Annotated in this window: 55 protein-coding genes (1 of these 55 cut by a window edge); 21 read left to right on the top strand and 34 right to left on the bottom strand. The window is 42.5% G+C overall.

Features of this window, described 5'->3' with window-relative positions; all coding sequences use genetic code 11:
* Positions 1 to 1,579: the 3' portion of a zinc-dependent metalloprotease gene (locus tag VR862_RS11375; protein ID WP_324721095.1), read on the top strand. Its footprint begins 836 nt before the window's first position; 1,579 of the gene's 2,415 nt are visible here — the last part of the coding sequence; its start codon lies off the left edge, out of view; it ends in the stop codon at positions 1,577 to 1,579.
* Between the two features lie 6 nt (positions 1,580 to 1,585).
* Positions 1,586 to 2,614 (top strand): threonine aldolase family protein, encoded by a 1,029-nt coding sequence (locus VR862_RS11370; RefSeq protein ID WP_324721094.1) that lies wholly within the window; start codon positions 1,586 to 1,588, stop codon positions 2,612 to 2,614.
* Positions 2,615 to 2,725: 111 nt separating this feature from the next.
* Here VR862_RS11370 and VR862_RS11365 read toward each other — a convergent pair whose 3' ends face one another.
* Positions 2,726 to 3,058, bottom strand: coding sequence for a YbaB/EbfC family nucleoid-associated protein (locus VR862_RS11365; RefSeq protein ID WP_324721093.1), 333 nt, complete (start codon positions 3,056 to 3,058; stop codon positions 2,726 to 2,728).
* Between the two features lie 125 nt (positions 3,059 to 3,183).
* On the opposite strand from VR862_RS11365, the gene VR862_RS11360 reads away from it, so the two are divergent.
* The 4 genes from VR862_RS11360 to wrbA all read left to right on the top strand — a co-directional run bounded on the left by VR862_RS11360 (position 3,184) and on the right by wrbA (position 8,574).
* Positions 3,184 to 5,253: a S9 family peptidase gene (locus VR862_RS11360; RefSeq protein ID WP_324721092.1), complete on the top strand. Its 2,070-nt coding sequence runs from the start codon at positions 3,184 to 3,186 to the stop codon at positions 5,251 to 5,253.
* A gap of 85 nt (positions 5,254 to 5,338) precedes the next feature.
* The gene (capA, locus tag VR862_RS11355) at positions 5,339 to 6,379 is read left to right on the top strand and encodes a cysteate synthase (RefSeq protein ID WP_324721091.1); all 1,041 of its coding nucleotides are present in this window, start codon (positions 5,339 to 5,341) and stop codon (positions 6,377 to 6,379) included.
* Positions 6,380 to 6,562: 183 nt separating this feature from the next.
* Positions 6,563 to 7,822 carry a cysteate-C-fatty acyltransferase gene (gene capB / locus VR862_RS11350; RefSeq protein WP_324721090.1) on the top strand — a complete coding sequence of 420 codons (1,260 nt, stop codon included), beginning with the start codon at positions 6,563 to 6,565 and terminating at the stop codon, positions 7,820 to 7,822.
* Between the two features lie 143 nt (positions 7,823 to 7,965).
* On the top strand, positions 7,966 to 8,574 hold the full coding sequence (wrbA, locus tag VR862_RS11345; protein WP_324721089.1) for an NAD(P)H:quinone oxidoreductase: 609 nt from the start codon (positions 7,966 to 7,968) through the stop codon (positions 8,572 to 8,574).
* A gap of 30 nt (positions 8,575 to 8,604) precedes the next feature.
* Here the strand turns inward: wrbA and VR862_RS11340 are convergent, their stop codons facing one another.
* The 5 genes from VR862_RS11340 to VR862_RS11320 all read right to left on the bottom strand — a co-directional run bounded on the left by VR862_RS11340 (position 8,605) and on the right by VR862_RS11320 (position 11,490).
* Complete coding sequence (locus VR862_RS11340; RefSeq protein ID WP_324721088.1) at positions 8,605 to 8,988, bottom strand: DUF3037 domain-containing protein; 384 nt, start codon at positions 8,986 to 8,988, stop codon at positions 8,605 to 8,607.
* The gene (locus tag VR862_RS11335) at positions 8,966 to 9,760 is read right to left on the bottom strand and encodes a HipA family kinase (RefSeq protein ID WP_324721136.1); all 795 of its coding nucleotides are present in this window, start codon (positions 9,758 to 9,760) and stop codon (positions 8,966 to 8,968) included. Before VR862_RS11335 ends, VR862_RS11340 begins: the two co-directional genes overlap by 23 nt.
* A gap of 83 nt (positions 9,761 to 9,843) precedes the next feature.
* Positions 9,844 to 10,461 (bottom strand): SOS response-associated peptidase, encoded by a 618-nt coding sequence (locus VR862_RS11330; protein WP_324721087.1) that lies wholly within the window; start codon positions 10,459 to 10,461, stop codon positions 9,844 to 9,846.
* 133 nt (positions 10,462 to 10,594) lie between these two features.
* Entirely contained in the window at positions 10,595 to 11,038 is a 444-nt protein-coding gene (locus VR862_RS11325) for a hypothetical protein (RefSeq protein WP_324721086.1), read from the bottom strand.
* 20 nt (positions 11,039 to 11,058) lie between these two features.
* Positions 11,059 to 11,490: a hypothetical protein gene (locus VR862_RS11320; protein ID WP_324721085.1), complete on the bottom strand. Its 432-nt coding sequence runs from the start codon at positions 11,488 to 11,490 to the stop codon at positions 11,059 to 11,061.
* A 213-nt stretch (positions 11,491 to 11,703) separates the two neighbouring features.
* Between VR862_RS11320 and VR862_RS11315 the strand changes: the two genes are divergently transcribed.
* Complete coding sequence (locus tag VR862_RS11315; protein WP_324721084.1) at positions 11,704 to 11,928, top strand: hypothetical protein; 225 nt, start codon at positions 11,704 to 11,706, stop codon at positions 11,926 to 11,928.
* A gap of 75 nt (positions 11,929 to 12,003) precedes the next feature.
* Here VR862_RS11315 and VR862_RS11310 read toward each other — a convergent pair whose 3' ends face one another.
* From VR862_RS11310 to VR862_RS11280, 7 genes are all read right to left on the bottom strand, one after another.
* Entirely contained in the window at positions 12,004 to 13,377 is a 1,374-nt protein-coding gene (locus VR862_RS11310) for an MBL fold metallo-hydrolase RNA specificity domain-containing protein (protein WP_324721083.1), read from the bottom strand.
* Between the two features lies 1 nt (position 13,378).
* Complete coding sequence (locus tag VR862_RS11305) at positions 13,379 to 14,215, bottom strand: ATPase (RefSeq protein WP_324721082.1); 837 nt, start codon at positions 14,213 to 14,215, stop codon at positions 13,379 to 13,381.
* The gene (locus VR862_RS11300; RefSeq protein ID WP_416384497.1) at positions 14,212 to 15,018 is read right to left on the bottom strand and encodes an adenine nucleotide alpha hydrolase family protein; all 807 of its coding nucleotides are present in this window, start codon (positions 15,016 to 15,018) and stop codon (positions 14,212 to 14,214) included. Before VR862_RS11300 ends, VR862_RS11305 begins: the two co-directional genes overlap by 4 nt.
* A gap of 64 nt (positions 15,019 to 15,082) precedes the next feature.
* Complete coding sequence (locus tag VR862_RS11295) at positions 15,083 to 15,928, bottom strand: universal stress protein (RefSeq protein ID WP_324721080.1); 846 nt, start codon at positions 15,926 to 15,928, stop codon at positions 15,083 to 15,085.
* Between the two features lie 11 nt (positions 15,929 to 15,939).
* Positions 15,940 to 16,788: a universal stress protein gene (locus tag VR862_RS11290; protein WP_324721079.1), complete on the bottom strand. Its 849-nt coding sequence runs from the start codon at positions 16,786 to 16,788 to the stop codon at positions 15,940 to 15,942.
* 187 nt (positions 16,789 to 16,975) lie between these two features.
* Positions 16,976 to 17,440, bottom strand: a complete 465-nt coding sequence (locus tag VR862_RS11285) for an Hsp20/alpha crystallin family protein (RefSeq protein ID WP_324721078.1) — start codon at positions 17,438 to 17,440, stop codon at positions 16,976 to 16,978.
* Between the two features lie 104 nt (positions 17,441 to 17,544).
* On the bottom strand, positions 17,545 to 18,588 hold the full coding sequence (locus tag VR862_RS11280; RefSeq protein WP_324721077.1) for a response regulator: 1,044 nt from the start codon (positions 18,586 to 18,588) through the stop codon (positions 17,545 to 17,547).
* 222 nt (positions 18,589 to 18,810) lie between these two features.
* On the opposite strand from VR862_RS11280, the gene VR862_RS11275 reads away from it, so the two are divergent.
* Positions 18,811 to 19,077, top strand: coding sequence for a zinc ribbon domain-containing protein (locus VR862_RS11275; protein WP_324721076.1), 267 nt, complete (start codon positions 18,811 to 18,813; stop codon positions 19,075 to 19,077).
* Positions 19,078 to 19,194: 117 nt separating this feature from the next.
* Positions 19,195 to 19,761 (top strand): azurin, encoded by a 567-nt coding sequence (gene azu, locus VR862_RS11270; protein WP_324721075.1) that lies wholly within the window; start codon positions 19,195 to 19,197, stop codon positions 19,759 to 19,761.
* Between the two features lie 58 nt (positions 19,762 to 19,819).
* On the opposite strand, the gene VR862_RS11265 is transcribed toward azu, so the two are convergent.
* The 3 genes from VR862_RS11265 to VR862_RS11255 are packed head-to-tail and all read right to left on the bottom strand — an operon-like array spanning position 19,820 to position 22,353.
* Positions 19,820 to 20,809, bottom strand: coding sequence for an MlaD family protein (locus tag VR862_RS11265; protein WP_324721074.1), 990 nt, complete (start codon positions 20,807 to 20,809; stop codon positions 19,820 to 19,822).
* 7 nt (positions 20,810 to 20,816) lie between these two features.
* Entirely contained in the window at positions 20,817 to 21,581 is a 765-nt protein-coding gene (locus VR862_RS11260; RefSeq protein ID WP_324721073.1) for an ABC transporter ATP-binding protein, read from the bottom strand.
* Positions 21,574 to 22,353, bottom strand: coding sequence for an MlaE family ABC transporter permease (locus VR862_RS11255; protein ID WP_324721072.1), 780 nt, complete (start codon positions 22,351 to 22,353; stop codon positions 21,574 to 21,576). Before VR862_RS11255 ends, VR862_RS11260 begins: the two co-directional genes overlap by 8 nt.
* A 193-nt stretch (positions 22,354 to 22,546) precedes the next feature.
* Here VR862_RS11255 and VR862_RS11250 point away from each other — a divergent pair, with 193 nt between their 5' ends.
* Both VR862_RS11250 and ypfJ read left to right on the top strand, forming a co-directional pair.
* On the top strand, positions 22,547 to 23,482 hold the full coding sequence (locus VR862_RS11250; RefSeq protein WP_324721071.1) for a 1-phosphofructokinase family hexose kinase: 936 nt from the start codon (positions 22,547 to 22,549) through the stop codon (positions 23,480 to 23,482).
* 201 nt (positions 23,483 to 23,683) lie between these two features.
* A complete protein-coding gene (ypfJ, locus tag VR862_RS11245) occupies positions 23,684 to 24,523 on the top strand; it encodes a KPN_02809 family neutral zinc metallopeptidase (protein ID WP_324721070.1) in 840 nt (279 codons plus the stop codon).
* Here the strand turns inward: ypfJ and VR862_RS11240 are convergent, their stop codons facing one another.
* From VR862_RS11240 to VR862_RS11205, 8 genes are all read right to left on the bottom strand, one after another.
* Positions 24,524 to 24,844, bottom strand: coding sequence for a hypothetical protein (locus VR862_RS11240; RefSeq protein ID WP_324721069.1), 321 nt, complete (start codon positions 24,842 to 24,844; stop codon positions 24,524 to 24,526).
* Positions 24,841 to 25,698 (bottom strand): hypothetical protein, encoded by an 858-nt coding sequence (locus VR862_RS11235; protein WP_324721068.1) that lies wholly within the window; start codon positions 25,696 to 25,698, stop codon positions 24,841 to 24,843. Before VR862_RS11235 ends, VR862_RS11240 begins: the two co-directional genes overlap by 4 nt.
* Before the next feature lie 66 nt (positions 25,699 to 25,764).
* The gene (locus tag VR862_RS11230) at positions 25,765 to 26,337 is read right to left on the bottom strand and encodes a pseudouridine synthase (protein WP_324721067.1); all 573 of its coding nucleotides are present in this window, start codon (positions 26,335 to 26,337) and stop codon (positions 25,765 to 25,767) included.
* A 238-nt stretch (positions 26,338 to 26,575) separates the two neighbouring features.
* Entirely contained in the window at positions 26,576 to 27,244 is a 669-nt protein-coding gene (locus VR862_RS11225; protein ID WP_324721066.1) for a helix-turn-helix transcriptional regulator, read from the bottom strand.
* Between the two features lie 97 nt (positions 27,245 to 27,341).
* A complete protein-coding gene (locus VR862_RS11220; protein WP_324721065.1) occupies positions 27,342 to 27,989 on the bottom strand; it encodes a helix-turn-helix transcriptional regulator in 648 nt (215 codons plus the stop codon).
* A gap of 61 nt (positions 27,990 to 28,050) precedes the next feature.
* Positions 28,051 to 28,734 (bottom strand): type 1 glutamine amidotransferase domain-containing protein, encoded by a 684-nt coding sequence (locus tag VR862_RS11215; protein ID WP_324721064.1) that lies wholly within the window; start codon positions 28,732 to 28,734, stop codon positions 28,051 to 28,053.
* A 91-nt stretch (positions 28,735 to 28,825) separates the two neighbouring features.
* Complete coding sequence (locus VR862_RS11210) at positions 28,826 to 31,846, bottom strand: SbcC/MukB-like Walker B domain-containing protein (RefSeq protein WP_324721063.1); 3,021 nt, start codon at positions 31,844 to 31,846, stop codon at positions 28,826 to 28,828.
* Positions 31,843 to 33,066 carry an exonuclease SbcCD subunit D C-terminal domain-containing protein gene (locus VR862_RS11205; RefSeq protein WP_324721062.1) on the bottom strand — a complete coding sequence of 408 codons (1,224 nt, stop codon included), beginning with the start codon at positions 33,064 to 33,066 and terminating at the stop codon, positions 31,843 to 31,845. The genes VR862_RS11210 and VR862_RS11205 overlap by 4 nt, the downstream gene beginning before the upstream one ends.
* Before the next feature lie 296 nt (positions 33,067 to 33,362).
* On the opposite strand from VR862_RS11205, the gene VR862_RS11200 reads away from it, so the two are divergent.
* Positions 33,363 to 36,245 (top strand): MopE-related protein, encoded by a 2,883-nt coding sequence (locus VR862_RS11200; protein WP_324721061.1) that lies wholly within the window; start codon positions 33,363 to 33,365, stop codon positions 36,243 to 36,245.
* A gap of 72 nt (positions 36,246 to 36,317) precedes the next feature.
* On the opposite strand, the gene VR862_RS11195 is transcribed toward VR862_RS11200, so the two are convergent.
* Positions 36,318 to 37,589: a carboxypeptidase-like regulatory domain-containing protein gene (locus tag VR862_RS11195; RefSeq protein WP_324721060.1), complete on the bottom strand. Its 1,272-nt coding sequence runs from the start codon at positions 37,587 to 37,589 to the stop codon at positions 36,318 to 36,320.
* Positions 37,590 to 38,125: 536 nt separating this feature from the next.
* On the opposite strand from VR862_RS11195, the gene VR862_RS11190 reads away from it, so the two are divergent.
* The 4 genes from VR862_RS11190 to VR862_RS11175 are packed head-to-tail and all read left to right on the top strand — an operon-like array spanning position 38,126 to position 45,147.
* Entirely contained in the window at positions 38,126 to 41,776 is a 3,651-nt protein-coding gene (locus VR862_RS11190; protein ID WP_324721059.1) for a chemotaxis protein CheB, read from the top strand.
* Between the two features lie 4 nt (positions 41,777 to 41,780).
* Positions 41,781 to 44,009: an ATP-binding protein gene (locus VR862_RS11185; RefSeq protein ID WP_324721058.1), complete on the top strand. Its 2,229-nt coding sequence runs from the start codon at positions 41,781 to 41,783 to the stop codon at positions 44,007 to 44,009.
* A gap of 3 nt (positions 44,010 to 44,012) precedes the next feature.
* Entirely contained in the window at positions 44,013 to 44,582 is a 570-nt protein-coding gene (locus VR862_RS11180) for a response regulator (RefSeq protein ID WP_324721057.1), read from the top strand.
* The gene (locus tag VR862_RS11175) at positions 44,560 to 45,147 is read left to right on the top strand and encodes a biliverdin-producing heme oxygenase (protein ID WP_324721056.1); all 588 of its coding nucleotides are present in this window, start codon (positions 44,560 to 44,562) and stop codon (positions 45,145 to 45,147) included. Before VR862_RS11180 ends, VR862_RS11175 begins: the two co-directional genes overlap by 23 nt.
* Here the strand turns inward: VR862_RS11175 and VR862_RS11170 are convergent.
* The 3 genes from VR862_RS11170 to VR862_RS11160 all read right to left on the bottom strand — a co-directional run bounded on the left by VR862_RS11170 (position 45,118) and on the right by VR862_RS11160 (position 47,139).
* Entirely contained in the window at positions 45,118 to 45,768 is a 651-nt protein-coding gene (locus VR862_RS11170) for a class I SAM-dependent DNA methyltransferase (protein WP_324721055.1), read from the bottom strand. The two genes, VR862_RS11175 and VR862_RS11170, sit on opposite strands and share 30 nt — an antisense overlap.
* Positions 45,744 to 46,103, bottom strand: a complete 360-nt coding sequence (locus tag VR862_RS11165) for a SpoIIAA family protein (RefSeq protein ID WP_324721054.1) — start codon at positions 46,101 to 46,103, stop codon at positions 45,744 to 45,746. Before VR862_RS11165 ends, VR862_RS11170 begins: the two co-directional genes overlap by 25 nt.
* Before the next feature lie 106 nt (positions 46,104 to 46,209).
* Entirely contained in the window at positions 46,210 to 47,139 is a 930-nt protein-coding gene (locus VR862_RS11160; protein ID WP_324721053.1) for an NAD-dependent epimerase/dehydratase family protein, read from the bottom strand.
* 211 nt (positions 47,140 to 47,350) lie between these two features.
* On the opposite strand from VR862_RS11160, the gene VR862_RS11155 reads away from it, so the two are divergent.
* Genes VR862_RS11155 through VR862_RS11145 form a run of 3 tightly spaced genes read left to right on the top strand, consistent with a single transcriptional unit; the run spans position 47,351 to position 49,046 of the window.
* Positions 47,351 to 48,160, top strand: coding sequence for an SDR family NAD(P)-dependent oxidoreductase (locus VR862_RS11155; RefSeq protein ID WP_324721052.1), 810 nt, complete (start codon positions 47,351 to 47,353; stop codon positions 48,158 to 48,160).
* A gap of 40 nt (positions 48,161 to 48,200) precedes the next feature.
* Entirely contained in the window at positions 48,201 to 48,701 is a 501-nt protein-coding gene (locus tag VR862_RS11150; RefSeq protein ID WP_324721051.1) for a VOC family protein, read from the top strand.
* 15 nt (positions 48,702 to 48,716) lie between these two features.
* Positions 48,717 to 49,046 (top strand): DUF3140 domain-containing protein, encoded by a 330-nt coding sequence (locus tag VR862_RS11145; protein ID WP_324721050.1) that lies wholly within the window; start codon positions 48,717 to 48,719, stop codon positions 49,044 to 49,046.
* Between the two features lie 57 nt (positions 49,047 to 49,103).
* Here the strand turns inward: VR862_RS11145 and VR862_RS11140 are convergent, their stop codons facing one another.
* From VR862_RS11140 to VR862_RS11120, 5 genes are all read right to left on the bottom strand, one after another.
* Complete coding sequence (locus tag VR862_RS11140) at positions 49,104 to 49,604, bottom strand: rhodanese-like domain-containing protein (RefSeq protein WP_324721049.1); 501 nt, start codon at positions 49,602 to 49,604, stop codon at positions 49,104 to 49,106.
* A gap of 154 nt (positions 49,605 to 49,758) precedes the next feature.
* Complete coding sequence (locus tag VR862_RS11135; protein ID WP_324721048.1) at positions 49,759 to 50,346, bottom strand: hypothetical protein; 588 nt, start codon at positions 50,344 to 50,346, stop codon at positions 49,759 to 49,761.
* Between the two features lie 160 nt (positions 50,347 to 50,506).
* Positions 50,507 to 50,665 (bottom strand): hypothetical protein, encoded by a 159-nt coding sequence (locus VR862_RS11130; protein ID WP_324721047.1) that lies wholly within the window; start codon positions 50,663 to 50,665, stop codon positions 50,507 to 50,509.
* 84 nt (positions 50,666 to 50,749) lie between these two features.
* Entirely contained in the window at positions 50,750 to 51,715 is a 966-nt protein-coding gene (locus VR862_RS11125; RefSeq protein ID WP_324721046.1) for a DUF438 domain-containing protein, read from the bottom strand.
* Between the two features lie 130 nt (positions 51,716 to 51,845).
* Positions 51,846 to 52,322, bottom strand: a complete 477-nt coding sequence (locus VR862_RS11120; RefSeq protein WP_324721045.1) for a glutathione peroxidase — start codon at positions 52,320 to 52,322, stop codon at positions 51,846 to 51,848.
* 180 nt (positions 52,323 to 52,502) lie between these two features.
* On the opposite strand from VR862_RS11120, the gene VR862_RS11115 reads away from it, so the two are divergent.
* Both VR862_RS11115 and VR862_RS11110 read left to right on the top strand, forming a co-directional pair.
* A complete protein-coding gene (locus VR862_RS11115) occupies positions 52,503 to 53,747 on the top strand; it encodes a peptidase U32 family protein (protein WP_324721044.1) in 1,245 nt (414 codons plus the stop codon).
* Complete coding sequence (locus tag VR862_RS11110) at positions 53,747 to 53,977, top strand: ferredoxin (protein ID WP_324721043.1); 231 nt, start codon at positions 53,747 to 53,749, stop codon at positions 53,975 to 53,977. Before VR862_RS11115 ends, VR862_RS11110 begins: the two co-directional genes overlap by 1 nt.
* 66 nt (positions 53,978 to 54,043) lie before the next feature.
* Here the strand turns inward: VR862_RS11110 and VR862_RS11105 are convergent, their stop codons facing one another.
* The gene (locus tag VR862_RS11105) at positions 54,044 to 56,728 is read right to left on the bottom strand and encodes a phosphoenolpyruvate carboxylase (protein ID WP_324721042.1); all 2,685 of its coding nucleotides are present in this window, start codon (positions 56,726 to 56,728) and stop codon (positions 54,044 to 54,046) included.
* Positions 56,729 to 56,969: the final 241 nt, after the last annotated feature.

The following is a 56,969-nucleotide window of genomic DNA, read 5'->3' as shown; positions in this document are numbered from 1 at the left end:
GGTCGAACCAATCGTATATTATTTAGATCCCGGTACTCCCGAACCTGTAAGGTCTGCTTTGCTTGAAGGAGCCCGCTGGTGGAATGAAGCCTATGAAGAATTGGGCTATAAAGATGCTTTTCAGGTGAAGATGTTACCCGAGGGAGCAGATCCCCTGGATGTGCGCTATAATGTCATACAGTGGGTCCACAGATCAACCCGCGGCTGGAGCTATGGAGCCAGTGTAGTGGATCCAAGGACAGGGGAAATTATTAAAGGTCATGTAAGCCTGGGAAGTTTACGAATTCGGCAGGATTTTATGATCGCCCAGGGTTTAATGAACAGACCTTTTGCCGAAGACGATGAGAACCATGAGGAAATGCTGGATCTTGCAGTGGCGAGGATTAGGCAGTTGTCTGCACACGAGGTAGGTCATACCATTGGCTTTGCCCATAACTTCGCAGCCAGTGCAAATGACCGGGCTTCGGTGATGGATTATCCTCATCCTAAATTCAAAATTGACAATGGAAAAATAGATTTTTCTGAAGCTTACGATGTGGGTATTGGCCTATGGGATAAATTTTCGGTAAAAGCCCTTTATGGAGAAGTGCCGGAAGGGGTGTCAGAAAGGGCATTTTTGAACAGCATTATTGCTGAAGCTGCTTCGCAAGGACTGCAGTTTATTTCCGATAGAGATGCAAGAGCTCAAGGTGGTGCTCATGCCACTGCTCATCTTTGGGACAATGGAAGAAGCGCCGTTGAGGAGCTGGAACACATCCTGAAGGTGAGAAAAATAGGAATAGAGAATTTTTCTGAAGATAATATCAGGAAGAATGAGCCTTACTCTGTTTTGGAAGATGTTTTTGTGCCTGTATATTTTCTTCACAGATATCAAACGGAAGCTGCCGTTAAACTGATAGGCGGTTTGGATTATAACTACGCTGTCAAGGGCGGAACTGAAGAAATTCAGGAAGTGATCAGTAAAAAAGAGCAGGTAGCTGCTTTAAAAGCTATTTTAGAGACACTATCTGCTGAAACACTTGCCATTCCAAAAGAGAAACTTGAGCTATTTCCACCCAGATCATATGGTTATGACCGAAGCCGTGAATCCTTCAGAAGCAATACAGGGGTGACTTTTGATGCTCTCGGCGCTCCTGCGACTGCGAGCGAAATGACACTTTCCCTTTTGCTACATCCACAGCGTGCCGCCAGATTGGTGCAACAGAGGGCTCTGGATGGGGATCAGTTGGGATTGCGGGAAGTGCTTAACACCTTGCTGGATCAAACAGTTAAAAAATCGGTTTCAAAAAATCCATATCTGGAGCAGGTTCAAAATGTTATCAATCACAATGTTGTACAATCCCTGCTGGAGCTTGCTGCCAGTGATAATTCTACTCCCGCGGTAAAAGCTGAAGTCTTTGCAGTGCTTCAGGAGTTGGAAAAATTTCTTGGCTCTAGAAAAGATCCCGCTATTCAACTAATTTTGCAGGAAATCAAGAGGTTCAGGGAAGATCCTTCAGAATTTAAGCCAGAGAACCGGGTGCCTCAGATCCCAGACGGTTCTCCTATTGGCAGCTACTATGAATACTTAAAACATTAAACAAGAATGAAAGAAATAGATCTTAGAAGTGATACGGTGACTAAACCTACAGAAGGAATGATGCAGGCCATCATCAATGCTGAAGTAGGTGATGACGTGTATAAGGAAGATCCTACAGTGAATAAACTGGAGAGAAAACTGGCCGATATGTTTGGAATGGATGAAGCTTTGTTCTTTCCAACCGGAAGTATGGCTAACCAGGCAGCGATCAAGCTGCATACACAACCGGCCGATCAACTTATTTGTGACAAATGGGCGCATGTTTACAACTACGAAGGCGGCGGGGTTTCCTTTAACAGCGGAGTTTCCTGCAAACTGGTGGATGGTCACCGCGGAATGATAACAGCAGACCAGGTGGTAGAAAATATCAACCCGCCCGATTTTTATCACAGTCCGTTAACCACCCTTGTTTGTCTTGAAAATACGACCAACAAAGGAGGAGGAGCTTGTTATGATTTTGAAGAGATCAGGAAGATCAGAAAGGTGTGTGATGAGCACAATCTTGGCTTGCACCTGGACGGTGCCCGCCTTTTCAATGCCCTCGTAGCTACCGGGGAAGATCCTAAGGAATACGGGAAAATTTTTGACACAATCTCTGTTTGTCTTTCAAAAGGACTGGGAACTCCGCTGGGAACTGTTCTTATTGGGAACAAAGAGATTATGAAAAATGCAATGAGGGTGAGAAAGGTCCTTGGAGGTGGAATGCGCCAGATAGGCTTTATGGCTGCCGCCGGAATATATGCACTTGATCACCATGTAGAGCGACTTGCCGAGGACAATAAAAGAGCTTCAGAAATTGGAGAGGTACTTAAGGAGCAAAGCTACATTGGGGAAGTGGAACCGGTTGAAACCAATATTGTTATCTTCTATTTGAAAAATCCTTCAGATGAAGGAGCCTTTATGGAAGCTCTGAAAAAGGAAAATATCAGGATAAGCAATATGGGGCAGGGGAAGTTGAGAGCGGTAACTCACCTTGATTATTCCGAAGAAATGCACCAAAGATTTCTGGAGGTGCTAAGAGGGATGAAACTGTAAAAAAGATTACCTGCCAAAAATGACATTTTTGGCAGGTAATCTTTTTTTTTGTTGATAGTCGATAGTTCAGAGTTCAATGTTCTCTATCTCTTAACTCCGAACTTTTGACCATTAACTATTCCCAAGCATATCATTCATTCCGGGAATATCTGGCATACCTTCTTTAGCCACTGCGGCAAGTTCGCCTTCATTTACTTCGGTCGCGCGGGCAACAGCTTTGTTGATGGTCAACACTAAATAATCCTCGAGTTGTTCTTTGTCTTCCAAAAGCTCGTCGGCAATCTCTATATTTTTGATCTCGCGATTAGCGGTGATCGTTACTTTTAAAAGTCCGTCGGCAGATTGCTCATCAAGCAGGACGGTCTTGAGTCTTTCTTTGGTCTCTTCAACTTTTTTCTGGGTCTCCTTGATCTTGTTCATCATGCCCATCATATCTCCAAACATAGTATCAGTTTTATGGTTACAGCAAAACTACCTAAAAAGGTCATTATATAGAACTTATAGACACAGTTTTAAGTTTTCTTTATTAGAAAGCGTAACTTTGCAGCCGGTAAAATTAAAATGAGAAAATGAAAGTTGCTGCTAACGAAATAATTGCCCCCCGGATTAAAAAAATACCGGTAAATCTGGAAAAACACGGAGATGTTCGTACAGATGATTACTTCTGGTTGCGCGAACGCGAAAATCCTGAAGTTCTTGACTATCTCACCCGTGAGAACGTGTATAATGATCAAATGACAGCTCATACTAAACAGCTGCAGGAGAAGCTGTTTCAGGAAGTGAAGAAAAGGATCAAAGAAGATGATTCGTCTGTACCATATAAACTTAATGGTTACTGGTATATCACCCGCTTTGAAAAAGGAAAGGATTATCCTATTTACTCCCGCAAGAAAGAAACCCTGGAAGCGCCGGAAGAGATCATGTTTGATGTCAATAAAATGGCAGAAGGACATGACTATTACCGGTTAAGCGGGATTAGTGTGAGTCCCAACAATAAACTTGTTTCTTATGCTGTAGATACGGTGAGTCGAAGGAAATACACCATCTACGTTAAGAACCTGGAGACCGGGGAAATTTTCTCTGAAAAAATTAAAAACACCACCGGTGGTGCTACCTGGGCAAACGACAACAAAACCCTTTTCTATGCGCGTAAAGACGAGGAGACCTTGCGCAGCAATAAGATTTACAAGCACAGGTTAGGTACAAAAGCAAAGGAGGATGAACTTGTTTTTTTTGAAGAGGACGAGACTTTTCACACCTATGTCTACAAGTCGAAATCGAGGCGCTACATCATTATAGGATCAGATAGCACCCTGACTTCGGAATACAGGTTTATTTCAGCCGATGATCCACATGGAGAAGTGCATATAGTACAGCCAAGGATAAGAGGCGTGGAATATAGTATTGCTCATTACAGGGATTGTTTCTATATCATGACCAATAAGGACGGGGCCACTAACTTCAAGTTGATGAAAGCTCCGGTTCATGATCCCGGGATAGAGAATTGGGAAGAGGTGATACCACACCGGGAGGATGTGTTACTGGAAGATATTGACCTGTTTAGAGATTATATTGTGGTAAGTGAAAGGAGTAATGGTCTTAACAAGATCCATATTCGCAGATGGGATGGAACAGATTCTTATTTCCTGCCATTCGACAATGAGACTTATACTGCTTTTACCGGCACTAACCCCGACTTTGATACTGAAATTCTCAGGTATACCTACAACTCTTTACTTACTCCAACGCAGGTGGTGGATTTCAACATGCGTACTAAGGAAAAGGTTGTAAAAAAGGAGCTGGAAGTTCTGGGAGGTACATTTAAGAAAGAAAACTATGTCTCAGATCGTATCTGGGCTACCGCCCAGGATGGCACTAAGATCCCTATGACGCTTGTACATCGCAAGGAGCTTCAAAAAGACGGGAAAAATCCTGTTTTACAGTACGCTTATGGTTCATATGGATCTACAATAGACCCTTACTTTTCAAATGTACGTTTAAGCTTGCTTGACCGCGGATTCATTTTTGTCATAGCACATGTGAGGGGAGGCGAATACCTTGGAAGGAAATGGTATGAAGATGGTAAGTTACTTAAGAAGAAGAATACGTTTACCGATTTCATTGATTGTACTAAACATCTAATTCAGGAGAATTATACTTCGCCAGAACATATGTATGCCAGTGGAGGTTCTGCCGGCGGATTGTTAATGGGCGTGGTCGCCAATATTGCGCCTCAACTGTACAAAGGAATAATAGCTTCAGTGCCTTTTGTTGATGTGGTCACAACCATGCTGGATGAGACTATTCCCTTAACTACGGGAGAATATGATGAATGGGGCAATCCAAATGATCCCGAATATTATTTCTACATGAAATCCTATTCCCCTTATGACAATGTAACGGCTCAGGATTATCCAAATATGCTGGTCACTACCGGGCTACACGATTCCCAGGTGCAGTACTGGGAGCCGGCAAAATGGGTAGCCAAGTTGAGGGAGCTAAAAACCGATTCTAATAAGTTGCTTTTTCACACTAACATGGACGCAGGTCATGGTGGAGCATCAGGACGTTTTGAGGCGCTAAGGGAAGTAGCTGAAGAATATGCTTTTCTCCTGGATTTGGAGGGAATCACCGAATAATTAAAATATTTGACTTAAATTTGCTTCGTTCGTGATCGGTTTGAAATAAGCTTTTCAAGGCGATTATTGTAAATAACTTCAATTTATGAGAGAAGATTTACAGGTTTATGATAATGTATTACAGCTAATAGGTAATACCCCTCTTATCCACTTAAACCGTATCACCCAGGGCCTTGAAGGAGACTATTTTGCTAAAGTAGAAGCATTTAATCCGGGGCACTCTACCAAAGATAGAATAGCCTTACACATTATAGAAGAAGCCGAAAGAAAAGGGATCCTTAAACCCGGCGATACTATTATTGAAACTACTTCCGGAAATACCGGTTTTAGTATTGCAATGGTCAGTGTGATCAAGGGTTACGAATGTATCCTGGCAGTGAGCTCAAAATCTTCTAAGGACAAGATCGATATGCTGCGCTCTATGGGTGCCAAGGTCTATGTTTGTCCTGCCAACGTAACTGCCGATGATCCCCGGTCTTACTATCAGGTAGCGAAGAGGATGCATGATGAGATAAAAGGTTCAGTGTATATCAATCAATACTTCAATGAGCTCAATATTGAAGCTCATTACAGCACTACCGGGCCCGAGATTTGGAAACAGACCGAAGGAAAGATTACCCATCTGGTGGCTTGTAGCGGTACCGGAGGAACTATTTCAGGAACTGCAAGGTTCCTGAAAGAACAAAATCCGGAGATCCGCATTCTTGGAATTGACGCTTATGGTTCTGTTCTTAAGAAATATCATGAGACCAAGGAATTCGATACATCCGAAATCTATCCTTATCGTATTGAAGGTCTGGGAAAGAACCTTATTCCAACTGCCACAGATTTTGAGATCATTGATAAGTTTGTGAAGGTGAGCGATGAAGACAGCGCGCATACTGCCCGTCAACTTGCCCGCACAGAAGGTTTGTTTGTAGGATACACCAGTGGTGCAGCCTTGCAGGGAGTGTTGCAAATGGCCGAAGAAGGAGAATTTGATAAGAACAGCAAAGTTGTTGTGGTCTTCCCCGATCATGGTTCCCGATATATGAGCAAAATCTTTAGTGATGACTGGATGAATGAGCAGGGCTTCTTCGACAGCAAGAACGAAAAGGCGGTAAACCAGATCGAATTTGTAAAGTAAGGCTGGAAACCACTACCTGTTAATATTCTTCGCAATTTTCTTTCAAACAAACCGTTAAGGTCTTAGGAGTGGGAGGAGCTGTTAAAGTTTCACTGAACTTCATGTTTTTCAGTGCACTTAGCTCGACTGCATTCTTCAGTTACTATTTATTTACTACTTTTGCCGAAGTGAAAATATTTAAAAATGGCAGATTTATTCGATAAAATATATAAGGACAAAGGGCCTTTGGGTAAGTGGAGTGAAGTAGCTGAAGGTTACTTCGTATTCCCGAAACTGGAAGGACCTATTTCCAATCGTATGAAATTCCGGGGACAGGACGTGATCACCTGGAGTGTGAATGATTACCTGGGACTTGCAAACCACCCCGAAGTGCGCAAGGTTGATGCCGAAGCTGCTGCAGAATGGGGATCTGCTTATCCCATGGGTGCCCGTATGATGAGTGGGCACACTACCTTACATGAAAAATTACAGGATGAACTGGCTTCCTTTGTTCATAAAGAAGCTGCTTATCTGTTGAATTTTGGGTATCAGGGAATGGTTTCGACCATTGATGCCCTTGTTTCCAAAAAAGATGTTATTGTTTATGATGTAGATGCTCATGCCTGTATTATAGATGGAGTTCGCCTGCATTTAGGCCAGCGCTTTACCTATAAGCACAATGACATGGAGAGCATCGAGAAGAACCTGCAGCGTGCCGAGAAGATCGTTGAGCAAACCGGTGGCGGGATCCTTGTTATTTCTGAAGGGGTTTTTGGAATGAGAGGAGAGCAGGGTAAGCTTAAAGAAATAGTTGCCCTTAAAGAAAAATATGATTTTAGGCTGCTTGTAGATGATGCACACGGGTTCGGAACTCTTGGTAAAACAGGAGCAGGAGCCGGTGAAGAGCAAGGTGTGCAGGATGGAATTGATGTATATTTTGCCACTTTCGCCAAATCCCTTGCGAGCACCGGAGCGTTCATTGCTGCCGACCGGGAGATCATAGATTACCTGAAATACAATCTTCGTTCCCAGATGTTTGCAAAATCTCTTCAAATGCAGCTGGTCATTGGAGCTCTAAAGCGTCTTGAGATGCTTAGAACAATGCCCGAGCTTAAGGAGAAGCTGTGGGAGAATACCAATGCCCTTCAAAATGGCTTAAAAGACCGCGGTTTTGATATAGGAACTACTCAGAGTTGTGTTACCCCGGTTTATCTTCAGGGAAGTATCCCCGAGGCTATGGCACTTGTGAATGACCTTCGTGAGAACTACGGAATTTTCTGTTCCATTGTAGTTTATCCGGTAATTCCTAAAGGATTGATCCTGCTAAGACTTATTCCAACAGCAACTCATACCCTTGAGGATGTAGAGGAAACGTTGTCGGCATTTTCAGCGATTAGAGAGCGCCTTGAAAATGGCACATACCGAAGACTTTCGGCAGGTGTTGCTGAAGCAATGGAAAAGTAAGACTTTCAAAAATTCTAAATGTAAATCCCCTTTTTAAGGGGATTTTTTTTGTCCGCTTTAAAAAGGTTTTTTATAATTTGTTTAGGAGTAGAAAAACTTTTTAATCGCTATTTTATCTATAAACGGATAAAAAAAGAATAGTTATGGAAGATTTGAAAGTTGCTGTGATCTATTACAGTTCGACCGGAACAAATTATCAACTGGCAAACTGGGCAGAAGAAACTGCCAGTGAGTTGGGTGCCGAAGTTAGGCTGCGAAAAGTAAAGGAATTGGCCCCAAGAGAGGCTATTGAAGCCAATGAAGATTGGAAAAAGCACGTGGACGCAACAAAGGATGTGCAGGAAGCCTCCATGGATGATCTTGAATGGGCCGACTGTTATATCTTTAGTGCTCCCACGCGTTATGGTAACCTGCCTTCGCAATTCAAGCAATTCCTGGACATGACTGGAGGGCTCTGGTTTAAGGGGAAACTGGCAAATAAGGTAGTTAGCGGAATGACCAGCGCAAGTAATGTGCATGGGGGTCAGGAATCTACTTTACTTTCTCTGTACAAGACTATGTTCCATTGGGGGGCAATTGTTGCCGCACCGGGTTACACAGATGAAGCTATCTTCAACGCCGGAGGAAATCCATATGGAGTAAGTATTACTGCCGGTAAGGAAGAGCTGGGAGAGAAGGTAAAAAAAGCAGTGGCACACCAGGTGAAGAGAACAATGACCCTGGGTAGCTGGGTCAAAAAGGGCAGCAAATAATCTCTTTTTTGAAAGGTATAATCGAAGTGCCTAAAGTACCAGTTCAGAAAAAAGCCGGGTAAGGGTCGCCTCCAGGTCATCACACATTCCCGGATGCGGTCTGGAGGTCTGGATGACCGAGCTTCTCACCGCAGTGAGCCACCTAAAGCGGGATGGGATGTCCATCTGCGCAATGGGGCCTCCATCTTGTGAGCCCTCACAGATCTTTTCAAAAGAGGTTAAATTTTTTTCAAGTTGTTCCATGTCAAGATCAGGACAAAGCATCAACAATTTTTCCTGATCGAGCCTGTGCTTTACCTTCAGGTATTTTTCCTTTTTACAAAAGAGCACGACTCCCACGTTAAGGAACTCTTCCCGTTCCACCCGTGGGACTACCCGTATAATGGCATATTCATATAAGTGCTTTTCTGGCATTTTGTGCTTCTTTTATAAAAATATTAGAATTGTCCAGGCGTATAAGGAGGAACTGAATATAAGCTTCCCGGATTTCCTGAGGGGAAAGATTACTTTCCTGCCATTGCAGCCAATCATCGGGTAAACCTGTTACGATCTCACGTAATTTTTCCCGGTTAAGTAACTGCTTTATTTCTTTATCGGCATCCTCTAGCCGGGTAGCCTGCGGCAATAGCACATGCTCCTTAATAAAGCTGAAAGGACTTTTCGCGTGTTTCTCAAGGTTGTTCCATGAATGGTGAAAGAAAAAGGAAGCCCCATGGTCAATTAACCACAGTTCTCTGTTCCACATAAGCATGTTGGTATTTCTATAAGTGCGATCTACATTAGTGATAAAAGCATCCAACCACACAATTTTTGAAGCAGAGTTGTCATCAACAGTTGTAACTGCCGGATCAAAATTTATAGCCCCCGATAGAAAATGCATGGCAAGATTTAGCCCTTTACTGCCCTGCAAGAGATCCTGTATCTCTTCGTCTCCTTCGGTACGTCCAAAAGCTTCATGAAGGTTTGCAAAAACAAGCTCGGGTACTCTCATTCCTATTGCTCTCGCGATCTCTCCCCCTAAGAATTCAGCTATTAATGCTTTTACTCCGTGGCCGGCTCCCCGAAATTTCAGTACATACTTAAAATCGTCATCGGCTTCGGCAAGTGCAGGGAGAGAACCGCCTTCTCTCAAAGGAGTTATATAACGACAAACCGTAACGCTGCGAATATCCTCTATGGCTCCCATATAATTGCTGAAATAACAATTCTTAAGCAAATTTAAGATTCTTTGGGAGAGTCACAGGTAATCAACAGAAATTTAAATCTGCATTAAACCTTTTGAGCAGTAAGTTTAACTTCATAGGGGAAAGCAAAACTCTCCGGTCTTGCTCCGTTTAGCCAGTCATTGTGGTCTTTGTGATGAAGAATAACAGGCATGCGTTGCTTGTTGTTATGGATCTCGCTCATGAGTTCATTAGCTTCTGTAGTTATGATACTATAGGAGCCAATTTTCTTACCTGTAGAGGGATCCTGCCAGTGAGAATAAATACCTGCAAAGGCAAAAATCTCCTCTTCGGCAGAAGAGATGAGATATTTTTGTTTGCTTTTACCTTTTTCATCCAACCACTGCCATTCATAATATCCGTTTGCAATTATTAAACACCGGTTATCAACCGAATTTCGAAAAGCCGGTTTTTCTGTTATAGTTTCGATCCTGGCGTTAAGCGTGGATTTTTTGATGTCGCTGTTCTTTGCCCAAAAAGGGATCAATCCCCAGTTGTAGAACAGGATCTCCCCGGGGGCCGCATCTGTGATCACAGGGTTGCCGGAAAAATCAAAGCCGTTGATCTCCTCTTGTGGTGTATAAAGCTCCGGCTCGGTAAAGGAAGCATCAAAGGCTTTTTCGATCTCATAGATTTTGGTATTCAATTTTGTTCTAAAGCACATGGTTCATTGTCTTGATCTGCTTGAATTGCAGGTTTTTCAGAAAAGGGTCTCTAAAATTACATTTTTGAACAGTACTAAAAAAGCCTGTATAAAATATTACAGGCTGGATAAATTAAAATTGATCGGGACCTGATTAGGCCAAAAGCCTTTTTTGCTTTTGTTGTTTTAAAGCTATACTTACAGCCTCAAAGATTTCCCGTTTCAGTCTTTTATATTGTCTTGAATAGTGGATCACGTCATTAAGGATGGATTTATGTTCCTTTCTATAGAATTTACCTTCCTTAGGCTCATCCAGGTCATCTATAAGCTTTCGCAGCCTGTTTATATGTTTCACGACTGTACTTTCCAGAATTTGCAGCTCTTTTTCGGAGAGGGTTAATCTTTCTATAAGATCCTTTACCCTTGAAAACAGCTGCGACTCAATGATAGGCATGGTATGTTCTTTAAGCATATCTTCAAAAAAACGATGTTCGTCCTTAATGAAGTTGAGTTCAGATTTCCACTGCAAGGAGGAGAAATGCATTTCATCGGGTGTTTTCCACTCGATGTACCTGTAGTTATGTGCTTTATTTTCCATGACGGTAAATATTTGTTCTTTCAATTCTCTTTACTGGCCCGCCTTAGATACTTGGCGGTAAAGGAGAAAATTTCCAATTTGAATTTCCTGAATTTTTGAGCAAAATCAAGAATTCTCTGTTCAAGCTTCAGGTGTTGATTGTGATAAAAGACTTCGCAGCTTATATCCTCACATTCAAGAATTCCTTCAATGTCGTACCGGTGATTATGAAGCTCCCTGATAAGTTCCAGGCTTTCCCTTTTAAAATTCTGCAATTCATCATAGAAGATCTGGAGCCGCTCATAAAGGTTAAGAACATTTTTTTGAAAAATGTCTGCTCCCAAGTATTGGTTCAGGAAGTTGATCTCTTCCGAAAAATAGGAGAGTCTTTCTTTCCATCTACTGTACTCCTTCAGTAGTCGTTCGATCTCCTTTTCGTTGGCAGAAAAACTTCTGGAGGTGTTTCGGTCCATAATATCCTGTATTTAAGTTATTAAGGTATGAAAATTTCGGTTTCTCAAGATGACAAATGTCACTTAAAAATTGAATTTCCGGAGCAGGAAGGAAAAAAATTTTAGGAAAATTGCAGGATTTGAAAATTTAACTAAAAATAGTTGGGCCACTTGTAACACGAATCTAAAAATGATATACATTTGGCGCCTCAAACAATTAATAATTCATTTAAAATGAAAAAATCCTTTTTGACTTTTGCTGCTATCGCATTAGTATTCTCTTTTACTTCTTGTAAAGAAACAACTACTGAAACCACTGAAGAGAGTGCAGTAGAGGTGATCGAAACTCCTGAGGCTCCTGTTGAAGTTGAGGCTGTTGAGACTGAAGAAGTTGTTGATACTACCAGCACAGGCGGAAACGTAGTAGAAGACATTACAGATACTACTTCTGTAGAATAATTTATTATTCTTAAGAAACCCGGCATTTATTGATGTCTTAAAAGAGATCCGTGGCGAGAGTCACGGATCTTTTGTTTATACCCTTAGGCTTACTGTTTCCCCCAAATGTGGAATATCTGCCTTCCATCCATAGCGGTCTTTGATCTTCACCCGTAAGACATCTGAGGCTTTTTTCTCACCATGAACAAGGAAAATACGTTGCGGTGCTGTTTCCAGGTCCGCTATCCAATCCAATAATTCATTTTGATCAGCATGTGCAGAGAGACTGTTGATGGTCTTAACCGCAGCCTCTACTTTATAGTATTTTCCATGGATCTTTACATCGGGCACCCCTTCCTGTAGCTGCCTGCCTCGTGTACCTTCGGCCTGGAAACCCACAAGAAGGATTTGAGTTTCAGGTTTTTCAAGATAGGATTTGAGGTAAGCTAATACTCTACCGCCGGTAACCATTCCGCTGCCTGCAATAACCACTTTGGGGCGTGGATCTTCTATGACCTTCCAGGTATCTTTATAGTTGGTGATGATCCTGAAAAAGTCTTTCATCCTTTTGAACTCCTCATGGTCAAGTTTGTGCCAGGACATGAACCTGCTAAAGATCTTGATCACTTCGTGTCCCATGGGGCTGTCAATATATACAGGAGGTAAGGTGAATTTTTGTTTCTTATGCAAATTATAGATCCTGTACATTAGGGTCTGCAATCGTTCTACCGCAAAGCTGGGAATGATGAGGGTACTATCATCTAACAGGCATTTTGTTATTGCCTGCTCCAGGATATTCTCTACGTCTTCAATTGGGTGGATCCTGTCGCCGTAGGTGCTTTCAAGGAATAGAAAATCGGCATGCTCCGGTTTTGCCGGAGATTCCAGAAGATCGTCTTTTTCCCTGCCAATATCACCCGAGAAGACAAAGATCTTCCCGTTTAGCTCCAGCTCGATAAAAGTTGCTCCAATAATATGTCCGTTCCGACGGAACCGGATTTTGACTTTTTCGGAAATCTCTAACCACTCATCTGTTTTTACAGAGTGGAACAACTTGAGAGTTGCTGCAACATCTTCTTCGGTATAAAGAGGAAAAGCGGGATGATGAATACTAAAACTTTCTTCATTTGCTCTTTTTGCATCCTCTTCCTGAATTTTTGCACTGTCTCTTAGTATAACTTCAGCAATTGCGAGGGTAGGAGAGGTGCCTAAAATGTCATTTTTGAATCCCTCTTTTACCAGTCTCGGTAAGTAGCCGGTATGGTCCAAATGTCCATGGGTGAGAAGAACAAGATCTATCTCTTCAGGAGGTATGCTTATGTTCTTCCAGTTCAACTCCCGAAGCTCTTTCAGTCCCTGAAAAAATCCGCAGTCCACAAGAATGTTCAGCCATGGGGTTTCCAGAAGGAACTTTGATCCTGTTACGGTGCCGGCAGCACCTAAAAAACTGATCTTTACGTTATCGCTCACCTTAATGTATTAGAGGAACAATTAATTTTTCGATCTCATTCAGGATAAGGTGCTTACGTTCGTTGCCTATTTCCAGCTTATCCAGGAAAAAATTATCCTGTACGAGTTGCCTGCACAAAACCACATCCCTGCTTAAGAGGAACTGCTTCTCCCGGCCTGAAAGGAGATTTGATACCGTAATGGGATATAACCCCAGGCTGTCAATTCTTTCTTTTAAAGAAGAACCTTCAGGATAATCCCAACCCAAAAGCTTTAATCCGGCGCAACGGCCGTAGGTGATAGCATCTTCTGTAAACCTGGAATTGGTCACCACCCAGCCTTCATGTTGAATTCCCGTATTTACTGTTGTCTTCAGCTGAAAAGTTTTGAGATCTATAAAACGTGAGTTAATATAGAGGGGTATTTTTACATCACATTTCTTAGCCTGATCCCCGTGAAATTTACACTCAATGAACAATTTCCGGTTTTCTTTCATTGCCAGGACATCAACTTCATGTTTTACACAGATCCCTTGCATGAGGTTACCAACCTCCACTTTATACCCGCTATGCTCAAAAACTGCTGCGATAAATTTTTCAAAAGGAAATCCTGTAGGACCTAATTCATAAATGGCCTTCTTCAATTTGTATCTTGAAGCAGTGAGACCGTCCTGCTTTTTTAAAAGATAATAAGCACGTTTATATATCTCTTTTGTTGAGATATCTTCGTACAGTTCTTTGCGCAAAGTGTTGAGAATATCTACGATCACATGCTCTTTTGCGCCGGCTCTTCTTAAAGAAGCGGCTACGCGGCTCTCCTGGAATTCAGCCCGTTCCCCTGAAGCTTTTAAGATCTTCATGTTGAGGTTTGTTGCTTTACCGGTTCGGAAGGTTGATGTAATACCAGTACCGGAATTTTGGAATAGTGTGCTAAATTTTTATAAAGCGGGTTCATTAGCAGGTTTTCGATGAAGGAGTGCTTCTTATTTATAAAGGCGATCATTCCGCTTTCCCTGCTTTCTATGAAGGAATATATACCCAAGGCTACGCTAAGGAATTCCAGGGAATGAAAGGAATGCTTAACAGCTGACAGCTTTTCTTTAAGCAATTTCCTGTTACGATGTTGTTCCCTGTTTAGCCCTCCCTCTTCAGAAATATGAAGGATACGCAAGGTTGCGTCAAATTTTTGAACAAGGGAAATAAGAAAGTCAAGGTCAGCCGGTTTTAATTCTGCTTTAAAGCTATTGGCCAGAACAATCTCGGCTGGTCGGTGGAAAGTAACTGTCGAAGGGACGCTTAGGATTGGGCATTGTTGGATCTCTTCAATAATATTTATCGTATTGCTACCGTAGATCGCCTTATCCCCGGCAGTGTGACCCTGATTGCCAATTATTATAAAGTCGACCCTATTCTTTCGTAATTCCTTTGAGATAGCATCGTTGAGAAGGAGATTATGGCATGCAGTGTGAAAAAAATGAGCCTCCCCGGCATTTGTTTTCAGATCTTTAAGAGCTGCTTTGAATTCACCCTCTATTCTTTTTTTCTCTTTCTCCAGAATAGCCCTGGAAGGTTTGGCTATCAATGTGCTTTTTTCATAGTAGTCATTGACCTTGAAGGCATGCACCAGGATAAAATTAACTCTCTCATTGAAAAACATATCCACTGCATATCGTCCTGCATTCTAAGCATTTGCAGAAAAATCTGTTGGTAAGAGGACGGTTTTCATGTTATTTCTTCTTCCTGGAAGGGATCACAAGGAATGGTACCTTCACATTAAATCCTATTTCATTGACGACAGGTGTAAACAGTAAATTTTCAAAAAAGGAGTGTTTGTTGTTGACCATGGCCAGCATATCTGTTTCATTTTCCTCCTGAAAATCATATATGGCCCTGGTCACACTTTTTTCGGTGACGCTATAAAAGTGATGGCTAATATCTTTAAAGGCCCGTGCTAATGCTTTTTTTCTACTTGTTTGGATGGGATTAAGATTAATACCAAAATACACGTGCAGGATATTAATAGTGGAGGAATGCATTTGTGCCAGCTCCTTCAAAATGCCCAACAGTTGGGGGATTTCTGCCTCATAGTCTGTCGGGAATAAGATCTCTCGTGGAACTTTGAATTCGTAATGAGAAGGAACGGCCAGTAAGGGGCATCGCGTTTTTTTAATAGCGTGAACAGTATGGGTTCCAAAAAGGATCTCTTCTGCACCTGTTGCTCCCTTTGTTCCCATTACTATAAGATCGATCACTTTTTCTATAACCAGTTCCTTTATCTCATCATTTAGCAGATTAAAGGAGGAGATCTTTTCAAAGTGATGTCTTTCATTCTTAAAATTCCGCTTAATGCGCCTTAGGACCCTTTCCAGGCCCTGGAGAGATTTGTTTCTGTAGATCTCGGTGAGAGTTGGTTGTGTGGCGCTGTATACCAGGGATTCATTGTCATATAGTACCGGGGTGTAGGTATTGAGCAGGTAAAAGATGCACTCCTCTCCGCTTAAAAGTTGGACGGCATATTTGGCTGCATTGTAAGCATTTTCGGAGAAATCTGTAGGTAAAAGGACTCTTTTCATGACCTAAAGATTTAAGAACGGTGGAAATTTTGGAGAACGAGGAATGGAACTTTGGGATGTAGTCCAAACTTGTCAATTGTCGAGCTGTAGAGAATGTTCTCGAGATAACTATGACGGGAATTGACCAGAATCAAGAGGTCAATATTAAGATCGTCGATCATCTTTTCAATAGCCTGAGTTTTTTCCAGTGAATCTTCGTGATGATGGGTGATCTTAAGGTCATAAAACTGCTCAGTTATAGCCATCTTGTTGTCAAGTTGTCTTAAGGTCTCTTCTGCAAAGCGGGATACATAAAGCATATGCACATGCGAACAGAACGAGCGGGCTATCCCGCCCACCAGTTTAAGTTCCCTCTTTTGATAGGGCAGCAGATAGTTGGTGGGGAATAAGATATTCTCAGGGTCTGAAAAACTATAGTTCTCAGGAATACTGAGAACCGGGCACTGCACATATTTAATGATCTGCAGGGTGTTACTGCCAAAGGTTAACTTCCTGTCATTTGTGCTACCCCTCGTGGCGGTAATAATGAGATCGGCATTTTCTTTTTCCGCAAGATCGTTCACTTCATCAATGAGGAGTCCAAATGCAGATACAGGGTGAAAGTTATGTTTGGGATTTGAATAGAGCTGCTTTATTTCTGCAGTGATCTTTTCCAGTTCACTGATGCATTTTTCCTTTACCGTTGCTTTATATTCATCCAGGAGGTCATGAGTGATCACTCCCTCAAAACTATAAACTTCATCTGCATATGCGTGCAGAAGGTAGAATTCACTCTTCTCATATTTGAAAAGCTCTGCAGCATATTTAAGAGCATTGAATGCATTGGCTGAAAAGTCGGTAGGGATAATAATTTTTCTCATTTCCGGCGTTTTCCTTAAAGTTAAATGAAGTTTTGATATAAAAGGATGATGATCATCACTTTTTAAAAGAAGAGACTGCCAGGGTTTTCTTCTATGAAAATAAATCCGGTTATGGTTAATTTGCCTTTGTCAAGGCTTATTCGTAGAACATGTGCTAATGATCACTTGGCAGTCTCTTTCCCGGAGGTTAGGAGACCTTTATAGTTTTCGGTTTTTTAGGTTCCATCCCATCCTTTTTCTGAAGTTTTAATTTTAGTACTCCATTTTCATACCTGGCTGAAACTTCTTTTTCTTCATCTACTGATTCGGGAATTCTTATGGTTCTTGAGAAAGAATTGTAACTGAATTCCCGGCTCAAAAAGCCATCTTTTTCCTCTTCTTTGTTGTCTTCTCTCTCGGCTGAAACAGTGAGGAGTCCGTTGTCAAGAGTGATCGTAAAATCATCCTTTTTTAGTCCGGGAGCAGCCAGTTCTACCTCAAAATCCTTTTCTTTTTCCTTCACGTTCATAGCAGGATTAAAATCGAAATCGCTGTTTGAATCAAGGTAATTTTTTAACCCGCGGCGGTCAAAGAGATCTGAAAAGAAGGGATCGCTCATTAGAGCATTGCTCAACATCGGAGTTCTGCGCTTGTGGGATTTAACTAAAGACATGACCTTAGAAATTTAGGTTAGTAATTTTTCTTTCTAAGTTAGAAATATACTCTCACTAAGAGAATGATAAATGTCAGACTAGAAAAAAAATCTCTGAGAAAAACCTAGTGGATCTCTCTTAGTTTTTCCAGCTTTAGGATCTTGATATTTCTTCCAATAATATCTATTAAGCCATCTTTTTTTAAAGAAGAAAGACTTCTAATAAAACTTTCTGTAGATATGCCTGCAACGCTGGCCATATCACTGCGGGAGACTTTGAGGATAGGCTGGGAATCTCTTTTTACTTTATCGGCAAATTCCAGGAGGGTACTTGCGGTTTTCTTTAGAACTGAACCATACGCCATTTCTAATAAATGGCTTTTTAATATGTCGAGATCATGAGAAATTACCTCGGCAAATTCCAGCATCAACTCCTGGTTCTGCTGCAGCAAATGAATAAACTCTTCACGTGAAATCCTGTAGAGGATACTTCTTTCCAGAGCCTGCGCACTTTCGGGATAATGAGAAGGAGTTTTAAAGCTGTAGAAGCCAAGAAAATCCCCTTTTTGAGGGATGGCAGTTATGAGTTCTTTACCGTACTCATCCAGCCGGAAAGTCTTCAACATCCCGTGCTCCAGTAAGAATACACTGGAGGCCATTCGGTTCTCAAGATAAATCTCTTCGTTCTTTTCGACCTGAATCTGTTCCCCGTAGGTGCGAACATACTCTTTGAACTCCTCAAGGTGAAGTTGAGGTTTTTTCTCCAAATGGGTCTGTTCTTCCTGTTCCAGAATTTGAGCACGTTTTGATAACCTCTTTTCAATGGCCAGAACCAGATCCTCTTCACTAAACGGCTTGGTGATGTAATCGTCTGCCCCCAGGTTCATTCCTCTGCGAACATCTCCGGGCTCTGCCTTGGCTGACAAAAAGATAAAGGGGATATTCCGTGTATGGCGGTTTTGTTGTAGTGCCCTGTAAACTTCATACCCGTCAAGCTCGGGCATCATGATATCTGAAATGATGATATCGGGCAGTTCTTTGTAAGCCTTTTTAACTCCGGATTTGCCTTCGTGGGCGAGAAGCATGCGGTAACCTGAAAGTTCAAGTAATTCGCGGGTGTTTTCGGCAAGAACAAGATCGTCTTCAATAAGGAGAACGGAACTTTCCATGACGTTGAAAATTAAACTGATACGCCAGGAGATTTGTTTAAATCACCTCTGATTATCAGGTAATTATGTACCACATAAATATACGGCAGAAAACATTAATTGTGAAATATTTAAGACCCAAAAATCTCTTTTTTTTCTCCGTACTTTTTTATCTTTAAAAGATAGGTCATGGAAAGTTTGCTCAATTGCATTTCGATCTATTGTTAATTAAATTTAGTTGCTATGAAATCACTTATTTGCCAGTGCTGTGGACTTCCTTTTTCCAAGAAGATGAGAGGAACGAAAAGAGATCACAGCAAAACTTCAGATTATTGCCTGGAGTGCTTCAGGGACGGGGAATTTACAGACCATCATCTTACCATCAATGACATGGAAAAGAAATTACTGGATATGGCCAGGCACCATGATGAGATAAGCATTGAAGAAGCCCATCAAACCATTAGATCTCTGCCCGACCTAAAGCGCTGGAGAATGACTCATATCCTTTAGCTCCTTCTGAATTATTAGGCTTTCCTTAACGCAGGATTTGCGTGGGTTTTTATTATGTTCTTTACCTTTGGTATAATTGAGAAATTTCAGTAGAAAGATTAACGAAAAATCTAAATTATGAAAAGAATAAACCAATTTCTTGCCTTTTTATTGACGTTAGTTCTAGTGAGCTGTGGTGATGAAAAGAAAGATCAGGAAACAATTACTATTGGAGAGGAAGGAACTCTTGAACAGATCGACACCAGTGAAGACAGAATGGAATCGACTTCAGATACCATGCAATCCGGTCAAGCGGTTCAGCGCCAGAATGGAGTTGTTCAGGTAAATCTTACCGGAAATGATCTTATGCAGTACAATATCAATGAAATTAGAGTGAAGGCGGGAGAAACCGTTAGGCTCACCCTTACACACGTTGGACAATTGCCTGAAAACGCGATGGGGCACAATTTTGTTCTTCTTAAGCAGGGAACAGATGTAGTCGATTTTGCTCAAAAGGCTGCTACTGCTACGGGTAATGATTATATACCTGAAGGTACAGATGCTGTAATTGCTAAAACCGAGATGATTGGTGGTGGCGAAGAGACCAGCATTGAATTTACTGCACCGGCAGCAGGAACTTATGAATACATTTGTAGTTTCCCCGGACATTATGTTCAAATGCGGGGAAAATTTATCGTTGAATAGAACAGAGAGTTAGACTTGATTTCGTTAGGACTGCCGGATACGTCTCCGGCAGTTTTTTTTACTCTTTGGAAGCCTCTCTTGCTTCCCTTCGGGCTTTCTTTTTAAAATATCCCCTAAAGAGAATATTGTGCTGTAAAGCCTTCATATTTTCATCGAGCTTTTTGCTTGCCGCTTCTGCATTCTCCAGAGTTTTATCAAGATTATTGACAAAGGTCGTGTCCTTCATGATGAAATTGAGAACCCCATCATTGTTCTTTATTGCATTGGAGAATTGATTGAGATTAGCAGTCATTTGTTCAATTTCAAATGCCGATTTTTCTATACTTGCAATTATTTCCTCAACCCTGTGTACAGAGCTGCTGTCTGGAGTCAGTAACTTCCCGGCCAGGCTATTCTCCATGTCAACAGAACCAAGGATATTGCTAAGTTTGGCTACGCTGGAGGAAGCCGACCTGGTGGTGTGGCGAAGCTGGTTCATACTTTCCTTTACATCCTCAGCCATCTGTTGATCCTTGATGAGCAATCCTAAAGTTCCTTCACCGTTATTGATCGCGGCGGTGATCTTGAGTAGATCGGCAGTCAGGAGGGCTGCATTCTCGTTGGTCGTATTCAGGGTTGTAAGCATATCGGCAGTAGTGACCTTGCTTATTGATTCCAAAGTATCTCCCGGTTGTATCATTTCCGATTCACGGGAGTCCCCCGGCACCAGGTTAACGATCATACTTCCCACCAGTCCGTCAGAGGAAATAGTAGCTAAAGAGTTCTTTCTAATGAGATTCATAGTCCTTTCCTGAATGATAAAATCTACAGCAATGCTCGTGTCATTTACTATAGTTATAACTCTAACAGTTCCTACGTTGACCCCGGCATAGCGTACGTTGTTCCCTACCTGTAATCCATCCACACTTTTGAAGACAGAGGTAATCCTTGGATTGGATCCAAAGAGATTCTGTCGGTTCCCAATAAAATAGACCCCTGCTACAAAGATGAGCACCCCTGTAATTATAAAAAGCCCGAGCCTGAAGTTTTGAGCATTTGAATTTTTCATCCCTTTTTTATTTAAAGAAGGCTTTGACATTTGGATCCTTCGAAGTGGAAAGTTCCTCAAATGTGCCCTCGGTATAATTAGTGTGATCGTACAACAGCACTATGCGATCGGCGATGACCCTGGCACAGTCCACATCGTGAGTAATTATGAGGGAGGAGGTGTTGTATTTTTTCTGCACCTCGGTGATGAGGTGAACGATCTCCTTTGCAGTAATAGGATCCAACCCCGTTGTGGGTTCATCATAAATTATAATCCTTGGTTTTAATATTAGTGCCCTGGCCAGGGCTATACGGCGCTGCATTCCTCCCGACAGTTCTGCCGGCAAAAGATCCAGAGTTTGAGGGAGGCCCACACTCTCTAAGGCTTCCAAAACCAGTTCCTCTGTCTTTTGCCCCTTTGTTTTTGCCTTATGTCTTCGAAGAGGAAACTCAAGATTTTCCCTTACGGTCATAGAATCATAAAGTGCGCTCCCTTGAAAAAGAAAACCAATATCTGCCCGTAAAGCATCCATTTCTTCCTGTTGAAGTCTGCTAATATCTTTCCCCAGCACTTCTATACTACCGCTATCCGGCTCCATAAGACCCACGAGGCATTTGATCATTACTGATTTTCCGGAGCCCGATTTTCCCATGATCACCAGGTTCTCGTTTTCATATAGCTTAAGGTCAAAATCTTTCAATACTTCATTATCTCCAAATCTCTTATTGAGCTTGTTGATGGAAATAACGGCTTTCTCTTTTGAATAGTCAATATGCTTAAGTGCCTTATCCATAGATCACATCTGAAACAAATACAGCTATAAAATCCAGCACAAAAAGAAGCAGGGAGGTAAAAACAACAGCTGAATTTGCTGCCCGTCCTACCCCTGCAGTTCCTTTACTGCTATAGTATCCTTTGAAACAGCCAACCAAGCCTATTGCAAAGCCAAAGAAAAATGACTTGACCGTGGCCGGAAGAAGATCTCTAAATTCTAAAGCCTCGAAAACCTGGTTGAAGTAAAGCAGAAAAGAGACATTTCCCTTTACGTTTTCGACCAGAGCTGAGCCTAGCAGAGCTATAAAATCTCCGATTAAGATCAAAATTGGAAGCATTAGAGTTGCGGCAAGTATCCTTGTAACTACCAGAAACTTATAAGGGTTCGTACCCGAAACTTCCATGGCATCAATTTGCTCTGTTACCCGCATGGAGCCAAGTTCCGCCCCTATACTTGAACCAATTCGTCCCGCGCAAATGAGAGCAATAATTACCGGCCCAATTTCCCTTACAATTGAGATGCTTATCATTGAAGGCATCCATGAAACAGCACCAAACTCCATCAATGTGGGCCTGCTTTGTAAGGTAAATACCAATCCCAGGATAAACCCTGTAATAGAGACCAGGATCAGGGATTTATTTCCCATCTGGTAACATTGACGAAGAAATTCCCGGAATTCAAAGGGGCGGGAGAAAAGTTCCCTAAAGAATCTCCCGGCAAAATGAGACAGCTCTCCAACTTCTATGAAGAAGGAGTAGAGGTTGGCGGTTATTGGAAAACTACGGGCCATACCTGGAACATTTCCCTGTAAAGCTAACTTAGAAAGGTGGGGAGAACTATGATATCTCTCAGGTTTAAGGGAGAAACCGGGTAGAAAGAACTGGCTGTGCCTCACCACAATCACCGGCTTCTGTTTTAGAATTACCTGCCTATTCAGTAACTTAGAAGATACATACATGCATTAACCAAACAAGTACCCGATAATGATCATTACTCTCACTGTTAATCCTGCCCTTGATATCTACTCCAAAACCGAAAAATTAGAACCTAATGAGAAGCTAAGATGCGATAAGCCACTTATAGATGCCGGAGGTGGTGGAATAAATGTTTCAAGGGTAATAAAAAGACTGGGAGGTGAGTCTACCGCGGTCTTTGCTAGTGGAGGTCACACCGGTAAATTATTTTCCGATCTTCTTGCAAAGGAAGGGGTAAATCAGGATCCCGTTCATGTTAGCAATGATCTAAGGCAAAATTTTGCTATTACCGAAAACTCTACCGGAAATCTTTACCGGTTCGGCTTCCCGGGTGCGGAATTACAGGACCGGGAGTACGAGGCTTTACTTGAAAAAATAGATAAATGTAAAGAAGGGTCTTTTCTTGTAGCCAGTGGTAGTCTTCCACCCGGTGCCCCTGCCGACTTTTACGCACGGGCAGCGGCTAGAGCCAGTAAGTGCGGACTCAAATTTATACTCGATACTTCCGGAAGATCCTACAAAGGAGTGCTTGAAGAAGGCGCTTTTTTGCTTAAGCCAAATAGGAAAGAATTAAAAGATCTTTCAGGGGAAGCTGCGGAAACTATTGAGCAGCAAAAAAATGTTCTGCTGAAGATCCTTGAAACCCATCAGGTGGAGAACATCGTGTTATCGCTTGGAGCGGAAGGAGCATTATTGGCTACAGGAGGCAAGGTGAAGCAATTCCCGGCACCACAGGTAGAGCATGTGAGCTCAATTGGGGCAGGGGACAGTATGGTTGCAGGTATAGTTTACAGCTTATCCACGGGACAGCCTATTGAAAAAGCCGTTCTGTACGGTTTGGCCTGTGGGAGTGCAACCATAAAATCACCCGGTACAGAACTTCTTAAGGCAAAGGACGTAGAGTCACTTTATGAACAGCTGCTGAAGAGCAGAGAAGAATTTTGACAATTCTTTCAGGTTGTAGTAACATAGGGTGCTGAAACTTCCATGGTTTACAGGAAAGAAGCTGACTTTGATTTTTAATTGCCCAAGAAGTCTTAACCGGTTGATTTTCTAAAAATCATTGTTCAGCTTCAGCAGAGAATTAAGAAAACCTGAACAAATTCCAGAGTATAATTTTCTAATTTGTATTCTAAATTCAGCAAAATGAAATGGAGAGGCAGAAGAAAAAGTTCTAATGTTGAGGATCGCAGGGGTAGTTCCAAAGGTAAGATCGCAGTAGGGGGAGGCTTGATTGCGGTTATTTTTATCGCTATTCAATTATTTACAGGCGGTGATGCAACAGATATTCTCAACCAGTTCCAGGAGCAGGTACCGGCAGGAGAGACCAGGGAACTAACGGCAGAAGAAAGAGAACTGGGGGATTATGCAGGAGTTGTCCTGGCAGACACAGAGGACGTTTGGAACGAACTTTTTCAGCAAAACGGGGCCTCATATCCCGAACCGGGAATGGTACTTTTTAGTGATGTTGTGAATACAGCCTGCGGTGGTGCATCGGCTGCTTCAGGACCTTTTTATTGTCCGGGAGACCAGAAGATCTACATGGATCTCACTTTTTTTGAAGAGCTGCGCAGTCGCTTTGGGGCCAAAGAAGGCAATTTTGCCATTGCCTATGTTATTGCTCACGAGGTGGGACATCATGTACAGACGATCCTGGGAACTTCAGGAAAAGTACGACAACTGCAACAGGGAATGAGCGAGACAGAGGCCAACCAGCTTTCTGTAGCCCTTGAGTTGCAGGCAGATTTCTATGCCGGCATCTGGGCTCATTACAACAGGGAATACCTGGAGCAGGGGGATATTGAGATCGCTTTAAGTGCGGCGAGTGCTGTGGGTGATGATGCGATCCAGAAGCGAACTACCGGCCGCGTGGTGCCGGACGCTTTTACTCATGGCACCTCACAGCAGCGTATGGAATGGTTTCTAAAAGGTTATAAAAGCGGCGATCTTACCAGAGGCAGAACCTTTGAAGCGCTCGCACAATAGTTAACTCAAGGCCGGAAAACTTACCGCCAGGATCAAAAGATTTAGTATCGTCCCGTATTTTGCATCTTCCCAGTTTAGAGTGATCAGGAATTGTGATAATAGAGCTCCGCAAATTGACAGAACAGGCCAGTACCAGGCGTTGGTCAGGAAGAAGATCAAAGCCAGCACAAGAATAATGGAAGATAGCAGCCAAAGCATTCCTTCAAGTCTGCTTATTCTGCGGGAAAGGGTTGGAAGAAAGTCGGTATAAAAAGATTTAACCAATCCCATTAGGTGCAAGATGGCATGAAGTAACAGGAGGATGGCGATGATTACCTTCATGGCTTAAAAGCTGTTAGTGTTCTGCTTCTGGATTTTCCGGGAACAAATGCCGGTTGATTTTTTTCTGAACCTTTGATGAGCATGACCGGGATGGAGCTCCCTGCAATACTACTATAGAGATCGGTGGAGTCAAACCGTGCATTACTAGCATTTTGTACCACCGGAACTATATGAAGATCGATTTGTTTCTGAAGAGAATTCCCCTTTAGAATCCTTTCTCCATGTCGGGAAAAAATTTTCCTGATCTTTGGATGATAAGCTTCAAATTTTTGTGTGAGTTCAAATTCATCCCTTGCTTCCAGAGCAGGATTTATCTTATCTGATAATATTCTGAATATTTCCAGATCCATCGTGTAGTTTCCAAAAATTTTTATGAAAGGATCAAGACTGGCAAGCTTTATCTCAAGATTGGGATCTAGACTCATAAGGACTTTTCGAGGAGAACGAAATTCCAGATCCCGAGGTACCAGAAGAAGCGGAAAAGATCTTTTAGTGGCTAGTTCAACCAGCATTTTCCAATTCCATTTCTTTAAAATAGCTGTCGTAGTAATTGCCAGAGAAATATCCCATGACTGTTCTTGTAATTTATCTATAGAAAGCAGCCGGAAATTAAAATCTTCTTCAGGAAATTTATGGACCAGGTTTTTTTGAAGCTTTTGAATTCTTTGCAGCCCTTCAAAATGAATGCATTCCATCTTCATCATTTCTTCAGAAGACAAGTGCTTGTAGGGATTTATTGGTGACTGGTTAAGGATCCAAAAGTTGCATTTTTGGCCCCTCATTAATTTCAGGGCATACAGGATCGTACTGGTGTACGATGACGAAAAATCTGTTGAAATGACAATATTTTTCATGACCCATAAATTCCCTTGTTAAGTTACGAAAAAAAGGCACCAAAATGAACATAATTAACAGGTTCTTCAGCAACTGAATTGATTCACTTCCTCAACTTCTCCAGGCTCCATATTACTTAAAAATTCATTTCCAATCCTTACGCGTACAAGCCGTAATGTGGGGAATCCAACTGCAGCCGTCATTTTCTTTACCTGCCTAAACTTACCTTCGGTGAGCGTTACAGAGATCCAGCTGGTAGGACCATGACGGGAGCCCCGGATGGGTTTGGAACGTGGAGGAAAAACGGGAGGAATGTCAAGGTGTATAACCTCACAGGAATTGGTCATGTACTTCTTACCATTTATACCTATTTCCACTCCGCTCCGAAGCTGCTTAATAGCTTCTTGAGTTACTTCACCATCTACCTGTACATAGTATTCTTTTTCCACTCCTCTTCCCGTGATCTCTGCACTCACTTTACCGTCGGTTGTAAGTAGTAGAAGTCCTTCAGAATCTTCGTCCAGTCGGCCTATGGCCATTGTATTTTCAGGAAAGTCATAAAGCTCCCCTAGCAGTCGTTTGTTTCTGCGGGTACGCTGGTTAGTGATGAACTGGCTTAGATAACCGTAGGGCTTATAAAGTTTAAAATGTCTGTGCATATAAAAAAGGAAGAGTGAAGAGTCTGTAGCATTTGGTCGACAAAAATAGTGTTTCAGCCTTCATTTTTAACATATAAGCCAGGTGTTTATGGGAAAAATCACCAAAAGTGGGTATTGCAGGGAGAGACAGCATCAACTATTTTTACAACATGAAATTGGATTAGAAAATTATTCAGCAATGAATAAGATCCAATGGAATAAAAAATCGGGGGTGTAGGGGCCCCGATTTTTTTTGTCCCTATATGAGGTCATAGGCATGGGCGTACTCTGTAAATTCGTACGTAGTTGAGATACCTAATTTTTTCTTGATATTCTTTCGGTGAGTATTTACTGTGTCGATGGAAATATTAAGCTCATCAGCGATTTCATTTGAACTTTTCCCCAGGGCTACTAATCTCAATACTTCCTTTGCCCTCTTTCCAAGACCAAGAAATTTACCGAGGTTTTCTTTAAAGAACATGTTCTCCTTTAACAGGCGTTCTGCCTTGTTTTCTATGTGTTTCATCCTGTCTACGGGAAATGCCACAGTTACTATATGTGTAGGTGTTCCATCTGGTGCCTGATGGAAGATCCTTATGGATCCTACGTGCCACACCCATTCTTGCCGGTCCTTAAATTTTACCTGTTGAAAAAAGGTGAAGGTTTCGTTAGGATCCCTGTTTTCCAACATCTTTCGCAGCTTTATCATAAATCCCTCCATATCTTCATTGTTGAAGAACCTGTCGTGATATTTTGAACCCATCTCGGTAAGTTCCTGTAAACTTACGCCTAATTGATTTAAACCACGGGAGCTCATATAGACAGTAGAGAAATCCTCCGGTCTCAATTCATGGACCACTACTACGCCCGGCATTAATTCGGCGCAGCCGGAAAAATTCTTTAGCTTTTGTTCAAAAGATTGCTCCAAGATTTCTATTTAAGTTGAACTAAAAATAGGATAATCTAAACTTTTTATAAAACTACAGCTGTTTTAATCGATAAAATTGTCGTTTTTTCGACATCGATCACAAAAGATCGTATGCCCTGGCATATTCGGTAAGTTCAAAAGAGCTCTTACAATCCAGTTTCTTCCTGATAGACTTTAGATGGGAATTCACTGTATCTGCCGAGATTTTCAAAGAACTGGCCATTTCTGCCGTTCTATTCCCCTTAGCTGCCAGGGCTAAGACCTGGAGTTCTCTCTTGCTAAGGGTAGTGAACTTCTCTAGCTTGTCTCTGCCAAAATTTGTTTCTTCGAGTAATCTCTCAGCTTTTGTGATCCAGTGAAAATCTTCGAGCGGTACGGCATAAGTAATTGTGTGGGTGGGAGAGAAATTGTGATCAACTTTAAAAACCTTTAGAGAAGCTGCATACCACCTGAATTTACCTTCTATTTTCACCTGGTGAAAAAAGGAAAAGGTCTCGTGTATCCCTTCCCTTTCAATTAAACTCCTGAGGGACTTTAAATAATCTCCCATGAAGTCCTGGTTAAAGAACAGGAGCTGGTAATCTTCTTTAATGGCAATAAGTTCCTCTAATGTCAGCCCAAGAAGATCCAGGCCATTGGAGGTCATGAATAGCGGTTTAAACCCATCGAGCTCATGGATAACTGTCACACCGGGCATCTTCTCAAATTCTTCCCGGCAGGTATCAAGTTCTTCTATAAAGTTCATTACACCTGTAAAAATAGTACTTTCTACAGATGTAGGTTTGTGTTGAACTGTAAAAGGAGATTTATGATTCCAGTAATTTTATAAGTTCTTTCGCTGCTTTTTCAGCAGATGCCGGATTTTGCCCCGTGACCAGCTTTCCAGCTACTTTTACCCTGGAAGTGAAAGGTAGTGTGGCACTGCTGTAATTGGCACCTAAGGTCTTCAGGCGATCTTCCAGGCTAAACGGGATGTTGTCCCTTAAACCTACCATCTTTTCTTCGGTATTTGAAAAGGCCGTCACCTCTTTTCCCTGTAAGAGTTCAGGTGCTTCGGTTGCCGCTGTCAACAAGGCTGCAGGTCCATGGCATATTGCCGCAATGGGTTTGTCCTGATTGAAGAATTCAACTACCAGGCGTGCAGTATCTGCATCTGTGGCCAAATCGCCCATTGGGCCATGTCCCCCGGGAAAGAAAACTGCATCAAAATCATCAGCATTGATCTCTGAGAGCTTTATAGTAAATTCAAAATCTTTTTGGGCTTTCTCGTCTTTCTTGAATCTTCGGTTTGAAGAGGTTATATTTTCTGTGAGTTCGCTTCTGGGATCTATTGGAGGCTTACCACCTTTGGGACTGGCCAAAGTTACAGTATAACCTTTGTCGATAAACTCGTAATAAGGATCTGTGAATTCTCCCAGCCATACCCCGGTTTTGGAATCGGTATTTACCAGTTCATTATGCGAAGTCAGTATAATAAGGATCTTTTTCATGACGTAATTCATTTAATAATAAAGATCCTCAAAAGCCCCGGTGCGAGCCAAAACTTTATCTTTTAATTAATACTAAAAGCTAAAACTTTCTTTACCCCACAACCTCCATAGAACTATATCCCTGGCCATTCCGGGTAAGTCTAACCTGCGTTGCAATTCTCTCCTTTAGGGAATCAACATGGCTTATCACGCCAATGGTTTTAGATGATTCGGCCTGAAGTTTTTCCAGGGTGTCCAGGGTTTGATCAAGGGTTTCAGGATCAAGGGTTCCGAACCCTTCATCTATAAAAAGAGAGTTTATCTCCACATTTCTCGAGGCAAGATCGCTCAGAGCCAGGGCCATGGATAAACTGAGGAGGAAAGTCTCTCCCCCCGAAAGCGTCTTGACCGAACGACGTTGTCCCCCCATATGCTCATCAATAGCTACCAGGCTGTCATCTTCCTCTTCCAAAGGTTTATCGATCCTATAGCGGTCACTAAGGTCCTGGAGCCTTTTGTTTGCGAGGATAAGTAATTGAGACAAACTGAGATCCTGTGCAAAATCGTTGAATTTTTTGCCTTTTGAATCCCCAATTAGCTCATCGAGTATCTTCCATCGTTTGATCCTTCTCTTTCCCTGTTCGAGTTCGGCTTCTATTTCGGCTATCTTTGTCTTTCGCTCCTTATCATTTCTAAGTTTCCTTCTTAGCTCTTCACAGTCTTCGTTGAGGGATAGAAGTTGCGTTTTATTTTCCTGTAACCTTTTCAAAAGCTCTTCCTCACTTTCCGGCACATCTTTTTGCCGTTGCTCTTCGAGCTGATCTTTCAAAGTTCTCAACGTTGCTTCGATTTGCCCTTTTTGAGACCTTAGCTCTTCCCACTTTTTGCGAAGCTGAATATATTCCCTCTCCGGAAGTAGTTTCTTCAGTGCCTCGGCTACTTCCTTACAATCTGCCTCAGTAATTTTTGGCTGCAGTTTTTCTTCAAGGTCCTTTCGCTCAAAGTCTTTTCCGGAAAGTTTTTGATTAAGCTCTTGTTTTTGGGTGGCAAGCGATCTTTTTTGGTGCTGCAACCCTGTCCATGAATTTTGCAGCTCCAGGCAGTCCGTTTCTACGTCACTCCCGGTGTAGAGGTCATCCAGTTTCTCCTTTATCTGCTTGCCCTGTACAAGCACTTCCTTAATTTCAGAAATTATGGGTAACCCCATTAAAATTGCACTCAACTTTCTTTTTTCCGCTTCATATTGCTCCAAGAGGCTGAGTCTCTCTTCCCTGCTGTTGCAGAAGGCTTCCCAACTTTCATCGTTTGGATTGATCCTGGAAAATTCCTCTCTAAAATGCCCTTTTTGAGACTCCAGTCTCTGAGTCTTTTCTGCAATATTCTTTTGAAGTTCGCTTCTCCTTTTGAGATGATGAGCAAGATTGGCAGTTCTAGTTGTTACCTGTTTTTCAAGTTGGGTAAGCTCCTTTTTAAGTTCAGAAATTTGAAGCTGTAAATTGTCATTTTTGGCAGGTAAGTGAGTCGCATAAGGATGATGCTCACTTCCACAAAGTGGACACGGCTCTCCTTTAGTAAGTTTGTGCCTTAGATCTTCAAGACTGGCTTTTAAAAGCTCATTTTCCCGCTGAAGTTGCAGATTTTCAATCCGTTTCTGAAGAATTTCCGCTTGTTTCTTGTCTGTATCTATCTTTTGAGGGAGTTCCTCCACTTGCGGAAGCAGGTCCTTTTCCTCTTTTGAGTCTCTTTCTATTTCTGCTGAAAGATTTTGAATGATTTGCCATTCCTGTTGTGCTTTTCTGGCCTGCTGAAGGACTTGCTTTAACCGGACTTTCTCAGATTCGGGTCTTTCGAGGTCCACATCCTCCAGCTTCAGCCTTAGATCCTGCAGATTGTGTTCTCCTGAAGCTTTTAACTCCCTTAATTTTTGTTCTTCGGTTTCGGGATTCCCGTTCAACCTGAAAGGTACCTCTCGCAGTTCAGAATTGAAACGCTCCTGAAGGTTGCGATATTGACCTAACTTTTCATCCCTTTGCTGCTGCAGGTTTCGAACATTTTTGGAAAAGGATTGAAGGCTGGTTTCGATCTCGCCGGTTGCAGGTTCGGTCTTTAAAAAGTTTCTGATTTTTTCAAGACAGCTGTCAATGTCTGTAACGTTTCTTTTTTCTCCAAGATCATGAGCTTCAAGTTCCTTTTTAAGTTCCCGACAACTATCGTCCAGGTTCTTCCAGGTTCGCAGTTCCCCTGCAAAGACCTGGACCTGTTCATGCTCCTTTAGCTTTTCTCCATGTTCCTCTTCAAAATTCTCCAGCTCCTTAATTGCACCCGATCTCATTTTTTCCCGGTTCTGTATCTGATTTTCCTGGGAGGCGATCGTTTTCTTAAGTTCCTGAAGTTTGTCCAGCTTTTGGATCTCCTTTTCAAGCGGCTCGCAAGTCTTCAGTTTTTCAGATAAAGAAGAATTAATTTCTTCCAGGCTTTCCTCCTCTAAAAGATCTTTTTGAAGCAGATAAATTTCCTTTTGCCGGTCTTCAATTTCAGCATTAACAGTTTTGAACTTCTGATAGGCTTTTATACCAACCTGCCTGTAAATTCCGGTTCCGGTGATCTTTTCAAGTAGTTCGCCCCGCTCATCTTTTCTGGCCTTCAGGAATTGAGCAAAATCCCCCTGAGCAAGAAGTACCGACTTTATGAACTGGTTATAATTGAGCCCTATCAATTCTTCGTTTTTTGAAGGCACATCAGACTTTTTATAATCCAAAGGCTTTTCCGTAGCCATATCATAGAGGTACATTTCGTAGTCCCGCAGGTTGTTGTTGCGGTTAGTTGAAATGCTCCATTCCGAAGCAAAAATTCCGGAGTTCGCCTGGTAAGTGACTTTGGCAAACGCTTCCTTTTGATTGCGTGTAAGCAGCGCCCCCTTGTTTATGATATCACTTTTGCTAATCCTTCCAAGGCGAGGCACCATATTAAAGAGTGCGAGAGAAATCACGTCCAGGATAGAGCTTTTTCCACTCCCTGTAGGCCCTGTGATGGCAAATAATGAGCTCACCGTAAAAGGTGCTTTTGTAAAGTCGATCTCGTGCCGCCCTTTTAGGGAATTTATATTCTGAAATTCAATTTTTAAGATCTTCATATCTCTGCGTTTTCGTCCCTGTGCAATTCCTCCAGGATTTCATCAAAGGCGGAAAGGATCTCCTGCTTTGTTTCTTTATCGTATTCATGCTTAGCTATGAGCTCCAGGAAAACATCTTTAGGTTGGAGATCCTGAAGTTGCACTTCAGACTGGAATGCCTGTGCCGCTCCTTTTAGCTGATTCTCAAAACTCGCCCTGTGCTTTACGATCCTGAAGCCTTCTTTTTTGAAGCCGCTTATCAATTCATCCAGTGCATATATCTTTAAGGCATCATACTGTTCTTCTTTTAATTCTACCTCAACCAGGCTTTCAAGAATTTTCCTTTCCTGTAATTCATCCAACTTAAAAGTCAGCTCCTCTATACTTCCACTTATTTTGAGCAAAGAGCGAAAGCTTGGCACGGGGATACTTTTGGGTTTCCAGTTTTTTGATGTGTCTATTAACAGCACCCTTTTTTCGTCCCTACGTTCGCTAAAGGACAGGGGCAGGGGAGAGCCGCTGTAAAAAGCCGGGACAGCTGCTGCCACCCGCTGTGGTTTGTGAATATGCCCCAGAGCAATATAGCTGAAGTAGCTGCCAAAACGGGAAGCTTCAAAAGCTGCCAGATTACCTATTTGTATATCTCTTTCACTTTCTGAAGTCTCAATTCCTGCAGTGAAAAGATGGCCCATTGCTATGGCCGGTATATCAGGATATTTTGAGACACAAATTTCTGAGGCTTCAAAAAATGTCTTTTGGATCCCGGTTTTTAATGCTTCTAAACGGTCGTCGTAATTTTTCCCGTCATCTTCCCGCCGCAGGTCTGCATCCCGAAGAAATGGCAGGGCGGCAATGACGATTTCAGGATTACCCTCTTTCCCGCCAACTGGAATGACAACATCTTCAAGTGCTTCGGGTAAACCACCTATGATCTCGATATCGAGCTCTTTCAGGATCTCTTTTGGAGCGTCGAGCATGGCGGGGGAATCGTGATTTCCTCCAGTGAGGATGATCCTGCACTTGAATTGCTTCATTTTTATCAAGGCGCGATAATATTGCCGGCGCGCTTCAGAAGAAGGATTGGCAAGATCAAAGATATCACCCGAGACGAGCAAGAGATCTACTTTTTCAGCATCAATGATCTTACACAGCCAGTCAATAAAAAGATCAAAATCTTCAGCCAGTTCCGTTTTGTGCAGCTTTTTTCCTATGTGCCAGTCGGCAGTATGCAGGATCTTCATTCAGAAAAATATTTGAGTTTTCGAAGGTAACGTAAAGCTCGATTTCATACAAAGGTAAAAGGGAGTAGCGACAAAAGGTGGCGTACTTAAAATGATTTGAGGTAAGATTTATCTTACGATTCGTCAGAATTCAGAGGGAGAATTGCAGCAGATGGATTTTTATCCTTTTAAAAATACCTGTGATCGAAAAATGTGTTATGTATTGAAAGTTAGGTAGTTATATTTTTTAAATTGAAAATTATTATTAACGCTTACCCGTTTTCCCTACCCTGGGTGAAGCCTAAATTTCTCTTATCATGAAAAATTTTTACAATTCCTATGGGAAACTGGTACGCCTAATTGGTACCACATTAAGTTTTGTTTCCAAAAAGTCTTTTTTGACGCTTTGTTTAATGCTGGTTTTCTACTTTGATCTTTCAGCCCAGTCAACCTTAATAGTCAATAGTGTAGAAGACAATCCGGATATTAACTTAAATGATGGGATTTGTGGGGATAGTAAAGGAAGATGTACTCTTAGAGCAGCTATTGAAACTGCCAATCAAACTCCGGAAACAGATGAGATTCAATTCAGTTTTCCGGGGAAATCTCCACACGTGATTAGTCTTACAGGTGATCTCCCGGTGATAACAGAAACCGTGATATTAAATGCTACAACCGAGAACGACTATTCATGGTCTTCACCGGTTGTGGTAATAGATGGAGGTGAAGTGGCAAGATTTGGTTTTAAGCTTGAAGGACAATCTTCAGGTAGTACGATACAGGGTTTTGTAATGGGGAACTTTAACATTATGGATGAAGAGGATATCCTGGGGAATGGAACGGCTATTTACGCCAATGGAACTGGTTCTCATCACATCAAAGGAAATTTTTTAGGGGTGACTCCTGATGGTAGATCTGCCTTTTCAAACACCTTCGGAGTGGCACTGGTAAATAGTTCAGGAAATATAATTGGAGGAACACAACCCGGGGATAGAAATTTGATCTCCGGAAATCATGTAATGACAGGGTGGGGTATAGGTATTTATATACACGGAGAGAATTCTTATGACAACAGGATACAGGGAAACTTTATAGGAACTGATGCTACAGGTACTCAGGCTATTCCCAATTACTGGGGTATTGTAACTCATGAGGGAGCCAACAATACTTTGATTGGAGGCGCTACTGCTCAAACCCGAAATATCATTTCCGGAAATATCCGGACTGGGGTTTATGTTTTAAGCCCTGATAACATTATATCAGGGAACTACATAGGCTTAGGCCAGAACGGCGAAATGCTTGCCTATTTTGGAGAATCCCGCCAGCAGGGAATAAGACTCTGGACAGAGGCGGCATCAAATAATACAATAGGAGGACTGGAACCGGGAGAAGGTAATGTGATTTCAGGTAATATTTATTTTAATGCGATTACGATTGGAGCACCTCCTGAAACACCTCTCACTGGCAATAAAGTGTTTGGAAACTTTATAGGGACCGATCCTTCCGGTCAATATGAGGTCCCTAATTATAGGGGAATAACAATGACGGCAAAGTCAGTGACGGTAGCTAATAATTTAATATCCGGTAATTATACCTTTGGTGTAAGTATTCATGCGTCCAAAGATATACAGGTATACAATAATTTAATTGGTACAAAGGCTGATGGAGTATCCCCCCTTGGAAATGGGGAATTTGGAATTCAAATCTTCAATGGAAGCGAAAATAATATCATTGGTAGTTCCTTAGATGGCAAGGGAAATACAATTGCTCACAATGGCGCCGGCGGAATTCTTGTAAGCTACTTTGATAACAGAGGTTCACAGGTTACTACCCAACCCCTAAAAAATACTCTGACGAAAAATAACATTTTTGGAAATTTAAATATTGGGATTGATCTGGACAGCAATGGAGTTTCAGAAAATGATCCAGGCGACGATGACTTTGGAGCCAATTTTCTTCAAAATTTTCCAGATATAACCGAAGCTTCTGTAGTTGATCAGGTCTTAGACCTGGATTATGTGGTGCCTTCAGATCCTGCTAATTCTGTTTATCCCATTACTGTTGAATTTTTCAAAAGTGATGGCAACCGACAGGGAAAAGATTATTTGACGTCCGATGATTTCCGCGAACAGGATTATCAGGATGGTGTACCAAAAAATCTGCAGTTCCCTTTAGCTTCCGGTATAGAATTAGCCTCTGGCGACTACATAATCGGCACCGCTACCGATGCGAATGGAAACACCTCGGAATTTAGTGCGGAAGTTCAGGTAATAGGAGACTGTACACCACAGACCTGGTATTTAGATGCTGATAACGATAGCTATGGAGTGGATTTTTCAGACACGAATATTTCTTCCTGTACTCAACCTGATGGCAATTATATTACCCGCGCAGGCGATTGTGATGATATTGATCCTGCAATTAATCCCGAAGCAGAAGATATTCCGGATGATGGAATCGACCAGGACTGCGATGGAGTTGATGCAACAACCGAAATAGTGGATTTTGACGGGGATGGAGTTGCAGATTCAGAAGATAATTGTCCCGGCGTTGCCAATGCCGATCAGGTTGATTCCAATGGAAACGGAGTAGGAGATGCATGTGAAACCACCCAATGTCTGGGAACAGACACTTTAAATATAAGCGAGTGTACTTCTGGATCTACCGTCTACTGGACAGTAAATAATGCTGGCGCATGTGCAGTTGATGTGCGATGGGAGGTAAGGAAAGGAGAATCCGGTTCCTTTACTCTGGATGCCGGTGCGACTACCCAATTTGATACTGCAGTTGCTTCTAAAGGACAAACACAGGTGGTCCTGTACTGGAATGACAGTACCGGCGCTGAAACAAAGACAAGTGCAAATGCAAGCGGTACTGAATGTATGGCATCAGCCTCTCTTAATGGTACTGCCGGCGATACGGAAGGGGAAACACCTGGTGAAGCTCCATACGCTTACCCAAATCCCATAGAGAGTAACGGCTTCTATGTAAGCTTTCCCGAACATCTGGGGGGTCTTCAGTTCAGTGCAGGTTTATACGATGTGAATAACCGGCTGATGAGCACCAAAATGTTTGAGGTCCCGGTTGGTGGTGGAGATATCTACTGGAGCATAAATACCGAGAGATGGAAACCTGGAGTTTATTTTATAAGGCTCGACGGTAGCTCAGAATCTTACCAGATCAACCTGCTTAAGGAATAGATGATGAACAAAAAAAACACTCCTGAAAAATGTCATTTTTCAGGAGTGTTTTTTATCTGTGATTAAACTGAATCAATTATTTTCCAGTTTATCCCTGATTTTGTCAATGGCACTTTCAATAGATTCATCTGGTTCTATGATATTGTTCTCTCCCCAGAAAGAAAGGTCGGCAAAGCCTGTAACATCATCATTCATGACCACTCTTCGGCTTAAGAAGGTATCATCCTTTTTTACTTTTTCAGGATTTATTTCCCAGTTGGTTACTGCAAGTTCACTGTTGACCTTATAGCGGGAGTTGAATAATTTTCTTCGCCAGTTCACAACAAACTCAAGTTGGGTGTGCCCGTAACCAAAGTACCAGCGACCGTCTTTCTCCCGGTAGGTTATGTCATAATTCACCTCGACCGGATAAACCTTGGTTCCACCGGGTTTTTTCTTCACAAAAAGATCTGTCGCGGCAGAGCGGTTATCTACATTTAGGTTAAATGATGCTTTTGCCAGGGAGAACGTATTCGCATCAATAAATAACTTCCCGTAGTACCACGGCATACTCTTGTCCAGCTCTTCAAAATTTACCACATACAAATATTGATCATCGATCTTGGTGGGTTCATCAAAACTGAATTTAAAGTTGGCAAGATCCTGCTGATTGAAAATATTTGTGGGATTTTTCATAATATCAATGCTCAGGGGATTGTAAGGCCCTCCTCGAAGTTTCAGGGCTACAGTGTCCAGCCTGTCATAATCGGCTGTTTTACGTGCTTTGACCAGGGCTATGTCATCATCTGCATTGGAGTCATAAGGTTGCTTGTGGATTTTGACAACAGCTTCAGAAAGGGAGACATTTTTGCGACCTCTTTTTATAGCTTCCCTGTAGAAAGCTGTCATGGTTGTACGATCATTGAAATAATTGGTACCTCTTGTCTCCAGCATATTCCGTACTAAAGCTACGGGATCTGTATAGGTGAAGACAGCTACCTCCTCAAGCTCCTCCAGGGATTCCTGAAGTTCGATTACCACTTCCTCCTGTTGAAAGAACTGCAAGGGCAGCACACGGCTTTGAAAGCCGAGATAAGAGACCCGTACATTGACATCATCAAGATCCTTGGGAATCTTAAGAGAGAACTCCCCATCACTGTTGGTCACAGTAGCAATATTGGAATTTTGAACGGAAAGATAAGCTCCGGCAAGTGGTTCATCATTTCGGCTGTTCACTACAAGCCCTTTATATTCGGTAAAATCACTTATAGTTTGCTGAAATGCTGCAAAGGCCCCGGTGGGAAGACTAAATACAAATAACAGAATTAACAGGGGCCTGACGAAATTTAAACTGGTACTTCTCATGGCGCAAGTTTTATAGGAATTATCTCTCCAAGATACTGAATTTTAGTTAATTGTTAAGATGAACGGTCAGGAATTTTAAGAGTGAAATTAGGGGAAAATCCCTTCCCCATAATTTGATAGGATTAAATAATATAAGTAATTTTAAAAGTCTAAATATCAATAGTTTATGACGGGTTCTTAATGTTGAAAAGGAAGGGAAAAGACTATTGATGTGCCTTTTAAAGGGGAAGAAGGCGCATCATACTTTCTCTTCCATTTTTTTATTTCTTTTCCTTTTCTTTTGTGGTTTTGATGAGCTATTAAACTTTAACACATGCTTCTTTTCCTCTAACTGTCTGGGTCTTAGCGTGCATTCCTCAGCTTCTGCTAAATGCCAATTGTTACTTAACAGATCATTAACAGCAAAAAATAGGAGATAGAATTAATTTCACGGCTTGTAATTCTTTATAAGACAGGTTGAGCTTTATCCTGCTTTAATTCAGGGTGTTCCCGGAAACAGTTTCTTCTAAGGGAGCTTTATCGGCCTCTATTCAGATATGAGTAAAAAAATAAGTACTTCCCCGACCTTACATAGAAACATTTCCGCTACCCCTGCAGATTCAAGGATCGTGGCCATTGGAGCCAGCGCCGGCGGACTTGAAGCTCTTAAAGCTTTTTTTGAGAATGTACCTCAGGAGACCAGGAGTGCGTATGTCATCATTCAGCACCTTTCTCCAGATTACAAGAGTATGATGGGAGAGTTGCTCGCACGCAGTACCCGCCTCCCTATTAAGGAAGTAGAGGATGGTATGGAGGTCCTGCAGGGGCATATTTATTTGATACCTCCTGTTAATAACCTGGTGATCAAGAATAACGTGTTGCATTTGCTGGAAAAACCCAAGAATCCAACGCTCAATCTTCCTATTGACATGTTCTTTGAGTCTCTGGCACGCGAACACAAGGAAAAAGCTATTGGTATCATCCTTAGTGGTACAGGAAGTGATGGGACTCGTGGAGCAAGGGCTATAAAGGAAAACGACGGAATGATCATGGTCCAGGAGCCGGAGGAAGCACAGTTTGACGGGATGCCTAGAAGTGCAATAAATACAGGCCTGGTTGATTATGTTTTACCTGTTAAAGAAATGGGGGTGGAGCTGGACAATTTTCTTTCAGCTCCTTCAATTTTCCACTTTAAGGATGGAGATATAGCATACGATCAAACAGAGCTAATGAAGATCCTTAACTATATTGATCAGGAAACCGGACTGGATTTTCGCGAGTATAAAAGGTCTACTTTAGCCCGAAGGGTAGCCCGAAGGGTTAGTGTATGTAAATGCCGGTCTCTGTCAGAATACTTCTCCTATCTCTCCTCCACACAGGGAGAGGTGGATATCTTATACAGGGAATTCCTTATTGGTGTAACAAAATTCTTTAGGGACAGTAAAGTGTGGGAAACCTTACGGGAAAAGGTGATACCGCAAATGATCGACTCGCGTAAGAACGGTGACACCATTAAAATATGGGACGTGGCCTGCAGTACGGGTGAAGAGGCATATTCATTTGCCATGTGTTTCTTTGAAGAAATAGAAAAGCAGGGGAAAGATATTGAGCTGAAGATATTTGCTACAGATATTGCAGAAAAACACCTGGAGATAGGAGGTAGAGGGCGCTATCCCGAAAGCATTGCTGCAGATGTTCCCCCCGAGTTCCTTTCAAAGTACTTTGCCAGTAAACCACACAAATATGAGGTCGTAGAAAAGTTGAGACGTTCTGTGATCTTCTCAAAACATAATGTGATCAAGAATCCGCCATTTAGCAACATGGATCTGGTTTCCTGTCGCAATTTACTGATCTATTTTCAGCCGGCTATTCAGACAAAAGCTTTAAGTGTTTTGCATTACAGCCTAAAGAAGGACGGCATTTTAGTACTCGGCACCAGTGAAAGCATCCACACCCAGCAAAACAATTTTGCCGAGGTAGATCGAAAATGGAAGATTTACAGAAATATTCGCCCCAGCAACAGACTGGAGGGTGGTCTATCTCATACCCCGTCCCACATTGTTCCCGGAAGATTTAATGGGCACAAAACGGCAGTTGAACCAATAATATATAAATCCCCAACTGCCGCCAATTATCAAAAGCTTACCAGTGACTTCAATGAAACTGTGCTGGATCATTTTAAGGCTGCCAGTGTCTATGTTGACTCAGATTACAACATCCTTGAAGCAATTGGAGAATTTAGGAAATATGCTAACCTTCCTGTAAGCGGTTTTTCCACCAACTTGCTGGACATGTTGGGGACAGATCTAAAGTATCTTGTGCAGAATAGCTTAAAAAAGGCTAAAAAGCTTCAGCAAAAAGTCTATTATAAAGATGCTGTTTTTGAGCACCATGGAGAGAAGAAAGGAGTAGACATTCTCGTCAAACCTCTTCCGAGTAACCACCTCGACTCGGAGACCACCTTCATGATCACTTTTCTTGAAAAAGAACTCAACCTGGAGGATGTTGAGAAGGTAGATAACATCACCCTTACTACCCGTACGAAGGAGTATGTCTCAAACCTCGAGGAAGAGCTTAAACAAACGAAGGAGGAATTGCAAACTTCTCTTGAGGAGATCGAAACAAGTAATGAGGAATTACAGGCAGCCAATGAAGAGCTGTTGGCTTCTAATGAGGAATTGCAAAGCACCAATGAAGAGCTGCAAAGTGTTAATGAAGAAATTAATACCGTTAACGCCGAGAACCTCCAGAAGATGGATGATCTTGCAGCCCTTAATGCCGATATAAATAACCTGCTGGAAAGCACCCAGATAGGAACCATCTTCCTGGATTCTTCCTTATGTATAAGAAAGTTCACTCCTGCGATAAAAGAGCATTTTAGTTTCCTTAATTCAGATGTGGGGCGGCCAATCAGCCATTTTACAGGTAATATTGGAAAAAGCAACCTTCTAGAGCGATGTAAGAGAGTCCTTAACACCGGTAAGACTTTGGAGAAAGCTGTGGTTTCTAAGGAAGGTATTCACTATTTAAGAAGGATCTCCCCGTACATCAATACCAACCAGGAGATCGATGGCGTGGTAATTACTTTTATTGAAATAGAAAACCTTCAGAAGTCGAAGGAAAAACTACAGGCCAGTGAGAGAAGGTTCAAAAGCTTTTATGAAGAGGATCCGGTTATGCACATTAGCGTAAATCCCCAGAATTACAAGATCCTCCACTGTAACAAGATGACTGTAAGGCAGCTTAAGTATGATTCAAAGGAAGAGCTGGTGGGTAAATCCATTTATGATCTCTACAATGAAGATTCTCAGGTAGAGGCGCTAAAATCCAGCAAGGAGTTTGCTGAACAAGGGGTGCTGGTAAATCTCGAGCAGAAGATCCTGACCAAAAACGGGGAGACTTTGCCGGTTATCCTCAATGCCATTGCCGAAACAGATGAGGATGATAATATTAGAACCATCAGGTACACCTTTGTTGAAATTGCAGCTCTAAAAATAGCTGAAGATAAACTTAAGGAGCAAAAAGCCGACCTGGAGAGGGCAAACCGGGATCTTGAGCAATTTGTTTCTATTTGTTCTCACGATCTTCAGGAACCTTTATCCACCATTAAATTTGGTATTGATATACTTGGAAAGATTTATTCTCCGAAACTGGACGAGAAAGGCCAAAACTATGTCGCTTATATTAAACAGGCTTCTACCCGTTTATCTGAACAGATCAGAGCCCTTCTGGAACATTCCCGCATTGGAAGAAATGGGGTTAAAAAGATGGTAAATACCAGGGAGTTGGTAGAGGTTGTGAAATATGACCTTGGAAAAAGGGTGAAAGATACTAAAGCAAAGATCCATATTGGAGATCTGCCTAAGATTGAAGGATATGAGGTAGAACTGAGATTGCTTTTCCAAAATCTTATCAGCAATGCAATAAAATACACACCAAAAGACAGGAATCCCGAAGTGAGGATCTCAGCTTATAAAGAAGATGATTACTGGGTGTTCTCTGTAGTAGATAATGGAGTAGGTATTGCAAAAGAAGACCAGGATAAGATTTTCACCATTTTTAACAGAGTGAAAAAACACGATAGTTACGAGGGTACCGGGGTGGGACTTGCTCATGTTGAAAAGATAGTTCACCTGCACGAAGGGACGATCTGGGTGGATTCCCAGGAGGGTGTAGGAAGTTCTTTCTATTTCAAGATCAAGGCCTAGAACGATGGCTGAACACGAAACTTATCCCGACCTGGTGAACCTGGAAAATTGTGAGCGGGAGCCTATTCATATCATTGGAAAGATCCAGGAGCATGGGGTTTTAGTAGCCTGTGATAAAGCAAACCTCGAGATAACCCAGGTTTCCCGAAACGCTGCCGATTTTTTTGGGATCAATTTGAAGGAACTATTGGGAAAGCCAATGTCATCTCTACTGGGAGACCGGCAGGTGCAGCATTTAAGAGAATCCCTTAAGAGTGAGGAGGAGCATGAGCCACAGGAAATACTGGTAAAGGGAAAAAAATATATCCTGCTTTCCCATATTTCAAACGATAGCCTGGTGCTGGATTTTGAGCCTGTTAACGAGGTGCAGGATCCTTTCTTTTTTCAAAAGAAATTGAACACTATTCTCAACCGGTTCCAAAAGGCAAGGTCATTCGAAGAGCTTACGAGGGAGGCAGCAGTTGTTACCCGACAGATGTTTGGCTATGACCGGGTGATGGTGTACAAGTTTGATGAAGAATGGAATGGGGTGGTTATTGCCGAATGTAAGGATAAGAATTTGGAGCCATGGCTGGGCTTACATTATCCCGCTACAGATATACCGGAACAATCAAGAAAACTTTTTCTAAAGCACAGAGTAAGGATCATTACCAACGTCCATTACAAACCTGTTCCCATAGAACCTGAATTTTCTCCCCTTAATGGAGAAGCACTCGACATTTCCCTGTCTGGACTGCGGGCTGTTTCACCTATTCATATTGAGTACCTGAAAAACATGGGCGTTGCCGCCTCCCTTTCTGCTGCTATAGTAGTGAAGGGGAAGTTATGGGGCCTTATCGCCTGTCACCATAACGGCAAGAAATATCTCGATCTTTATCAGCGGGAGACTTGCCGCTTCCTGGCACAGATGTTCTCTAATGAGATCACATTGCATGAGACCAGCAACCTGTTGAGCAAGTCTGAACTTACAGAAAATATTCGCCGCCAGCTCATGGCCCAGATGAAATATCACCAGGATATTCTTGCAGCCCTGAATAGGGATACGGTCAAGTTTACCGATCTTATTGAATGTACCGGTGGGGCCATTTACTATATTGACAGGTGGGAATTGAACGGAAGAACTCCCACTCCTGAACAGCTTGATAGCCTACTGGAAAATTTTATAAGAAAACAGTCAAAAAGCCTTTTTTTGACCCGTAACCTCTCTGCACTTTTTCCCGAAGCCGAAGCTTATTGCGCGGAAGCTTCAGGATTGCTGAGTTTGAGAGTAGCAGACAATAAATATATCCTTTGGTTTAGGCCGGAAGTGCCCCAGGTGATCAACTGGGGTGGAAATCCGAATTTGAAGGCCTACTATAACAAAAAAGAGGATAGAATAAGTCCCCGCAGGTCTTTCCAGAAGTGGACAGAAAAACTTACCGGATTTGCCGAACCCTGGCATCAAATCGATAAGAATAATGCCCGCTCCCTTCGGGAAAATATGAGCTATATCTTATTACACCTCCAAAGGAAGGAGATCGAAGCTTTAAATGAAAAATTACTTGCAGCACATAAGGAACTGGAATTATTCAGTTATGGTCTTTCACATGATCTTAGGGCGCCGGTGAGAGGAATGGAAGGCTTCATAAAGATCCTTCAGGAAGATTATGGGCAGCTTCTGGGGGAAAAAGGGAACCGCATGCTTGAAATGAGCAATGGACTCATTGAGAAAATGAATACGCTTATCGATGATATTCTTGAATATTTCAGGCTGGGGCATTCAGATGAAATAACGAGGACTCCTGTCGATACTGCTTCAGTTTTAAAGGAGGTTGTAGAACTTTTTAATATCCCCATAAATTTCCCGAAGACCAGCTTCAAAATTCAGCAGGATTTACCTGTAGTTGAGGGGGACCAGAGAATGATCTTCCAGTTATGGTCTAACCTTTTGAATAATGCTTTAAAATATTCTTCTGAAGAAGAGAAGCCGATAGTGGAGATTGGCTGGGAGAACGTAAAAGGCCGAAAGACATTTTTTATAAAGGACAATGGCATAGGTGTGGAACCGCAATTCAAGGAAAGGATCTTTGAGACATTTAAGAGAGCTGCCGGTAGCCGGTTCAAAGGCACAGGAGTAGGGTTGGCTATAGTAAAACGGATCGTCGAGAAACACAAGGGTAAAGTATGGCTGGAAAGCAAACCCGGCAATGGTTCTGTTTTTTATTTTTACCTTGAGGGCCCAAATGAAGACTGATGTATGATTAAGACACCGTTGAGAATTTTGCTGGTGGAAGACAATGAGGCCGATGTTTTAATTACCAGGCGTAATCTTCAAAAGCTAATAGAAAATCCGACTATAGAAGTAGTCGAGGACCTTTCTTCCTGTAAGCAGAAGCTGATCAATTTTATACCCGATTTGGTTATCTCAGACTATAATCTTCCAACCTGTACAGGGTTGGAGGTGATGCAACTGGTCCAGGCGAGATCTCCCGGCCTGCCATTTATCTTTCTCACCGGAACGGTTCATGACGAAGAGCTGGCAGCTAATACCATACTTGCAGGGGCTTCGGGTTTTATTTTGAAGAAACACATGAGTCAGCTGGAGGAAAAACTGAAACCTTTGCTCAATAAGGTGGTTTTTATGATGAGTGAAAAACAGGATGTGCGGGAGCGGCTTAGACAAAACAAGATCGCGATCAACCAGATCTATGATTATCTTGATAATTTAAAGGCCGATAACAAAGAGCAGAAGGAAAACATTAATAAGATCAAAGGCACAATAAGAGATATAAATTTGTGGAAGAATGGTGATGACAGCGAAGCTTAAGGCAGAAACACAGGTACTTCATGACCGGATCGAGGAGAAGAACCTGGCCAGAAAGATTGTGGACGGCAGTATAGAACTTGAAACTTACAAGCTTTTACTACTTCAGAATTACATTGCGTACAGGCAGACAGAGAGCGAAATTCAAAGGTTTCTTCCGGGATATACCGGCAGTAAACATTTGCAGCTAAGGCAGGATCTTGAGAACCTGGGAATGACTGCTGCCATACCTCCTAAAAAGGAGAATTTTCAATGTAATTCTCCTGCTGAAGCTTATGGGGCTGCTTATGTAGTAGAAGGATCTGCTATGGGAGGAATGGTTTTGGCAAAAAAGCTGAAGAGCTGTGCTGCTTTGGAGGACCTGCCGGCTCAGAACTTTTTTAGTGGTGACAAGGAAAACCTAAAGGACTGGCGAAAGTTTAAAGAGGAGTTGGAACAATATGGTTTTAGTGAGGCTGAAGAAGCAGAGGCTATTGAAAAGGCCAAAGAAACCTTCCGGTTTTTTGAAAAGATCTTTGATCTGGACTTATCGTCAATTCTAGATCCCGCTTTCAAAGACAAGGGATAACAATCTCGGAACCTTTTTTCTGTCATCTTCATCAAAATGCTCGTTAAGATCAAGCAGCTTGAACTTGTTTGCCTTTGCGGCATCGAGAAAATCTGAAAGATGGTGTGTAAAAGCAGGAGGAGTATGTATACCCTCGCTGGTCTCGAAATTTGCCCTGCTCCCCGAATATTGCCTTCCGGGATGTAGCTCACAGATATAGAACTTTCCATTTCTTTTAAGAGCCCTTGCAGCTTCAGCAAAAATAAAGTCGAGATCTTCTACATGTTCGAGTACTAAACTGGAAGTGACAAGATTGGCCCAACCCGGTTTTACAGGCCAGTCCACAGTGATATCGGCCTCTTTAAAATGTACATTTTCGGCTTTAATTTTATCTTTTGCCTTCCCGATCATTTTCGGGGACACATCAATAGCCGTAACAAAGTCGGCTTTTTCTGAAAGCCAGCCCGTATTCTTCCCTGTACCGCATCCCAGCTCCAGGATATTTCCATAATGAGGATTCAGGAAAGTTTTTCTCAGGACTTCCCCCTCGAGATCACGAGTCTTGTTCACCATACTGTCGTAAGATGAAGCCCAGGCGTTATAGGAGTCGCCGGTTGTTAATTTGCTATTTTCCTGATCCAATTTTTAGCCTCGTCTTTTTGGGTTAAATCAAAATATTTTATGCTTGCACCTGTGAAGGGTTTCATTAGCAGGGTTAATTCCTTCTCCCATTTTTTGTCCCCAACCATAGCTATTCTTTCCAGCTTCTCGTTGTTCCTGAAATCAAACTTTAGATCCTGCCAGGCGGCACTAAGGCTCCAGCCTTCAAACTCCTGCATTTCAAAGTACCACCTTATGATCCCGAAGCTTTTAATTTTTTCTTCCAGCAATGGGATAAGCCGGTCGTAATCCTCGTCGCTCAATTTTCCTTCTGCTACTGTATAGACTATATTGTGTTCTAAATGAATGGAGATCATTAATTGATTTTATCACAATTTCCAAAGAAAAGTAGATTCTGCCAATAGCTAGGCATAAGCCCGAGGTTAAGCTCTTGTTAATCTGTGCTTAAGAAGTGTTAAGGAATTATTGGAAATCCTGCTCTACCACTCTTTTAATTCCTTCTGAATAAGGAGTTGGCCCCAACCCAAAAGCCACCTCAAATTTGCTGCTGTCAAAAAAGTAATCCCGGTCGTACTGATAGATCATCTCCACTGTTTCTTTCATGACAGGCATAAACCAGCCCATGATTCGCACCATCCACTCCGGTACTTCTCTATATCTGGGTTTTACATGCATCTCACTCGCTATCATTTCTACCCATTCCTTTCCAGATGGAGGATTGGAAGAAGTGGGCAAGTGCCACACCTTTCCATATGCAGCCTCAGAATTTCCCAGAAGAGCCGTTGCCTTGGCAGCATCGGGTACATAGGTAAAGGAATGAACTTTGTCAGCATTCCCCAGCCAGTTGGCTTTATTTCCTTTGGAGAGCGGTTTGAAGACAGTTTCCACAAGAAGGCTGTTCTTTAGACATCCGGGACCGTAAAAGTCGGCTGAACGTGCTATCAGAGCTGTTAAATTTCCGCTTTGGACCCGCTGTAGTAGTTTTTCAGCTATTTGCGCCCGTACCTTGCCTTTTTTAGAAGGAGGCTCAACGCTGCTGCTTTCGGTCATGTGAGGGATATTCTGCTTTGCATACATATATACATTATCGAAAAACACCAGTTTAGCCTCATATTTTTCGCAGGCATTGATCACATTATCCATAATCACCGGCCAGTCTTTTTGCCAGATTTGATGTTTGTATGGCAAACCGGCGGTAAGATATACCACCTTAGAGCCTTCAACTGCTCTTAAAACTTCCTTTAATTTAAGAAGATCTGCCTTTACCGCTTGCTCGCCGGACCCTGCTTTGACAGGATTCCTGCTTACCAGCCTTACACAGGAAGTATAGCTTTTCAACTCTGTGGCGAGGGCAGTGTTAACGGGTCCTCCCGCTCCTAAGATTGTCTGCATAGCTTTACAGTTGATTCCTTTAAAGTTAAGGAAAAATCCCGGCTGAATCTTCCTTTTCTGGAGGGTGAAGAAGAGCAAAATTGAAGTTCTACTCATCTAAATTAAGAACACATTCATTTTACCCTTTTTGATACCTCTGTTTTATGATTCCTTTAAAAGAGCTTTTCTATAAGCTTTCATATCTTGATGAAAATCAGATAAATAGAAAAACATGGAAGAAGGAAAAAAGAAGACTGTTTTGATTACCGGATTTTCCAGCGGAATAGGAAGAGCCCTGGCACAGCAATTCGCGGGTGACGGGTATGACATAATTGGCGTGGCCCGTGATAAGGCAAAAATGGAGAGCACGGCCAGTGAACTCAACAGTCAGCATGGTGTGGAGGTGAAGCTAATACAAAAAGATCTGGCGCACGACGGAGCCGCAAAGGAAGTGTACGACGAAGTGAAAGATTTTGGAAGGCCTATAGATATACTTGTAAATGATGCCGGAGTAGGACAGCACGGGAAATTTGCCGAGATCCCTTATGAGCGCTACTCACACCTTATTCATCTCAATATAATTTCATTAACTCATCTTACGCATTTATTTCTGAAGGATATGATTAGTAGGGACAGTGGGCGAATCCTGAATCTCGGGTCGGTTGCAGGTTTTCAACCGGGACCCTTACTGGCTGTTTATCATGCTACCAAAGCCTATGTAGTTTCTCTTTCTGAAGCATTGGCGACAGAGCTGGAGGAAATGAACAGCAAGGTGAGCGTTACCTGTCTTTGTCCGGGACCAACAGACACCGCCTTCTTTGATAGGGCAGATATGGAGGAGACTAATGTAGTGCATTACAAGGATAAGCTTATGATGCCACCCCAGGAAGTGGCCGAAGGTGCTTACAAGGCTTTAATGGATGGGGAGAGGATCTTTATTCCCGGTACTATGAACAAGGTGAGCACATTTATTCGCAGGGTGATACCAAAAAGTACCCAGTCCAAGACCCAGATGAAGTATTACGAGCACCACGAGGAATAGCAGCTGGATTCCCTGTAAAGCCGCTCAAAAATGAAGAAGGATGCCAGATAATGAAGACTATAGGATCCCTGGAACTACGAGGATAGGACATGTACATCTCAAGGTGGCAGATCTTGAGAAAGCACTCTTGTTCTATAATGGAATTCTGGGTTTTGAGGTGACACAGATGATGGGTAATTCAGCTGCGTTTTTATCGGCCGGTGGTTATCATCACCATATTGGCCTTAATACCTGGCATAGCAAAGACGCTCCCCGGGCTTTGAAATCCGGGGTGGGTCTATATCACACAGCTATTTTGTACAACAGCAGGAAAGAGTTGGCAGAGGTGTTGCAGCGGCTCATCAATGCTGAATATCCACTTACGGGAGCGGCAGATCACGGAGTATCGGAGGCGCTGTATCTCAATGACCCCGATGGTAACGGGGTTGAACTATATTATGACCGGCCGCCGGAACGTTGGCCAAAAAATAGAGACGGCTCCCTCGGGATGTACACCAGAGCTTTGCACCTGGATGATCTGCTGGCCGAACTGGATGAATGATTGCAAATAGAATATATGGTAGAAAATAAAGACGAAGTTTATAAAGAATTCAATGATCTGTTGAACCTCAGTCCGGGAGAATTGGAAGGCTGGCTTGATACTGAAGAGTCCAAACAGGTTGGGCAGGATAGTGGAGACGGCGAATCAATTGGGCGTAAAAGTGCTAAAAAGATCATCGAGATCAAGAGAAAGAAAAAAGCTGACCTTACAGAATCCGAATATGAACATATGCAAAAGGTCATTGGCTATATTAACAGGCACACGGCCCAGAAACCGGGTGGTGACATTAAGGATTCTGCATGGCGGTACAGCCTGATGAATTGGGGCTATGATCCTTTGAAATAACAAGCCTAAAGCACTTTTGAAAAAGAGATCATTAGCCGGGAAGGCACTGTTTAAAAACTATTCAGCAGTAGGATAACCTCTATCTATCCAGTCTACCTTGATATTCTCCCGCAGATTCAGAAGGCGGTGGTTTGTAAAATCCATCTCATTGAGCAAACTGAAAGCAGGTCGTACATTGGGGCAGATGTTAAAAGGACAGCATCCACAATAGATCACGATATCAGTATCCCGGGGAAGGGTTTCAAGTTCTTTTTCGAGGTTCTTTAACGCCTCTTTTTCTCCAGAAGGTCCTGTGTCTTTAGAACCCGGAATAATGCCGCCTGCACCAAGACTAAAGATGACAAGACTATCCTTTGGATCATTTAATAGCTGCACGAGATCTCTTGGCTCCAAAAGTTGCTGTTCTGTCCAGGGCTCTCCGTTTCCTTCCGGTGCTGAAGTCTCTGGAGATGCTTCTACCACATTTGTTTCAGAGAATTTATCTTCACTCGCATCATTTTTGCAGGAGATCACTGCCAAAGAACAGCACAATATTATTAAGTAGAAGAATTTTTTCATCACGATCTTATTTGAGTGCAAAAATATCAAAACAAAAATCAACTACTACCTAAAATCTCCGGGTCTTAATGATTAGGAAGAGGAACTAAACCAAAAATCGTAGTATAGAGATAATTCCTCAAATCTCTCTCAACTACCAACTACAAACTATAAACTAGTTCTTCGGTGGTGTGATCATGATGTGTGCGCGGTGCGTTCCCGGATCCATGATCCATGGCATTCCCGGTGCGAACGGCTTTTCGGGTAGTCCTGTCGATTCTGCAGTAGCGTAAGGGATGTAGATCACGTACCTAAAATGACCATCCTTTAACTCCCCGGTTTCCCTGTTGTAATTTTCTTCACTTCCGCTAAGAATGGTAGTCATTCCGGGAGAATCAGTTAGCGGTAGTTTTCCGGCTTCGGCTTCTTTCTTTCTAATTTCCCGCTTTTCCATTTCTCCTTTTCCTTCCGCAGAAAGTTCGCGTCCCCGGGACATGAATGGCTCCAGCTTTTTGGAATAACACGTAACACTAATTCCTTCTTTTTGAGGGTCATCGGCCAGGCATACGAGCTGGTTATTACCTTCTCTCAAAACCACCATTTCTCCTTGGTCATTGTAGCCATAGACCATCACTCCCTCCCGAAGCTCTTCGGGTGCTGCGAGGCTGGCTGTTTTGATCTGAATTTCGGCAGGAAGAATGTTGGATTGAGCAAAAAGTATTGCGGGCACAAAAAAGGTGAAAAGGCTGGCAAGAATTTTCATAACTATAAGAATTAGTGGTTACTGTAGCTTAAAGATAGCAAATATGCATTAGCGGGAAAAGGACAAAAGAGGTTTGGACCGTTCGATGACAACCACCGGGTAATTGGCACAATATTGCTTGTGCAGGCTGAATAAAGTAAAGGTGTAGGGGGGAGGAATCTTAGTTGAAGAAGTCGAGGTAGTCCTGGGAACTCGTCCGGATATTTTTGATATCCTTGAGGTTCCTTTTCAACCTGTAACTCTGCCTTCGGTTTTGAATCAGTAATATGATCAACAAAAGAATGGCAATTCCTGCAATACCTGAAATTACATATTCCATCTTTTCTGCATTAGGCCAATAAAAGTAGTGCAAAAAAGCAGAAAAAGATTACGGCTTTCCGTAATTTACTGTAGTTCCTAAAATTCAATTCCAGTCAAGCAATCTTTTTTCTCCTTCTATACTTTTTATATCTGTAATGTCCTGCGACATTTCGATCACGCCACGGTATTTTTTTTGTTCGTCACGTACGGCAAAATACCTTATGTAAATAAGTCTGCCCTTAAAATTGATCCAGAAAGAGGCTTCATTTTTGGTGCCTCTTCTAAACTCCTCCAGGATCTTTAAAACAGTACCCACACTCTTGGGGGGATGACAGAACTTGACTTCTCTTCCAATAATGCCTGCACTACGGGGAAACACCCGCTCTTTGCCACGGTTGTAAAAGATCACCTTATCGTTCTCATCTACATAAGTCAGGTCAAGTGGCATGGTTCGCAAAAGAAGGTTAACCTGCTCAACTGTCATATATCCTTCATCATAATGGGCGGCTTTTTCTGTATCAAACGAAAGCTCTCTTTTGGTGTGGTCCATGGAAGGATGAACATATTCCTCTTCTTTTAATAAAGGATAGCCTTCCGGCTTGTCTGTCAACATCCAGCCAATCTCTTCTTCGCCTTTTCGAACCTGTTTCCAGTCATCTTCGCTAAGGAGCTGCATGGAATTGGGGAAGAGCACGTTGTCTTCCACCAGTAGAAGTCTAAAGATGCTGCTTACCAGGTATTGCGCATCCTGTGTTGCTTCGGAAAATTTCTTGTCTTCAATTTTCTTTCGCAATAACCTGAACTGTTCCCTGATGGTGTCATGAAAGGACCACATGTTTTTCGACGGCCCTGTCCAGCCTTTTTGCTCCAGCACCGGAAAAAGCTGATTCTCCTTTCGCTCAAATCTCCTCTCGATCTGCTGAAGCTGATTAAAGATATTGTAGAATTTCTGATCTTCAGTTTCGGGATCGGTTTCAAGTAATTCCTTTCCCAGGCTTTGGATCAGTTCTTTTTCTTCGGAATAGATACTAACCGGATGTCCTTTTGGTAATGCTGAAGTTTCTGTCATGGCACAAAATTTTCAGCAAATAAAGCGGATATATCTATCCTGAATTATGGCCTTAATCACAACACCAAAAGGGGGCTCAAAAATGTCATTTTTGGCACCTCTTTCCAGAGTGTCTTCTAATTTCGGAGGTTTAAAGTAGCCGCTTAATGTCCTTTTCCAGGCTTTCTGGCTTTGTAATAGGTGCAAATCGCTTCACCGGTTTTCCTTTGCGGTCGACCAGGAATTTTGTGAAATTCCATTTCACCTTGCTACCCAATAATCCTCCAAGTTCGTTTTTCAGGTATTTGAACAGAGGGTGCGCTTCTTTACCGTTGACATCAACTTTGGAGAACATGGGAAAAGTAACGCCGTAGTTCACCACGCAACCTTCGGCAATAGACTTTTCATCCCCCGGCTCCTGCTTCCCGAATTGATTACAGGGGAAACCCAGAACAACAAAACCTTCTTCCTTATATTTTTTGTAAAGTTCCTCAAGACCCTCTAACTGCGGAGTAAATCCACATTCTGAAGCTGTGTTGACAACCAGCACGACCTTGTTCCGGAATTCTTCCATACTTATTTCTTTCCCCTGCAGGTCCTTTGCTGAGTGCTCATAAAATTCTTTCATAAAAAATGCTTTTTTGTAAAAATACTGTTTTTCAATTTTAAGCAGAGTTGCCACTGACAAACCTGCGTAATATAACATGACCGGCATCATATTTTCCTTCCAAAAATGACATTTTCTTTGCCGCTCATTTCTGCCGGGTGGAAAGATCTGCTTCGGTAGCTTTTTTATTGAAAACAGCTCATGAAAAATGCTTTAGGAAAAATGGAATTAATGGCTCCTGCAGGAAACTTTGAATCCTTGCAGGCTGCTTTGGATAATGGTGCCGATTCAGTTTACTTCGGGGTGGAGCAGCTAAACATGAGGGCCCGTGCTTCCATTAATTTCACAATGGATGATCTTCCGGAGATAGTAAGAAAATGCGAAGAAAAAGGGGTGAGAAGCTATCTTACATTGAATACCATTGTTTATGATCACGATCTCTCTTTGATCAAGCACCTGCTTTCCGCAGCAAAAGAAGCAGGAGTCACAGCTGTTATTGCAAGTGATCAGGCAGTTATTGCCTCGGCCAGGGGTATGGGAATTGCTGTACATATTTCTACCCAACTCAACATTACCAATATCGAGACGGTAAAATTCTACAGCCACTTTGCCGAAACTATGGTGCTTTCAAGGGAGTTGAGTTTAAGACAGGTAAAGAAGATCACAGAAGAGATCCAAAAAGAGCAGATCAAGGGACCATCAGGGGAATTGGTGAAAATCGAGATCTTCGGTCACGGAGCCTTATGTATGGCTGTTTCGGGTAAATGCTACTTAAGCCTGCATTCCCACAATTCTTCGGCTAATCGTGGAGCATGTAAACAGAACTGCCGCAAAAAATATACAGTTATTGATCAGGAATCGGGATTTGAGATCGAGATCGACAATGAATATATGATGTCCCCAAAAGATCTTTGTACGATCAACTTTTTAGATGAAGTCATGGAAGCGGGGGTACAGGTTTTAAAGATCGAAGGCCGTGGCCGGGCACCCGAATATGTAGCCACAGTAACTAAAGCTTATCGCGAGGCCATAGACTCCTGGTATGAGCAAACTTATTCCGAAGAAAAAATAGCCGGTTGGATGGAGCGGTTAAGCACGGTGTACAACCGAGGCTTCTGGAGCGGGTATTACCTGGGGCAAAAGCTTGGGGAATGGAGTAAAACTTCAGGTTCCCAGGCAACGCAAAAGAAGGTTTATGTTGGAAAGGGAGTCCACTACTTTCCCAAGGCGGGCATAGCCGAATTCAGGATCGAAGCCTATGATATTAAAAAAGGCGACAGGATCCTTGTGACAGGACCCAGTACGGGGGCACAGGAATTTGAGTTGGAGGAGATGTTTGTAAATGACCAACTTGCAGGTAAGGCCGCAAAAGGAGATAGCTGTACGATTAAGGTTCCGTTCCGGGTTAGACTTTCAGACAGGTTGTACAAAATGGTGGAGGCTTAATGGTAGTGGTAACCCTACAGCGCAAGAAGTGTATTGGCTGCAACTACTGTGTGGAACTTGCTCCCGGCCAATTCCAGATGTCCAAAAAAGATGGAAAAAGTGTGCTCTTAAAATCCATTGATCGCAAAGGGTTTCACACGCTAAAATCGGCTGACCATTCCATTCACGAGGTTTGTGAAGCCGCGGCTAAAGCCTGCCCTGTAAAGATCATTTCGGTTAAAGAAACCTAAGGGTTCAACTACAAACTATTAACGCCTCATTCTCCGCACTCCGAACCCCTAACTCCGAACCTAACATCATCCTGTATTTTTGAGTCCGCTGGCAAGGGCTGTGGTGATCTGCAATAAGTGGGTAACCAGGTTATCATCGGCAGATCTGTCCTTTGAGGCTCTCCAGTCCCTCAAGTTTTTGATCTGCAATTTGTGAAGGGAGATCAGCACATCATTTCGGCGGTTGAGGTTGTCGAGCAGGCTCTGTCTTCTTTCTTCCCTGTTTTGATCGAACATCCGGGCTATTTCCTCTAGTCCCTTTGCGTGCTCAGCTTTAATTACTGAAGTCATTTCCTGCCTTACATTTTCGTCCTTGACAAGGGCGGCGTAGGCTTCCATCACCTCAGGTTCGGCGTTCATGATATTCGTCTCAACCTGGATTAAAACGTATCTCAAAAATGGCCAGTCCTGTGAGAATTCTTTAAGTTGATCATATTGATCCGGAGCTTCCTGCCGGAGCTTTTCCAGGGCATAGCCTATCCCAAACCAGCCGGTGATATTGAATCTCGACTGGTTCCAGCTAAATACCCAGGGAATTGCCCGAAGGTCGTTTAAAGTTCTTGTACCGGTACGTCGCGCAGGCCGGGACCCTATCTTGCTTAATTCCAGCACATCAATAGGAGTGGCTTCTCCGTAAAATGATAAAAATGAAGGATGTTTGATTAACTGCTGGTATTTTTCTTTAGAGAATTCTGCAAGATGTTTAAGGGCATCAAGTGGGAATTCAATTTTCTCACCAGGGTAAAGGCGGTTAGAAGTTTGCAGGGCGGTGCCAGAGAGCAGCATTTCCACATTATAGGTGGCCGTCAACATGTTAGCGAATTGCTGTGCAATTGTTTCCCCCTGTACCGTGAGCTTCATTTCTCCGCTCATGCTTCCGCGGGGCATACTTTCCAGGAAGCGGTGATATTTTCCGCCACCCCGGCTAATCGTTCCGCCAATGCCGTGGAAGAAACGCAGTTCGACATTATGCCGGTTTGCAGTTTCAGTAAGATTTTTTTCAGCCCGGTAGATATTCCAGCGGCTCGCAATTATACCCCCGTCCTTGTTGCTGTCACTATACCCTAACATCACCTCCTGTTTCCTGTCCCGGCTTTCGGCATAAGCCGGATGGGTAAGAAAATTTTCCAGGATCTCTCCCGAAGCCAGAAGGTCATCGATGGTCTCAAACAAAGGCACCACCTGAAATGTATTCCTGTCAATTCCCACTTCTCTAAAGAAAAGGTAAACAACCAGCAGGTCGCTTAGCTGCCGGGTCATACTTACTATAAAGGATCCTACGCCCTCGGGGCCATGCCTTTCCACGTGTTTCTTCACGACCTTATAACTGTCGAGCACCTGGTTGGCCTCGGGACCAAAGGAACGACCGGCTATGGCAAAAGGTCTCTCGCTTTTAAGTTCCTCCGAAATGAATTTCACTCGCTCCTCCTCGTTCCAGGTCCTGTAATCGGGGAGGTCTGGAAATGACACTTTGAGTATTTGTTCCAGGGCTTTGTCATGGAATTCACTGTTTTGCCTTATGTCTAGCCGGGCCAGGTGAAATCCAAAAGATTGCACGAGCCGCTCAATGGGGAACAGAAGATCATCAACTATACGCTTTGCCCCGATCGCAAGCAGGCTCTTCTTTAATAGCTGAAGATCTTTCGTAAGATCCTCAGCTCGTGGATAAGATAATAAGTCGCCTTCAGTATTTTCTTTTGTATGTTCAAGTTGTAAAAGAATAAGGCTTACAAACTGTCTCCAGGGTTCATAAGGATTTCGTTGTAATGCCTTTTTTCCTTCTTCTCCCAGGGCTACAGCCTTACTTTCTATTGATTCCTTCAAATAGGCAGGAACTTCATTGCGTATTCCTGAAAAACTCATTCCCGCGGCGAGCTGGTTGAGGTGGTCGTGAACAAGCTCGAGAGCAGCCTGTCGATGGGCGGCCAAGGTGGATTTTGTTACCTGTGCAGTAACATAAGGATGCCCGTCTCTGTCTCCGCCCACCCAGGTGCCGAATTCCAGGCGGGGATAACTTAGCTTTTTAGGATCGAATCCCGAGTTAAGCCAGCTTTGTTTTAGCTGAATATCACTTTTTCTAAGTACCTGCGGAAAAACCTTGCTGAAGTAGTGGATGACGTTATTTCTCTCCATCTCCACGGTGGGTTTTTTGAGGTAAACTTCTCCTGTGCGCCACCAGCGTTCAATCAGGGTTTTGATATCTTCGGTAATAACTGTCCTCTCCGAAAAGGAGTAAGAGGTGTTCTCCAGTTTTATGAGGTTGAGATAAATTTCCCTGTGCAGTTCCAATATGGAGATCCTTTTTGTTTCTGTAGGGTGTGCAGTCAAAACCGGGATAAGCCTCACTTTGGAAATTACCTCCTGCATCTGCTCTTCATTGAGTCCGCGTTCTTTCCAGCGTTGGAAGGTTTCACTCCATGATCCTCTTATGAACTGCATTCCCTTACTATTTGCAATTTTTCTCCGGTACTGCACTGCGGCATTTTCCTCGACCAGGTTCATGAGCTGCAGGTAGATGCTAAGCACCTGAATTTGCTTTTCTTCGAGCTCTAAATCTGTACTGAGAGTGCGGTGGAGGTCTTCATGCCTGGTCAATAAATTTGCCAGATCATGCTCTCCAAGATCGTTCAATACCTCTCTAAAACAATTTGTGAGGAGCTGCATGTCCCGTTCTATTTTATTATAGCCTTTATTTTGAGATGTTTGCTGCATTTTCGGAGGATTCTTAAGATTCGTAATTGTCTTCAACAATTTAGGTAATAGCTCATAGTTTCAAAAGCGGAAGCACAGAGAATATTAGGCTTTAGGCAATTTTTTTTGCAATAACGTTTTCGCAAAATGGCAGCTGTAAGATCTTTTTCTATGCTAACATTTTTAATGAAAATATCTTTACCCGAATGGCTGAATTAATTTTTCCCGCTGAAGGAACTTTCCGGAAGAAAAAAGGGCCGTT

The organism is Salinimicrobium aquimaris (genome assembly GCF_035607535.1).
Lineage (GTDB): Bacteria > Bacteroidota > Bacteroidia > Flavobacteriales > Flavobacteriaceae > Salinimicrobium.
Note: the sequence above shows the minus strand (reverse complement) of the source record. Positions and strands in the feature narration are given on the sequence as shown.

What these genes read in the sequence shown, in the direction of transcription:
- VR862_RS11280 (WP_324721077.1), bottom strand. Translation starts at nt 18,588, where the DNA reads ATGGAAAGTTCCGTTCTCCTTATTGAAGACGATCTTGTTCTTGCCGAA.
- VR862_RS11260 (WP_324721073.1), bottom strand. Translation starts at nt 21,581, where the DNA reads ATGGATAAGGCACTTAAGCATATTGACTATTCAAAAGAGAAAGCCGTT.
- VR862_RS11220 (WP_324721065.1), bottom strand. Translation starts at nt 27,989, where the DNA reads ATGAACTTTATAGAAGAACTTGATACCTGCCGGGAAGAATTTGAGAAG.
- VR862_RS11205 (WP_324721062.1), bottom strand. Translation starts at nt 33,066, where the DNA reads ATGAAGATCCTGCATACTGCCGACTGGCACATAGGAAAAAAGCTGCAC.
- VR862_RS11265 (WP_324721074.1), bottom strand. Translation starts at nt 20,809, where the DNA reads ATGAAAAATTCAAATGCTCAAAACTTCAGGCTCGGGCTTTTTATAATT.
- VR862_RS11165 (WP_324721054.1), bottom strand. Translation starts at nt 46,103, where the DNA reads ATGATCTCCATTCATTTAGAACACAATATAGTCTATACAGTAGCAGAA.
- azu (WP_324721075.1), top strand. Translation starts at nt 19,195, where the DNA reads ATGAAAAGAATAAACCAATTTCTTGCCTTTTTATTGACGTTAGTTCTA.
- capA (WP_324721091.1), top strand. Translation starts at nt 5,339, where the DNA reads ATGAGAGAAGATTTACAGGTTTATGATAATGTATTACAGCTAATAGGT.
- VR862_RS11115 (WP_324721044.1), top strand. Translation starts at nt 52,503, where the DNA reads ATGAAAAATGCTTTAGGAAAAATGGAATTAATGGCTCCTGCAGGAAAC.
- VR862_RS11180 (WP_324721057.1), top strand. Translation starts at nt 44,013, where the DNA reads ATGATTAAGACACCGTTGAGAATTTTGCTGGTGGAAGACAATGAGGCC.
- VR862_RS11330 (WP_324721087.1), bottom strand. Translation starts at nt 10,461, where the DNA reads ATGTGCTTTAGAACAAAATTGAATACCAAAATCTATGAGATCGAAAAA.
- VR862_RS11290 (WP_324721079.1), bottom strand. Translation starts at nt 16,788, where the DNA reads ATGAGAAAAATTATTATCCCTACCGACTTTTCAGCCAATGCATTCAAT.
- VR862_RS11365 (WP_324721093.1), bottom strand. Translation starts at nt 3,058, where the DNA reads ATGTTTGGAGATATGATGGGCATGATGAACAAGATCAAGGAGACCCAG.
- VR862_RS11200 (WP_324721061.1), top strand. Translation starts at nt 33,363, where the DNA reads ATGAAAAATTTTTACAATTCCTATGGGAAACTGGTACGCCTAATTGGT.
- VR862_RS11175 (WP_324721056.1), top strand. Translation starts at nt 44,560, where the DNA reads ATGGTGATGACAGCGAAGCTTAAGGCAGAAACACAGGTACTTCATGAC.
- VR862_RS11215 (WP_324721064.1), bottom strand. Translation starts at nt 28,734, where the DNA reads ATGAAAAAGATCCTTATTATACTGACTTCGCATAATGAACTGGTAAAT.
- VR862_RS11160 (WP_324721053.1), bottom strand. Translation starts at nt 47,139, where the DNA reads ATGCAGACAATCTTAGGAGCGGGAGGACCCGTTAACACTGCCCTCGCC.
- VR862_RS11135 (WP_324721048.1), bottom strand. Translation starts at nt 50,346, where the DNA reads ATGAAAATTCTTGCCAGCCTTTTCACCTTTTTTGTGCCCGCAATACTT.
- VR862_RS11190 (WP_324721059.1), top strand. Translation starts at nt 38,126, where the DNA reads ATGAGTAAAAAAATAAGTACTTCCCCGACCTTACATAGAAACATTTCC.
- VR862_RS11195 (WP_324721060.1), bottom strand. Translation starts at nt 37,589, where the DNA reads ATGAGAAGTACCAGTTTAAATTTCGTCAGGCCCCTGTTAATTCTGTTA.
- VR862_RS11185 (WP_324721058.1), top strand. Translation starts at nt 41,781, where the DNA reads ATGGCTGAACACGAAACTTATCCCGACCTGGTGAACCTGGAAAATTGT.
- capB (WP_324721090.1), top strand. Translation starts at nt 6,563, where the DNA reads ATGGCAGATTTATTCGATAAAATATATAAGGACAAAGGGCCTTTGGGT.
- VR862_RS11105 (WP_324721042.1), bottom strand. Translation starts at nt 56,728, where the DNA reads ATGCAGCAAACATCTCAAAATAAAGGCTATAATAAAATAGAACGGGAC.
- VR862_RS11120 (WP_324721045.1), bottom strand. Translation starts at nt 52,322, where the DNA reads ATGAAAGAATTTTATGAGCACTCAGCAAAGGACCTGCAGGGGAAAGAA.
- VR862_RS11145 (WP_324721050.1), top strand. Translation starts at nt 48,717, where the DNA reads ATGGTAGAAAATAAAGACGAAGTTTATAAAGAATTCAATGATCTGTTG.
- VR862_RS11295 (WP_324721080.1), bottom strand. Translation starts at nt 15,928, where the DNA reads ATGAAAAGAGTCCTTTTACCTACAGATTTCTCCGAAAATGCTTACAAT.
- VR862_RS11335 (WP_324721136.1), bottom strand. Translation starts at nt 9,760, where the DNA reads ATGGGAGCCATAGAGGATATTCGCAGCGTTACGGTTTGTCGTTATATA.
- VR862_RS11340 (WP_324721088.1), bottom strand. Translation starts at nt 8,988, where the DNA reads ATGCCAGAAAAGCACTTATATGAATATGCCATTATACGGGTAGTCCCA.
- VR862_RS11150 (WP_324721051.1), top strand. Translation starts at nt 48,201, where the DNA reads ATGCCAGATAATGAAGACTATAGGATCCCTGGAACTACGAGGATAGGA.
- VR862_RS11285 (WP_324721078.1), bottom strand. Translation starts at nt 17,440, where the DNA reads ATGTCTTTAGTTAAATCCCACAAGCGCAGAACTCCGATGTTGAGCAAT.
- VR862_RS11140 (WP_324721049.1), bottom strand. Translation starts at nt 49,604, where the DNA reads ATGAAAAAATTCTTCTACTTAATAATATTGTGCTGTTCTTTGGCAGTG.
- VR862_RS11305 (WP_324721082.1), bottom strand. Translation starts at nt 14,215, where the DNA reads ATGAAGATCTTAAAAGCTTCAGGGGAACGGGCTGAATTCCAGGAGAGC.
- VR862_RS11230 (WP_324721067.1), bottom strand. Translation starts at nt 26,337, where the DNA reads ATGCACAGACATTTTAAACTTTATAAGCCCTACGGTTATCTAAGCCAG.
- VR862_RS11325 (WP_324721086.1), bottom strand. Translation starts at nt 11,038, where the DNA reads ATGGAAAATAAAGCACATAACTACAGGTACATCGAGTGGAAAACACCC.
- VR862_RS11250 (WP_324721071.1), top strand. Translation starts at nt 22,547, where the DNA reads ATGATCATTACTCTCACTGTTAATCCTGCCCTTGATATCTACTCCAAA.
- wrbA (WP_324721089.1), top strand. Translation starts at nt 7,966, where the DNA reads ATGGAAGATTTGAAAGTTGCTGTGATCTATTACAGTTCGACCGGAACA.
- VR862_RS11235 (WP_324721068.1), bottom strand. Translation starts at nt 25,698, where the DNA reads ATGAAAAATATTGTCATTTCAACAGATTTTTCGTCATCGTACACCAGT.
- VR862_RS11240 (WP_324721069.1), bottom strand. Translation starts at nt 24,844, where the DNA reads ATGAAGGTAATCATCGCCATCCTCCTGTTACTTCATGCCATCTTGCAC.
- VR862_RS11210 (WP_324721063.1), bottom strand. Translation starts at nt 31,846, where the DNA reads ATGAAGATCTTAAAAATTGAATTTCAGAATATAAATTCCCTAAAAGGG.
- VR862_RS11255 (WP_324721072.1), bottom strand. Translation starts at nt 22,353, where the DNA reads ATGGCCCGTAGTTTTCCAATAACCGCCAACCTCTACTCCTTCTTCATA.
- VR862_RS11315 (WP_324721084.1), top strand. Translation starts at nt 11,704, where the DNA reads ATGAAAAAATCCTTTTTGACTTTTGCTGCTATCGCATTAGTATTCTCT.
- VR862_RS11275 (WP_324721076.1), top strand. Translation starts at nt 18,811, where the DNA reads ATGAAATCACTTATTTGCCAGTGCTGTGGACTTCCTTTTTCCAAGAAG.
- VR862_RS11130 (WP_324721047.1), bottom strand. Translation starts at nt 50,665, where the DNA reads ATGGAATATGTAATTTCAGGTATTGCAGGAATTGCCATTCTTTTGTTG.
- VR862_RS11320 (WP_324721085.1), bottom strand. Translation starts at nt 11,490, where the DNA reads ATGGACCGAAACACCTCCAGAAGTTTTTCTGCCAACGAAAAGGAGATC.
- VR862_RS11360 (WP_324721092.1), top strand. Translation starts at nt 3,184, where the DNA reads ATGAAAGTTGCTGCTAACGAAATAATTGCCCCCCGGATTAAAAAAATA.
- VR862_RS11125 (WP_324721046.1), bottom strand. Translation starts at nt 51,715, where the DNA reads ATGACAGAAACTTCAGCATTACCAAAAGGACATCCGGTTAGTATCTAT.
- ypfJ (WP_324721070.1), top strand. Translation starts at nt 23,684, where the DNA reads ATGAAATGGAGAGGCAGAAGAAAAAGTTCTAATGTTGAGGATCGCAGG.
- VR862_RS11110 (WP_324721043.1), top strand. Translation starts at nt 53,747, where the DNA reads ATGGTAGTGGTAACCCTACAGCGCAAGAAGTGTATTGGCTGCAACTAC.
- VR862_RS11370 (WP_324721094.1), top strand. Translation starts at nt 1,586, where the DNA reads ATGAAAGAAATAGATCTTAGAAGTGATACGGTGACTAAACCTACAGAA.
- VR862_RS11155 (WP_324721052.1), top strand. Translation starts at nt 47,351, where the DNA reads ATGGAAGAAGGAAAAAAGAAGACTGTTTTGATTACCGGATTTTCCAGC.